Source organism: Salinarchaeum chitinilyticum (genome assembly GCF_055390775.1).
In genome coordinates this window covers 2,803,269-2,857,176 of the sequence record NZ_AP043888.1, presented here as the reverse complement: position 1 = coordinate 2,857,176, position 53,908 = coordinate 2,803,269, and the positions used below count along the sequence as shown (strand labels likewise).

Below are 53,908 nucleotides of genomic sequence, written 5' to 3'. Positions count from 1 at the left end.
TCGATCAGGCGTCTGGGCCCATATCCGTATCTGCCGTCGGGACCGTTGCCGAGGCCATGCCGTACCTGGACCCTGTCGAAATGGAGATGTCCGGCTCCCCGGGGATCATAATGATGTCCGACTCGACGGTCGTGCGGACAACGTCTGGATCCCACTTAGACTCGAACGCGTCGACGGTCGATCCTCCCAAGAGGGCGCGAACGGTCGTCTGGTCGCCGTGGACTTCGTGTCCCACGCACTCGATCTGCGTGGGTCCCTCGGCCCCCGCCTGGCCCAAGTGGATCCACAACGAGTGATTGGATCCGAACCCGTCGAGGGGTTCGGCTAGCCAGTTCGCGGGACTCGACGGCGCCACGACGTCTTCGATTTCGTTCTCGAGTAGAGCTCGCTCGATGGTCGCGTTCTCCTCGCCCGTTACCTGCGTGGCGTATCTCGCATCGGCCTGTATCATCTCCCCGTCCCGAACGGCGACCACAGGTACGTCCGGTATCTGATAACAGTCGAACCCCTGGTGCTCGAACCGCGTCGGTGACGCATCGGTCGCCGGATCGTACGCGCTCGGATCAACGTTCCCAACGACGTATCCAGACGTCGACTTGACGTAGCGATCGTCGGACCACGTGGCATCCGCCTTGCTGAATACCGCAACGTCCACCTCGTCGATCGCAGCGACGCCGCCCTCGGGGACGGATCCGGCGAGTGCATCGGGTTGGAAATATCTGTCGGCGACGTGGGACTCGGACTCTCGTAGCCCTTCGACATCGCGCAACGTCGTTCGCAGGTTCCAATTCTCGGACGGTTCACTCGTGCTCTCGACGGATTGGTAGAGTTCAGGGTGGCCGATGAATGCGTCCCGTACCGTTTCGCCGCCGTCGCCACTCGATGACAGTACGCCCGCACAGCCAGCGAGAGCGATGGACAGGGTGGTGCCCGTCGCCTGGAGCAATGATCGTCTCGTGCCCATAATATTCATACAATAATTAGTCACAAAATAGTTGCGTTCCGAGACGGTCCTGTTTCAGCACGATCCTCACACGATGGCACCGACGCATATCGACTGCAGCCCCAAAGTGGGACGGTCGGAAATCTGATCTCGCTGCGAAGCTACCTATTCAGTCATACGATATCGAGAGTATCCACACCTGTCGTCGCGATGGTGAGCGATGTCAAGCAAAAACACCAATGTGCTTGCTTGAGACGGAAACAGTTCGAGTAGTCCCGTGGTGCAGTCGCCCCGCCCTGCCAGTGTCAATCGAAGGCATTTATTGTATCCGCTGCATCGGTCCGATTGCACGCACCGTTGGTGTAGTCCGGCCAATCATTTTGGCCTTTCGAGCCGAAGACCTGGGTTCAAATCCCAGACGGTGCATCCTGCTGCGAACAATTCGTGAGCAGCAGGTGCTCCTCAGAGGGGATTTGAATCCTGGAAGTCGCAGCCCCGGAAGCGCAGCGACCGTAGGGAGCGAGCACCCCGGAACGTCTTCCTCCGGTTCAAATCCCAGACGGTGCATCCTGCTGCGAACAATTCGTGAGCAGCAGGTGCTCCTCAGAGGGGATTTGAATCCTGGAAGTCGCAGCCCCGGGAGCGCAGCGACCGTAGGGAGCGAGCACCCCGGAACGTCTTCCTCCGGTTCAAATCCCAGACGGTGCATCCTGCTGCGAACAATTCGTGAGCAGCAGGTGCTCCTCAGAGGGGATTTGAATCCTGGAAGTCGCAGCCCCGGGAGCGCAGCGACCGTAGGGAGCGAGCACCCCGGAACGTCTTCCTCCGGTTCAAATCCCAGACGGTGCATCCTGCTGCGAACAATTCGTGAGCAGCAGGTGCTCCTCAGAGGGGATTTGAATCCTGGAAGTCGCAGCCCCGGGAGCGCAGCGACCGTAGGGAGCGAGCACCCCGGAACGTCTTCCTCCGGTTCAAATCCCAGACGGTGCATCCTGCTGCGAACAATTCGTGAGCAGCAGGTGCTCCTCAGAGGGGATTTGAATCCTGGAAGTCGCAGCCCCGGGAGCGCAGCGACCGTAGGGAGCGAGCACCCCGGAACGTCTTCCTCCGGTTCAAATCCCAGACGGTGCATCCTGCTGCGAACAATTCGTGAGCAGCAGGTGCTCCTCAGAGGGGATTTGAATCCTGGAAGTCGCAGCCCCGGGAGCGCAGCGACCGTAGGGAGCGAGCACCCCGGAACGTCTTCCTCCGGTTCAAATCCCAGACGGTGCATTCCGCTGCGAACAATTCGTGAGCAGCAGGTGCTCCTCAGAGGGGATTTGAATCCTGGAAGTCGCAGCCCCGGGAGCGCAGCGACCGTAGGGAGCGAGCACCCCGGAACGTCTTCCTCCGGTTCAAATCCCAGACGGTGCATTCCGCTGCGAGCAATCCGTGAGCGGCTGTACCACAGAAGTTCTCGATAGCTGGCTACGCGAGAAACGCATCGATACGACTACTATCCCGGCAGGAGCACGTTGATCGCCGCGACGACGAGCCCGGCGAGTCCCATCCGGACCGCCGAGACGTACCAGCGTTGCCCGGAGATCGACCCCATGTAGGCGCCGAACACGCTGAGGATGCCGACGGCGAGTGCGACGCTTACCGCACCCGCCTCCGTCATGGTCAGCAGGCTCCCCTCGAAGAGGAACGGCGACAGTGGGACGAGGATCCCGATCGTGGGGCCGAGCCCGCTGGCGACGGCGTGCACTACCCGGGCGCCCCGCTGGGAGCGCTCGATCCTGGTGTCGTCGAGGTCCGTCAGCATGGACTGTTCGAGTCTGAGGATCTCCGCCTTGGTCTCGGCGCGCTCGATCTCCCAGACGCTCCAGAGAGCGGACGTTCCGAGGCCGACGGCGGCGCCGAGCCCCACGGTAATCACCGTCGACCCGTCGGAGACGCCCGAGAGGACGGCCCCCATGACCACGCCGACGCAGGTCAGCGTGCCGTCGAACCCGTTCGAGACGAAGTACCGGCGGGCGATCGATCGGACGTCCTCGTCGCGGAGGAGATCGGCCAGTATCTGCCGGCGGCTCGGCGACACGGATTACCGGTCCTGGGGCGTCCGCCGGCGTTCGACCACGTGCTCGCCGCTGGCCACCTGATCCACGGAGTGGACGGTGCCGCCGAGGTCCTCGATCGCCGACTCGATGGCCTGGAGATCGAGGTTCTCGCCCTCGACGGTCAGCGAGACGTTCTGGACGTCCTCGTCGAGCTCGACGAGCGTCCCCGTCGCGCCGGTCACCGAGGCTGCGTCCGCGACGCTGTCCGTGAACCGAAGCAACGGTGGGTCGTGGGGTTTCAGGACGTCCAGCACGATCCGGCGAGTGTCTGCCATCGTTCGAACGTCGGCGCCGAGCGTCTTAATGCCGGGGTACTGGCGACCGTCGCCGTCAGAACGCAGTAGGGGACGCCGCTCAGAAGAAAAAGAGCCGCTCGCGGCGCTCCTCGGTCAGCGGCGCGCCGTACTCGGAGATCTCCACGGCCTCGGCGTGATCGACGGCGTCGCCCTCGGCCGCGCCGTACCGCTCGCGGAGCTCGTCGCGGAACCGGTCGGCGACGTTCATCTCGGTGTTGGCGGTGAGATGCGCTAGCCCGTCGTTGGCCAGCCACTCGCGGCGGTCGTCCGCCTCGTCCGGGACCGAATCGAGCTCGCCGAAGGTGTAGGGAAGCCACTCGTACATCTGGGACTCGTGGCAGTGCAGCGCATCGATCTTCGCCTCGACGACGTCGCTCACGTCGAGCACGACGTCCGGCTCGAACGGAGCGGGCTTCTGGAAGTGGTCGGCGACGTAGCCGAAGACGGGATTTTCAGCCAACGCGTCGGTGTCCGGACAGACGTTGGGGACGATCAGCGAGTACGCCGCGTCCTGGAGGAGCTGTGCGGTGTAACGGTGGTCGGGGTGGTAGTCGTTGGGGCGCGGGCCGAGGACGAGATCCGGATCGACCTCGCGCACGTAGCGGATGAGCTTCCGGCGGTTGTCGAGGCTCGGCTCGAGTTCGCCGTCGGGCAGGTCGAAGACGTCGTACTCGATGCCGAGGTGTTTCGCGACCGCCTGCGTCTCGCGACGCCGTCTGTCGGCGAGCTTCGTGCGGCCCATCTCCTGGTGGCCCGCGCTGCCGTCGGTGACGGAGAGGAAGGTCACGTCGCGACCGTCCCCGACGTACTTCGCCGCGATACCACCGGCCTTGATCGAGCAATCGTCGGGGTGTGCGCCCACGACGAGGAGGGAGGAGTCGTCGCTCATAGCAGCGACTGGCGCGCCGGTGGTGAAACGGTTTGGGTCGGCGGCAACCCCCGCCGGCCACGTGAATTGCTGCTTCACTGGCGAGTAACGATCTCGCCCTTCCTCTCTCGCTCTCTTTCTTCGGGATCCGGTTCACTCCGAACGCTTTTGCGGCCGCCGGTGGCATCGATTCGTATGCACGTGGACATCGCCGGTGCGCTCGCCGACCAGGCGTCGCCCGGCGTCGCCCGATCCTCGCTGGACCGTCTCGACGACCGCGTCGCCGACGCCCACGAGCGAATCGAGGCGGGCCGCGCAGCCGAGGATTTCGGCTACGCCGCGTTGAACCTCCCGGAAACGACCGACATCGCCGCGATCCACTCCGCCGCCGACCGGATCGTTGACGCGACCGACCGGCCGATCGAGACCGTGCTCGTCGCCGGGATCGGCGGTTCGGCGCTCGGGGCGGCGACGCTCGCGAGCGCGGTCGAGACCGACGCGACGGTCCGGACCCTGGACAACGTCGACCCGGCCGCGACGCGGGAACTGCTCGACAGCGTCGACCTCGAACGCGCGGCGCTCGTCGGGGTCTCCCGTTCGGGAACCACCGTCGAGACGCTCGCGAACGTCCAGGTCGTTCGCGGAGCCTTCGAGGACGCCGGCGTCGACTGGACCGAACGGACGCTCGTGGTGACGGGCGAGTCGGGACCGCTCAGGCGACTCGCGGAGGAGGCGGATCTCCCCGCACTCGCCGTTCCGGACGGCGTTCCCGGCCGCTTCAGCGCACTCTCGCCGGTCGCGCTCGCGCCGGTCGCGCTCGCCGGCGGCGACGTCGAGGCGATCCTGGCGGGCGGTGCGGCCGGTGCGGATTCTCTCGCCGGGAGCCTGTTCGAGTGTCCGGCGTACGCGTACGGCGCCGTCTCTGCCGGGCTCGCCCAGCGTGGCGCAGCGGTATCGGCGATGGTGCCCTACTCCGAGGCGCTCGATCCCTTCGGCGAGTGGTTCGCACAGCTCTGGGCGGAGAGCCTCGGCAAGGACGGCGTCGGGCAGGTTCCCCAGCGCGCGCTCGGCGCGACCGACCAGCACTCCCAGCTCCAGTGTTACCGCGACGGCCCGCGATCGACGATGGTGACGACGGTTCGCCCCCAGCGCCGTCCCGAGCTGTCGGTGCCTGACCCCAGCGACGACGAACTCGCGCACCTCCGTGGTACGGAGCTCGGGGAACTGCTGGATCTCGAGTGTGCCGCGACGACCGCGAGCCTGACCGCCGCGGACCGACCCGTCGTCCGGGTCGAGATCGACCGGATCGACGCCAGGGGGATCGGCGAGCTCTGTTACGGCTTCGAGGCCGCGTGCGTGCTGGCCGGCGAGCTGTTCGGCGTGAACGCGTTCGACCAGCCCGCGGTGGAGTGGGGCAAGGACGCGACACGGGCGCTGTTGCGGGGCGAGGAGACCCCAGAGACCCGGGCGATCGACGAACGAGAATCGCTCTGGATCGAGTGAAGCACGCCCCGCGATCGCGACGGCACAACGTCTCGTGCGCGATCCCGTGGCCGCCGAGCGTGCCAGTGCGGTGTGCCTATGTGGCCACGACCGATAGCGTTCGTATGGCAGAGGAGGTCGGAACCGGCGACGTCGATCACGAGGGGGACGGCCGGCTGCAGGAGACGCTCTACGCGATTCTTCTCGGACTCGCTGGCTTCCTCGCGATCCAGATCGGTGCCCTCGCGGTCGTGCTCGCGGTCTCGCCGATCGTCGGGAGTATGAGCGATCTCGGGATCAACGTGGTCGCGGGAGTGGGCACCGGCGTCGGCGCAGTGGCGTTCGCGTGGCTCTATCTCGAGAACTCCCGGCACGATCGATCTTTCCTCGACCTGGAGGCGCCGTCGCTCCGGGACCTCGGCTACGTCGTCGGTGGAATCCTCCTGCTGACTGCCGTCTGGCTCGGCGTCTCTATTCTCGCGTCGGCGCTCGGCGTGACCTTCTCCGAGCACTCGCTCGCGGAGCAGGCGCGCGAGGGGAACGCGGAGCTGCTCCTGTTGATGATCCCGATCTCGATACTGTTCATCGGGCCCGGAGAGGAACTCGTCTTCCGGAACGTCGTCCAGAAGCGCCTCGCGGAGACGTACGCTGACTGGAGCGCGATCGGGATCACCAGCCTGGTCTTCGGTGTGATCCACTTGCCGGCGTACGCGACGGAGCCGCTTCCACAGGTCGTTCCGTCGCTGGCGATCGTGTTCGCCCTCTCGGTCCTGCTAGGGTGGCTCTACGTGCGCACCGAGAAACTGATCGTCCCCGCGATCGCGCACGGGTGTTACAACGCAATGCAGTTCGGCCTCCTCTACGTCGAGATCGCGCTCTGAGCAAATCTGCGGCGAGGCCGCGGTCGTCGCGGACGTCGACCGCGCACGCCCTCGGTCGGACGGTCGTCTGACAGGGATTTATTGGGTCACCAGTGATACTTCGTGTCACCGATGCCCAGGCGGTACTCCGTCGTCTGCGACGACGACCTCGGCGACCGCGTCGAGGCGCTGGCTCGCGAGTACGGCCTGACCGAGCAAGAGGTGCTCCGTCAGCTCGTTCGCCGCGGGCTCGAGTCGACCGACGCCGGCGGAAACGACGAGCACTCGGAAGTCCTCGGACACTGAGTACGGACGGGAACTGCTCCGGCTCCGTCACGTAGCGTCGCCGATGCCGATCGGATCGGTGGCGACCTACGCGTTCGAGGGGTTCTTTCGCGAGAGGCCGCTGCCACAGATCGGACAGCGATCCCTGTCGTCGTCGAACTCGCGACCACAGCCCTGGCACTGGAAGCGCCACTCGCGCTGTTCGTCGATGCCGTCGTGTGCGATGACCTCGACGGCGACGCCGAGTCGATCGGCGACGTTCTGCATCGCGTAGTCGTCGGTCACGAGCGTGCCGTCGAGTTCGAACGTCGCGGCGACGAGACGGACGTCGGTCCGCGACAGCTCCTCGAAGTCGCCGAGGTCGCGGGCGGCCCGTTCGACCTTCTCGACGGTCTCCTGGCTGGGGATGTGAACGTGCATCCCGGAGCCCTCGAGCGCGTCGAACCGGTACGCGCTCTCGGATTCGAGTTCCTCTCGGACCAGCGGGATCGTCGCGATCTGCTCGTCGGTGTGGTACTCGCGGATGAACGCCGAAGAATCGAGAACGTACATTCCAAAGAGCGCGTCAGCGTTCGACGACGATGTAGTCCCGCACGGACTGCACGCGACTGACGGGGACGAGATAGTGGCCGTCCTCGTCGAAGCTGAACTCGAAGTCGGGTCCCTCCTCCAGCGGGACGACGACGAGGTTCCGGAGCTGTCCGGACTCGAGGTCGACCGTAATGTTGTAGAGCGAGCCGATCTCCGCTCCGTCGGTCCCCATCACTGCCTTCTCAGAGAGGCTCTCTGCGAGCACGTCTGGCATACACTGTCGTTTCCCCCAGGGGACCGTGAATCTTACTCCCGCGATCCGGGCGTGAAAACGCTGCCGAGTGCGGCCGCGATCGGAGCGAGCGGCGATCTAGTCGGCGGATCCACCGACTTCGACGACGTCGACGCCGCCGGTGAGCGTCCGGTGCGGGTAGGGGATGTCGATCCCCTCCTCGTCGAAGCGCTCCTTCACCGACTGGACGTACTCGCCGCGGATCCCCACGAAGTCCGATCGCGACGGGTTCTCGATCCAGATCCGTGACTGCAGCCCGACGTAGGAGTCACCGAGCTCCGTCAGACGCACGGAGGGTGCGGGATCGTCCAGGATCCCATCGTGTGCCTCGGCCTCCTCGACGACGATCTCCGTCGCCGCGTCGATGTCGTCGTCGTAGCCGATCCCGAAGGTAAACTTCAGTCGGAGCTGGTCCTTCGCGACGGGGTTCTTGAGCACGCCGTTGGTCAGCTCCGAGTTCGCGACGGTCAGCAGCTCGTTGTCGAACGTCCGGACGCGAGTCACCCGGAGGCTAATGTCCTCGACGACGCCGGAGTGGTCGTCCCACTCGATCCAGTCGCCGATCCGGAACGGCTTCTCGCTGAAGATGAAGATACCCGAGACGAAGTTCTTGATGACGTCCTGGAGTGCGAACCCGATCGCGAGCGTCGCCGCGGCGGCGATCACCGCGAGCGAGGAGAGGAAGTTTCCGTAGCCCGCGGCGCCGAAGGCGATCGCGATGGCGGCGAAGAGCAGGACGAACCAGGCGACCTTCAACAGCGGCTTCCGTGCGTGTTCGTCGAGCCCACGACGCCCGAGAATGCGGCGAACGATCGGGAGGACGACGGCCCGCCCGAGGATATAGAGCACGACGAACGCGCCGACGAAGATGAGGATGCCCGAGATCGTCTCGATCGTCCCGATCGCGAGATCGGTGTTGTCCTCGATGAAGTTCCCGATCGGTCCGAGACCGCTCTGGAGGGGCATCATCGGTGGAACACCGCCGTATTGCCGCGCGTTTCCACGACGTCGGCGTTCGTCGCCTCGGCGAGTTCCTCGGCCAGCTCCTCGACGGTCGTCCCACCGCGGGCCGCCCGGAGGAACTTCGCCTTGACGAGCTTCCGGTCGGCGAGCTGGTCGGAACACTCGTCGACGACCGGTTCGATGCCACCCTTCCCGACCCAGACCGTCACGTCGAGGTCGTGTGCTTCGGCCCGAAGATCAGGATTCGACATACCAGTACGACGAACCTGGACGGTTTTACTGTTGTGGGTCCGGCAGCGTGGTCCGTCGTTCGAGAGTGAGAGGGAGCGCCGCAACGGCATCACCGGAAACCGACGCGACCGCTGGCGAAAAGCGTGGCTCGTCACCGTCAGTCGCGGTAGGGGTATCGTGCGATCTCGCCGCAGTCACAGGTCACGACGACGTGGCCGTCCTGCAGCCGCACGCGTGCGTTCCTGCCGGGGAGCAGATAGGCGTCACACCGATCGCACGTTCTGCGCCGGAACCGCTCGGGAAGCCCGATTCGCTGGCGCTGTGCGATCGCGCGGGCCGTACGCACGTACTCCCTCGCTCGCTCCACCTGGGAGTCTGCCGTCGCCGCCTCGGCCTCCGCAGCCAGCCGTTCGATCCGCTCGACCGCGATCGTCCGGCTCATGTCCGAAACGGGGGGAGTGGGGGGATGTCGGGGGGAAACAGGTCAGTCCAAGCGTCGTCCTGTGTCGCCCCATCGACGACTACGGGGCCATGCCCACTAAAATATTTCTCTCCATTCGTCGCGAAACAAGGGGCCATTCCCTAGTCCTCGAGCGCGTCGGCGATCCGCTGGAGCTGCCGGGTGGCGTCGCGGACCTCGTCGCGAAGCTGGCGAACCTCGCGAACGAGCTCCTCGTTGCCGACGGACTCCTCACCGGCACCGCCCGGACCACCAGGACCGCCGCCCATCCCGCCGGGGCCGCCACCCATTCCGCCGGGACCGCCACCGCCGCCCATCATGCCGCCCATCATCTGCGCGAAGGGGTTGCCGCCACCGCCGCCCATCCCGCCGGGACCGCCACCGCCGCCCATCATCTCTTCCATGCGCTCCTGGCGCTCCTCGTCGCCCTCCTCGGCGCGCTGCTCGCGGATCTCCTCGACGCGCTCGCGGAAGGACTTTTCCTCGCCATCGGCACCGGACTGTTCCTCGGTACCCTCGCTGTCGACGCGCTCCTCGTCGTGCTCCTCGGAGTCGTCTGCCATGGCTGGCGGTTCCTCGCGCGCAGGAAAAAGGGTTTCCGTCCCACCACGGTCCGTCCCATCCGGCCCGCCGCGTCCACCACGCCCCTTTTGCCGGCGCCGGGCCTGCTCACCGTATGGAGTCCCTCGAAGCCGAACTCGAGCGCGCCCGGGCGCTCGACGTCGAGCCCCTCGCCGACGCGATCGAGTCGATCGGCTTCGAGTGTACACGCTGTGGCGGCTGCTGCAAGGGCGAGACCGACGAGTCCCACACGGCGACCGTCTTTCCCGACGAGGTGCGGGAGCTTCAGGCCGCGGCCGCGGAGTCCGATCCCGGCACTGGCGCCGAGGACGACGTCGGTGAGAGCCCCGATAGCGCCGACGGCGGGTCGGTCGAGTACGACTGGCGCGACGTCGCCCGGCCGATGCCCTACGGGCTCTCGGAGGGCGCCGACGGGCTGGAGGGCGAGACGTTCGAGTGGGCGCTCCAGACGAACGACTGTGGCGACTGTCGGTTCTACGAAGAAGATGGAGATTCTGGACAGAGCGACCGTGACGACGCCGACCAGTCGGGCACCACCGACAACCTCGGCGACGGCTACTGCACCGTCCACGAGAGCAGACCGCTGATCTGTCAGACCTACCCGTTCAGCCTCGCGCTCGGCGGCACCAGCCAGCCGATGGGCGAAGCGGTGGACGCCGAAGGGATGGTGCGAGCCCACGAGTGCGAGGGGCTCGGTCGGGCGATCGATCGGGAGGACGCCGAGGCGCTCGCCGAGACGCTCCGGGAGCGTGCGATCCGGGAACTCGAAGAGGCGATCGCCGTCCGGGACGAGTACGAGCCAGTCGCGACCGAACCCGGTGGGGTCGTCGTCCACGATTCGGAGGGGCCGAAGCGACCGGACGGCGCCAGCTACGAGTGACGGCGTCCGGACCCTCGACGGCGACAGGATTTTAATCGATGCCTCCAACGGCGTGAATGGAGATCTACTGTGCAAATCTCTGAAAAGCTATTGTGTCTGTTCAGTGCGGAGGTCGAATCGGATGGCGACCGGTACGTCGTCGAAGTGCCCAAGCGCGAGCTCGAGACCGGCTCGATCGACGACGGCGAGACGTACCGCGTCGCGCTCATCGCCGGTGACGACGAGGAGCCAGCGACGAGCGGCCGGGAGCCGAGTGCCTCGGCCGCCGACGTCGCGTCGGACCAGCCCCAGCCACCGGTCGAGGTCGGGGAGACCCGGTACGTCGAGATCGAGGACATCGGCAAGCAGGGCGACGGCATCGCTCGCGTCGAGCGTGGCTACGTGATCATCGTTCCCGGCGCAGAAGTCGGCGAGCGCGTGAAGGTCGAGGTCAGTGAGGTCAAGTCGAACTTCGCCGTCGGCGAGATCATCGAGGCGTAGCGTCCCGTCTCACCGGTTCGCCACCTCGTCCGGTGCGGTGCCAGTCGCTGGTGACGGCGTTGGCGCTGCGTGCGGTCTATAGATGGACGAGGGGCGGGATACCAAACTCGAAGGAGAACCGGCCGTCGTTACTTCAATCGCTCCTGCAAGAACGAGGGATGGGCAGCCGTCACGCCCTCGATCGTGAGAATCTCGTCACTGATCACGGCGCCCAGTTCGTCGCCGTCGCCGCCGCGAACCTCCGCCATCAGCATGTGGTCGCCACTGGACGTGTAGAGCGCCTCGACGTGATCGAGTGCCTGGAGCGCTCGCGTTGCCTCGACGTAGCGCTCGCTCGCGACGTCGATTCCGACGAGCGCGATGGACTGCCCGGAGAGTTTCTTCGGGTCGACCTCGGCGGAGTAGCCGACGATGACGCCCTCGGACTCCAGTTGCTCGATGTACTTGCGCACCGTCGGTTTCGAGACCTCGGCTCGATCGGCGATCTCTCCGTAGGAGGCCTTGGCGTCCTCTTCGAGGACGGAGAGGATCCGATTCCTGGTCGACTCGCTACTCATCACAACTCTATTTCGTGCTGACGGAAAAATATCTTTTGAATATGAAAACAGTCGGCTGCCGGTCGTACAGCGAATAGAAAACGCCGGAGAGAGCCGCCGTGCGGGCTACTTGTGCCGGTCGAGCAGGTCGTAGCTGCGCTTCCACTCGGCGTCGTCGTCGAAGTACTGCTCGACGACGGGCTCCTCGGGCATCTCGCCGATCGCCTGCTTCTCCTCGCTGTAGGACGGACGGTCCTCGTCGACGTAGAAGCGGCCGGTGAGCACCTCGCCCTCGTAGAGCGCCGACTCGGTCTCGTACATCATCTCGGCGGCCTCGCGGCGGTCGGTGATGTCGAAGTCGTAGTCGTCCGAGTCCTGAACGTCGACGTAGGGAACGTACTGCTTCGCGTCCTTGTTCCAGGTCGGACACTGGGTCAGGAAGTCGACGTGAGCGAAGCCGTCGTGCTCGATGGCCTCCACGAGGATCTCCTTGGCCTGGTTGGGGTTGACCGCAGCCGTCCGCGCGACGTACGACGAACCGGCCGTCAGCGAGAGGCTGAGCGGCCGGAGCGGCGACTTCGCCGAGCCATGGGGCTGGGTCTTGGACTTGTGGCCCTTGGGGCTCGTCGGGGAGGTCTGGCCCTTCGTGAGGCCGAAGACCTCGTTGTTGAACACGATGTACGTGATGTCGTGGTTCTCCCGCGCGGAGTGGATGAAGTGGTTCCCACCGATGCCGTAGCCGTCGCCGTCGCCGCCGGCCGCGATCACTTCGAGGCCGGAGTTGGCGAGCTTCGCCGCCCGGGCGACGGGCAGCGAGCGGCCGTGGATCGTGTGGAACCCGTAGCTGTCGAGGTAGCTGTTGAGCTTGCCCGAACAGCCGATTCCGGTACAGAGCAGCGTCTCCTCGGGGGTCCTGCCGACCTCCGGCAGGGCCTGTTTCAGCGCCTTGAGGACCGAGAAGTCACCACAGCCCGGACACCAGGTCGGCTGTGGCTCGATCCCCGGCGTGAACTCGTCGCTCTCGATCTCCCGTTCTTCGCCGATGGCGTTGAATGCACTCATGGTTAGTCACCCGCTGCAGGCTGGATCGTGGTGTTCGTACCCGGCGTGTCTCCTTCGCCGTTCTGCTGGGCCTCGTAGCCCTCGACGACCTCCGCCGGCTCGAAGGGGTTGCCGTTGTACTTGAGCAGGCTGGTGAGCTTCGGGCCGAACCGGCCGAGCTCCTTCTGGATCAGCCCGCGGAGCTGCGCGGTCGCGTTCATCTCGACGACCATCGCCTCGTCGACGCTCTCGATGAACGCCTCGAGTTCGGCCTCGGGGAACGGCATGAGGTCGCTGACGCTGATGGCCTTGACCTCGTGACCGTTCTCGTTGAGCCGCTCGGTCGCTTCGAGGACGGTCCCCTGGGAGCTGCCCCAGGTGATAATCCCGAAGTCAGCCGATTCGGGCCCGCGCGTGGTCTGGTTGCTCTCCTCGGCGGAATCGAGCTCGTCGCGGATCGAATCGAGCTTCTGCATCCGGCGGTCCATCTGCGCGACCCGGTTCTCCGGGTCCTCGCTGATGTGGCCGGCCTTGTTGTGCTCGTTCCCCGTCGCGAGGAAGTGGCCGCCCTTCTGGCCGGGCAGCGAGCGTGGGCTCACGCCGTCCTCCGTGTCGTGGAGGAAGCGGTTGAACTTCCCGGAGGGATCGTGGGCCGCTTCGGCGATCTCGTCCTCGGACAGCACCGTTCCCGGATCGGGGTCGGGCTGGCGATCGAAGAAGGACTCGTCGACGTTGCGGTTCTCGCCGGAGAGCTTCTGGTCGATCACGACGATGACCGGGATCTGGTAGTCGTAGGCCAGCTCGAACGCCGTCCGCGTCTGCTCGTAGCACTCGCGGATGTTGCCCGGCGCGAAGACGACGCGGTTGGAGTCGCCCTGGCTCGTGTAGAGGATGTGCTCGAGGTCGCCCTGCTCGGGCTTGGTCGGCATCCCCGTCGAGGGACCCGCTCGCATCGCCTCGATGAGCACGAGCGGCGTCTCGGTCATCTCCGCGAGACCGAGCGGCTCGCTCATCAGTGCGAACCCACCGCCGGACGATCCGGACATCGACTTGACGCCAGCGTGGGAGGCACCGACCGCGAGCGCGGCCGCCGCGATCTCGTCCTCGACCTGCTCGGAGATCCCGCCGAACTCCGGCAGATTCTGGGACATGATCGTGAACACGTCGGTCCATGGCGTCATGGGGTAGCCAGCGATGAACCGGCAGCCGGCGTCGAGCGCACCGTAGGCGACGCCGTTGGAACCGGAGAGCAGCACCTGGGTCTCCTCGTTGGTGCCGGTCGGCGCCTGGAGGTCGTGGGTGTGCTCGAACTCCTCGTTGACGTGGTCGTAGGCCTGCTGGAGAATCTGGAGGTTCTGCTCGAGAATGTCCCCACCCATCGCGTCCTCCATGAGGCTCTCGACCTCGCCGAGGTCCATGTCGAGCAGCGCGGCGGTCGCACCCACGCCCGCCGTGTTGCGCATGACCTCGCGACCGACCTCGCGGGCCATTCCGCGGAGGTCGATCGGGTAGACGTGCCAGCCTTCCTCGTCGGCACGTTCGTTGAGGTCCTCGACGTCGTCCTCGTCGAGCAGCCCCTCGTCGTAGACGATGATGCCGCCCTCGCGGAGCTCGTCGAGGTTCTCCGTCAGTGGTTTGGTCTCCTCGTTGCCGTAGTAGGCGTCCTCGCTCGGATTGCGGGCGAAGGAGTCACCCAGCGCGAGCAGGAAGTTGTAGCCGTCTCCCCGCGAGGGTACCTCCCCGTCGGCCGCCCGGATCTCGACGTACGTGTGGCCGCCCCGGATCCGCGACGGATAGTGCCGGTGCGTGAACACGTTCAGCCCCGAGCGCATCAGCGCTTTCGCGAAGTTCTGACTCGTCGAGTCGATCCCGTCTCCGGAACCCCCTGCGACGCGCCAGATGAGTTCGTCGTCAGTCATAGGTTTGTGTCACGGCCTCGGTGGCCCGTGCTAATCGGAGGGTTCGTCCCTTCGCAGTAAAGGCTTTGCCATACATTGGCAGGGAACGATGGTGACAGTCTCCGGTTCGGCGTTCGGTTCCGGTTCGGCTTGCCGGAATATCGCGAAAGTGCCCCGTCCTACTGTCGGCATTCCGCCGACGGGATCACTCGTAAGCCGGAATCCGAGCCGACCGGTCGCTGCCCTCGTGGAACGGGAGCGCAGCCAGGCGAGCCGAGACCGACTCGCCGTCGATACGGACCGAGAGATCGTCGTGGGCACCGACGCTTTGGCTTCCGACGCCGGCGTCCACCACCGCCATCGCGATCGACGTACCGAGCGTCGGCGATTCGACGGCCCTGGTCACCGTACCGACGGGTTCGTCGCCGTCGAGGACGGCTGCGCCAGCCGCCGGAAGGGCGTCGGCGGTGAGCCCCACGAGCCGCTCGGGCTCGCCGCCACGGTTCTCGATCCGGGAGACGACCTCCTGGCCGACGTAACAGCCCTTCTCGAAGTCCAGGGCGTTCCGGATCCCGAGATTGTTGGGGAGCCGACCGTCGAGTTCGCTCCCGAAGAGTGGCGTTCCGGCTTCTAGCGTGAGCGTCTCCCAGGTCCGCCAGCCGAACGGAACCGCGTTCAACCCCTGGTTCACGAGGACATCGAAGGTCTTCTCGGCCTGCTCGGCGGCACACACGACTTCGTACCCCTCCTCCCCAGCGGGCGCGTCCGTTCGGATCACCGTCACGCCGACGTCGTCGAACTGTCCGCGATCGAAGGTGAGCCGCTCGTCCGGGGGCGTGCCGTTCGTGAACACGCTCGCGACCTTCTCCGTCGCTTTCGGCCCGTGGACGCCGAAGACGCCGAACTCCGCGGTCGCGACCTCGAAATTCACGTCCTCGATGAACGTCTTGTCCGTCCACTCTGCAGCGAGCGGCTCGGCTTCGCCCGGCGGCACGAAACAGAGCAGCCGTTCGCCGGCGTGATAGACGTAGAGGTCCGTCCGGATCTTCCCGTCCGGATCGAGCAACAGCGCGTAACACCCGCTGCCCTCCTCGTCGGGCACGGCGTTGGTCACCGCGTTGTCGACGTAGCTCACGCGATCGTCTCCCGTCACGGAGACGATCCCGTAGGCAGCCTCGGTGACTCCGGAGACGTTCCGGACCGCTTGCACCGTCCGCTCGGGCCTGCCGTAGTCCAGCACGACCGACCGGCCACCGCGCTCGGTGAACGTCGCGCCGTGGTCTTCGTGGACCGACCGGAGCACCGTCATTGAGCGGATATCCGACTGCAGTGCCCAAAACACCCGCGATCCACGGACTGGACAGTCCCGGGACTGGAGAAGAGTTCAGCTCGGTCGCGGTGTCACCAACTGGCCGTCGAGAACTCAGAAGGGCAGTCGGTCGCGGAGCCACTCGGTGAACGACTCGTCCTCGCTCTCCACGCCTGACGGCACCACGCTATCCGCGGGTTTGATCGTCGTGCTGCCGGGCTGGCCCGTCCCGTTCTCGACGACGATCAGGCCGTCTTCCTTGAGCGACGCGAGCGCCGTTTCGATCGAGTCGATGTCGGTCTCGACGTGCGAGCGGAGCTCGAAGATCGTCATCCCCTCCTCGTGACGATCGACGAGCGCCTCGAGTATCGCGACCTCGACTGCTTCCCGGTCACGGTAGCCCTGCGCGACGCGCATCGATCCACAGTTCGACGGCGAGGGAATTGACTGTTTGGGACGGCAGAGTAGTTCGCGCCGTCGACGCTCACTCCGCGTCGGCGAGCAGCTCCTCGGCAGTGACGAGCGCTTCCAGCTCGACGTCGTGCTCGGCGAGCAGCTCCTCGGCGCCCTCCTGTCGGTCGACGACGACCAGCACGCGGTTCACGGTCGCACCTGCCTCACGGAGCCCCTCGACCGCGTCAGCCGCGCTCTGTCCGGTCGTCGCGATGTCCTCGAGAACGACGACTTCCTCGCCAGCTTCGAGTTCCCCTTCCACGAGATTCGCGGTGCCGTACTCCTTGCGCTGCTTGCGAACGATGACGTAGGGCGTCCTAGTCTCGACGCTGGTGACCGCGACGAGCGGCACCGCGCCGAGCGCCACGCCGGCGAGTTTCGTGTCGCCCTCGCCGATCGCCTCGAGCCGGTCGGCGAAGGACGCCGCGATCTGTGCCAGACAGTCCGGCTCCGTCTCGAAGCGGTACTTGTCGACGTAGTAGTCGCTGGTCCCGCCGTGTGAGAGCTCGAACTCCCCGAACTGGACGGCGTCCGCGGCCCGCAGCGCGTCGATGAGCGTCCGGTCAGTCATGCTCGAGACTCCTCGGTGCCAGTGCTTAAACGGCGTGGAACCGCTGCGAGGGGCAGCGGCCTGTCACCACTGCCACCAAGACGCTCGACTCGTGTCCGGCTGGCCGCTCGTGTACCGCGCGAACACTTAACACTGCCACTACCCTAGCACGGCTGGTTCCCTATGGATTTCCACACTCGCGAGTGGCCAGCACTCGCTACGACGGCAGTCGGCGGCGGGCTCGCCGCGGGGCTCGTGATGGGCGCGATCCTCCAGGCCGGCGACGGCATCATTACGACGGTCGGGTCGATCTCGGGCACGTCCCCGCTGCTCGTTGGCTGGATCGTTCACCTCGTGCTCTCGGTGGTGTTCGCAGCAGGGTTCCTGCTGCTTCTCGCCGCGAAACCCATCGAAGTCGCCTTTCGTGGGAAGGCCGACACCATCCTCCTCGGCGTCGTCTACGGAGCGCTCCTGGGATCGGTTACCTGGGGGTTCGTGATCCCGGTGTCGATCGGGTTCGAGAGCGCCTTCCCGCTGGATCTGGATCCACAGGCGACGTCGGTTGCGCGGTTCAGCATCGTGCTCGGACTCGGACACCTCGTGTACGGCGCCGTCCTCGCTGCGATCGTCGTCTACCGGCACAGTCCGATGCCGCTGTTCGAGGACGAGGAGGAGAGTATCGGCGGATGAGGACACCGTCGCGTCCGTCGGAGTGGCAGTAGCTCCTGCCCGTCGATCACTCGACCTCGACCCAGGCGCCGCGCTCGTCGCTGGCCTGGATCGCGTCGAGCACGCGCTGTACGGCGAGCCCGTCCTGCATCGTCGCGACGTTGCTGTCCTCGAGCGCCGCCGCGGTCCCATCGTCCGCGGCGGACAGGAACTCGTAGTTCTCGTGGACGAAGGTGTGTTCCCAGCCGAGCACGTGGCCAGGCGGCCACCAGGCGTCGACGTAGGGGTCGGACTCGTCGGTGACCAGCACCGTCTCGAACCCGCGGCTGTCGCCCTGGACGACCTCCAGTTCGTTGAGGCGTTCGAGGGAGAAGGAGAGTGCGCCATCGGTCCCCTCGATCTCGATCGTGTGATCGTTCTTGCGCCCGGTCGCGGCGCGCGTCGCCTCCACGGTTCCCATCACGCCGTCGGCGAACTCGAGCTGTGCGCTGTAGGCGTCGTCCACGGTGACGGGCCGGACCTCCTCGCCGTCCTCCGTGGGTCGCTCCTCGACGAACGTCTCGCAGTGCCCGCTCAGGCGCTCGATCGGGCCGGCCCGCTCGCCGACGAGGAACTGGAGCAGGTCGATCGTGTGCGCGCCGAGGTCGCCCAGCGCGCCGCTGCCCGCGAGCTCCTCGTCGTTGCGCCAGGACCACGCAGCGTCCGGATCGACGAGCCAGTCCTGGAGGTAGCGTCCGCGGACGTGACGGATCTCGCCGAGTTCGCCGTCCTCGATCAGGCCCTTTGCGTACTGGATCGCCGGGACGAAGCGGTAGTTGAACGCCGTACCGGCGGGCACGCCGGCGTCCTCGGCTGCCGCGGCGATCTCCTCGGCCTCCGGGAGCGTTCGCGCGAGCGGTTTCTCACAGAGCACCGGCGTTCCGGCCTCCAGCGCAGCGATCGTCGGCTCGGCGTGAACGTGGTTCGGGCCGAGGTTGTAGAAGACGTCGACCTCGTCGACGACGTCCCGCCAGTCCGTCGCCGTGCGGTCGAAGTCGAACTGCTCCGCCGCTTCGGCCAGCGCCTCCTCGTCTCGGCCAACGAGCACGTCGCGGTTCGTCTCCGGCGCGTCCGGGAAGAACATCGGGAGTCGGGCGAGTGCGTTCGAGTGGGCCTTTCCCATGAAGCGATACCCGAGAATTCCGACGTCGAGTGTCATGGAGCGGGGTTCGGCGGCCCGCGCCTTAGTGGTTCCCGAGGTGGCAAGCTGCCAATGAACCGTCCGGCGATCCGATCAGCGGTCCCTCGCAGCGAGGGCCCGCGACAGGAGTCCGCTGCCCAGCAGCAGCCCGATCGCGACAGCGCCGATCCCGATCCCGAATCCGGGCGTCGGTCCGTCGTCTGCCCCACTACCGTCGTTCCCACCGTCCACGCTCCGGTTCGCTTCCTCGGCGGTCACGACGCCGACGGGATCGTCTCCCGCAGTCCCCGGTTCGTAGGCCGGCTCGAGCGCCTCGCCGCCACCGCCGACCACGATCGTCGCCTCGTCGCCGAAGCTCTGCATCCGGTAGTCGCTCCCGTGGAGATTCGCGCTCGTGTCGGCCACGACGACGACCGCGTCCGAGACGGGCGCGTCGTCGCGGATCTCGATCGTCACAGTCGCGGCGACGCCGGTGCCGGTGACGCCGTTCTCGGCACCCGTTCGCTCGTGCCGAACGCGGACCGCTCCGTCGCCGACCCGTTCGACGGTCTGGTCGACGGAACCCGCGCCCCGAGCGAGCCAGGGGCCGGCCTCGACGTCCGTCGTCGGCTCGCCTACCTCGGGCGGGACTGCGACGACGAACTCGTAGGCGTCGATACCCTCGTCGGCGTACCCACCGTCGCTACTGAGACGCACGTCGACGGTCACCGTCTCTCCAGGTTCGACCGACTGCTCGGACTGGCCAAACTCGAACTGGGCGACAGCGTCGCCGGCCAGGGCTGGCACCGCTGCGATGCCCGTGCCGAGGACTGCGACGACGACCACGAGAGCGAGAACATGCGTCGCTCGCGATCGGCACTGATCGAACACGCTCACCACTCCCCGAGAGTCACCTCGATCGACTCCATCTCGAGGAATGCAGTCTCGTATCCCTGGTGGCGGGCAGCGCCGGGGCGAGTCCCCAGCTCGATCGTGAGATCGTCGCCGGGCTGGAGTGTCGCGATCGACGCGCCGTAGTGGAAGCCGACCGCGTCGTCGAGCGTCGATGACAGTTCGAGATCCCTCTCGACGACGACGCCGTCGCGACTGACGGACGTGGTCGGTGCCATCGCCGGGAGCGGGAATCGGTTGTACGGCGTCCGCGGCGAGACGAGGAGATAGGGTTCGCCGTCGCCGAGGAAGTCCTCGACGACGGAGATCGGGACGTCGGCGTCGTCGCTCCGCGGCGGACGGTACGCGTCGCCGTCGGACCGGTCGCCCTGGAGCGTGCCCGGAAGCTCTCCGGGATCCGGCAGCCCGCCTGCGGATCCCATCGGCTCGATTGCCCCGGGGACGCCACGCTCGTCCTCGTCGACGTAGCTGATCCGATCGACGAGGGCGTCGCGCAACGTTTGGTCGTACTCGAAGGAGAACGTCGCGGTGCCGGAGCCCTCGAAGCGGCCAGCGAAGATCCCGGTCAGTCGGTGGGTCGGTGCTGGCATCGAGACCGTCACGTCGTAGCTGCCGTCGCCCTCGAGCTCCACGTTGTCGCCGGCGTGGAGCCCCATCTGCTGGGAGAGCATCTCCCAGGGGTGACGATCGGCGACGACCGTGCCGTCGGATTCGACGACCGTCCGGAGGCTGCCGCCGGCCGGAATCGCCCGTTTCGTCTCCGCGTCGCGCACGGCGACCATCAGGTGAACGTCCGCGTCCGCACCGACCTCGACGGGTTGGATCTCGTCGCCAGTCACGAGCCAGAAGGGATGGGCGTAGGACACCATCGCAGAGAACTCGTAGGGGCCATCGGTGACCGTGCCGAGGGGCTCGACGCCCTCGCGGTGGCTCGGCACGTAGACGACGCCCGGCGGATTCTCGACCGTCGGAAGCGAGTCGGCAGTTCCGCCATCGTCGTCACTCCCCAGCAAGTCAGTACAGCCCGCGAGACCGGCGATACCGACGGTGCCAGCGCCAGCCAGCGACGTGAGCAGGGTGCGTCGGGATGGCCGAGTCAGACGCTCCGGAGCCGTGACTTCGTCCGATGGCGAACCGGCACCCGTCATGGGTTCGGCGTGGGGAGCGACCGGTGGTCGCGCGGCGGGACGAGGTAGTTGCCACGACGAAGCACTGAGAGGTACTGCAGGATGCCGTTGTTCTGTCGGACGCTCACCGCGCCGTCCTCGGCGAGCTCCTCGCCGGCCATCGCCCGCCGAACGCGCTCGAACGTCGATATCTCCTGCTGGAGCGACAGGAAGTGCACGCCCGGGAGGTCGCCGGCGACTTTCGTGTTGAAGTCCCGGCGAAGCAACGGTGGGGTGCCGTCCTCGCGCTCCCGCGCCGCCTTCTGTGCGTGGCCCACGACGCCGGGGTCCCGCGCGTCCTCGGCCGTCTCGTCGACGACGTCCATGATACCGGTCGAGGTGCCGAGCTTCTCGCCGAACGTGCCCACGCGTTCCTCGTCGGCGTGGACGTGGCTGAAGAGTTTGCTCACCCGCTCGTGGTGGCTGTCCTGGTCGAACCACGTGTCGATCGTGAGTCGCAACGTCTCGACGTGCTGGGTCGTGCCGCCGGCGAAGGGACCGTCCTCGATCGCGACGTAGTCCTCGGTCGCCTGGCTCTCCTGGAACCCCGATCGGTAGCCCATCCAGAACGGCGCTCCCTCGTCGATGTCGTGCTCGGGCATGTTCTCGACGTCGCCGGATTCCTGCCTCTGTGCGGGGAGACCCGGGCCGACGAAGCCGGTCCGGCGGTCGCCGGTCTCCCCCGGACGCTCCAGAAGTCCGTCGAGCGACGACGCCAGCTCGTGGCCGTTCAGCGTCTCGCGGTTCCCGAGCAGCGCCTCCTCCGCGGCGAGCACGACCGCCGGGTCGTCGCTCGCGAGGTGGACGGTCACGTCGTGGGTGTCGACGTCGAGCAGTTCGGGGTTCTCGAGGTAGGTGACCGCGCCTGGCTCGGGGAGATCCACGTCCGCCGGGAGCGGCTCCTCGAAGCGGTCGAAGTACGCCGGCGTGTAGCCGACGGTGAACACCAGGCCCTCGGGCTGCCACGCGATCGCGCGCTCGAGCTCGCGAAACGCATCTTCGACGGCCTCGCGGTCGGACTCGCCGGGCGTACCGTCGGCCACCAGCGAGAGGTCCGTCAACACGTGGTGGGAGGGCGGGCTGACGTTGCCGTCCTGATCGCGTCCGAGGACGTCGTTCCAGCCGTACTGACGGCCAGGCCGAGCGTCGAGATCGCCACCGGTCGGCGCGTCGATCACCTCGGAACCGCCGTCGCCGGACTCGCCGAGGCAGGCCGAGAGCCCGGCCGCCCCGCCGACGGCGACGGCGGCCCTGAGGAACGTTCGGCGGGACACGTCGTCCCGATCCGGGAGGGTCATCGCCGCTGCCTAGCCGCGCAGTCCCCAATACGACTTCGGTCTCGGCCACTGGAGCACCCCGCTTATGGTGGGTGCGTCCGTCGATCCGTCCGTGCATCGTCGTCGCTTCGTCCAGCTGGGGATCGGTGCGTTCGTGGTGGCCGCTGCGGGCTTCGCGGTCAGCGGACTCTCGCGGCTCGTCGTCTCGACGGACACCGCGATCCTGTTGGGCGCGCCGCTGTTGCTCGGCGGATTCTTCCTCGCCGTCGCAGCGTTCGTCCTCGCCGTGCTGGCAAAGGCCGGTGTCGTCGAGATCAAGGATGCTGCCGGATGATCGTCGCGTCGTGGCGTGGCCGCGTCGGCCCGCAGTCACAACGCCTTAGCGTCTGCTCCGTCTACGGTCGAGCGCGTACCGTAGTCCCCGCCCGAGACGCCACCAGGCCGCGATGACTGGCGGAGAACCCCGGTACGCGACACCGACGGGGCGCGATCAGACGTCCCCGCCCGGCACGAGGGTTAGTCGGCCGACCGCGGCACGCCGCCTGGGATGACGCCGATCGTTAGTGTTCCGGGCGTACATTTTGAGTATGCTACTAGAAATATCTATAAATAATATCCATAGCTTCAGATATGGTATATTGTTAAGATCCGTCCTTTCGTAGTAACCGCTCTTCCTAGCGAATTTTTGGAAACAGTCGATGCTGACGAGCCTGGAACGAGGTCTGCGGGAGTATTGACATCTGTCAGCTTTGGATGACCGTGCTGAATACAGGGCGCATATCGATCACTGATCTTTGGGCAATCCGTGGGAGATGAATCAACAGGGACTTTTTGGACTTTCGTTTAGAAGTACTAGATCTCCGTGTTACTCCGTTTATCGGCCGAAGATAATAGTTCAGCAGCGAAACGGCACTATTTTTTCGCGTGCGAACTAAGCACACACCCGTGGCAGAATTACTAATTCTCGTGGGATTGGTGGTGGCGGTGTTCGTCGGGTACAATATCGGCGGGTCATCAACCGGTGTTGCCTTTGGTCCGGCGGTCGGTAGCCGGGCCGTCAGAAAAGTCACCGCTGGAGCCCTGTTTACCGTGTTCGCGTTCCTCGGAGCGTGGACGATTGGGCGGAAGGTCATTACGACGATGAGTACCGAAATCGTCGATGCAGCAGCCTTTACACCTCAAGCGAGCGTTGGCGTCCTCTTTTTTACCGGGCTCGCACTCCTGATCTCGAACCTCTATGGTGTCCCGGCGTCAACCTCGATGACAGCCGTCGCAGCAATCGTCGGACTCGGATTGGCAACGGGGACGCTCAACACTGCGCTGATGTTTACCATCCTGTCGGCATGGATCGTCGCCCCACTGATCGCCGTCTTCGCAGGTGCGCTTATCGGCAGATATCTGTACCCGCACCTCGACGCCAAATTCGAATTTGGTCGCCTCACGAACCCGTTGGTCGCAGTCGATACTCAGGGGCGGCTCCCACGGCTATCGGTCAACGATACCGTCTCGCCTCGGGATCTGATTGGGTCGGCACTTGTGGTGGTAATTGCCTGCTATATGGCGTTCAGTGCCGGGGCCTCGAACGCGGCGAACGCAGTCGCCCCGCTTGTCGGCAACGGTTCCCTCGACCCCAGCCCGGCGATTCTCCTCGCAGTCGGGGCCATCAGCGTGGGCGGCTTCACGATTGCCCGGCGGACGCTGGCGACAGTTGGGAGCGATATTACTCAGATGCCGATTCTGGCAGCGCTCATTGTTTCGACCGTGGGTGCGACGATTATCACCATCCTCTCGTGGCTCGGAATTCCGGCCAGTCTCGCCGTGAGTACAACCAGTTGTATCATTGGGCTCGGGTGGGGCCGTGCAAGCCGAGCGCGGACACTCGCAGAAATAGTCACACGGTCCCCTGCCGATGCATCCGCTCCACAGTTTACGACTGGGGCACTCAAACTGCACCCAGTTGAAGGCAAGAAGGAGGTCGCTGCGGGCCCGACTGTGGGCGAACTCGCTGAAGGCGAGACTCCACACCCGGATAGGCAGCACGCATCCAGGGATGGTGTGTCTAGCGTTGGCGAGGTAGATCCGGAAGAACTGTCCGCCGAAGGCCTGTTCCACCATGCAGCGGCAGCTCGTGTCGTGACACTCTGGGTGATCACGCCGATGATGTCGCTCGTGGGATCCTATGCGTTGTTTTTACTCCTCGGCTAAGATAACACCTCGTCTGTCCATCGGCACCAATCGTGGTCAGAGGCACCGCTCATCTACAGGTGTCATGCGCAGGAGAGGGTAGCGTCTTTGCTATCAAGACCGCTGTGCTGAGTTGATCCTCTATATTCAGCACACCCTTCGTGTCATCTAATGGTGATGTTCAGCAGATCCCCTCGCACCATGGCGTTTTCACTTTCGCCAGGCCAACTAGTAGATTCTCGTCCGGTAGTGTTCCGGGCGTACATTTCGACCTTTTGCAGCGCTCGCTACGCTCGCTTGCAAAATCTCGACCAAAAGCACTCCTCGCTCCCGTTGGTCGCTCGTCGGCCTCGCGCTCACGTTCGTTCGCGCGAGTGAAATGGCGACCTACCGGGTCCGTCGGACCACTCGGTCGCCGAATGCTCGAGTTCGATACCTCTACAGAGTTTACGAGTAGATTCTCGACCGGTAGTGTTCCGGGCGTATATCAATACGCGCTGTGAGACGTAGGGCTCGCTGTCCAGCTGGGCGGCTATCAAAGTAGATTTCGCAGGTAACGCCTCGCTCTCGCCTGTAGTGATCGAATCTGGAATCCGTACTTTCGTTGGGCGAGCCCGGCAAACAAAATCGTAACTGCGACGACCATCGCCACGACGTTCGCCAATTTCCAGCTGAGGTTCAGCCCGTACAGGCCGGTGTCGAACGGTATCAACAGCCGAACGCCGCCAGTCAGGAAATCGAGACAGAGGTGTGAAGCGACGCCGATGACCGCAGCTCGCCAGGGGCCGAAGTACGCAAAGACTGTGACCAGCAGCACGGCGAAGAAAATCGAGTGTGTCACACCCCGGTGGAACCAGATGGGGCCGTCGACGTATCCCAGTTCGATAAGCGGAGTAAAGACGAATTTGTCGATATCCGGGATCGACGCCGCGAGGACGGCAACGAAGTACGGCTCGGGCTCACGTTTCTGAAGAAGCAGAAACACCAGCGCCATACTCAGCAAGATGTGGGCGCCATCCGCGACCATGTCCTCGGGTATCTGTTTCCGAGATAAATGGTGTTGGGTTCCGATCCGGGAAGATAGAACGAATCGTCGGGCCAGCTCCGGTGACGCGGACGGCCGCGAAGATGGTGGCCTGGAATCGGCACGGCCTCACCAGCTTCGTAGACGGTTCAGTTCACACCGTCCACGCTAGTGGATTCTCGCCCGGTAGTGGTCCGGGCGGACATTTGACCATACCCATCAGAGTACGAATAGGAAAGCAGAACCGTGTACAGATTGCAACGGACCGTTCGACGTCGGAAGGCGCGATTCCGTGGGGTCTCCCGAGGCACGAGGGAGAGTGCTCCCTCAGAGATTATCGAATTGAACGTAGCTACCCTGACTGTCGTCTCTCTGGTAAATTCGAATGAAGATCTGGTAGTACTCCCGGTCTTCCGGAGGGACGTAATGGAAATGCCGCCACCGATCGGGGCCACTCTGGGGAAGCCGGGCATAGACGGTGTAGCTGCGAAGTTCGGCGATATCCTCGAATGTTCGGGCTGTGAAGCTGTCCTCATCCCCCTCAGTCCCGGCAGCGATTTCGACGACGCGCCGGGCGGCATCCGTCGTACTATACACGAGGGCTTCGGACGCATCGTCCTCGCTGGGATCGACGACCTCGACTTCGATCTCCTGTGGATCGGGCGTATGGTTGACGATCTTCAGATGCAACGGAGAGCTCTCCCCCGAGGACGATTCCTGGCAGCCTGCAAGCGCGGTGGCGAGCCCGCTGCCCCCGAATGCGATGGCTTCGCGGCGGGTGAATCGCATACTGAAACCAAACTGACCCGATGGGAAATAGTTTCCTGGCGGCTCGGAAGCTGGCAGTCGTCGAATGCTTCCCCGTATTCCTTCCACCGGTCGGTTGACACAGTCGGCCGGCAGTGTTCCAGATTACAGTTTGCGTGGGCACCAGATCGCCCGAGATCGTCCAATCAGACCCCGAGCCACTCGTCGGTTCGCACCTGGTAGCCGTTCGTCCGACAGAATTTCGCCGCCCGCCGGCGGACATCTCGGGAGCTCGGAAGCCACTCCTTCTCGTGAATTCGTTCGACGATCCAGTCGGTGACGACCCGGATCCCCTCGTCCTCGTCGTCCGGATCGATCGCTTCGAGTTCCCGGAAGGTCGTCTCGTAGGCCGTGCGCTGGGACCAGCTGAACTCGGCGTTCGGAAGCGTTTCACTGGCTTCCACGACCCGTGTCATGGCCGCGGCCACCGTCGGCCGCCGTATCTGGACGCGGACGGCATCTGGAGCGTCGAACGTCTCCGCGTCCGTCTCCGGGACCAGTTCCGCGACCGTGAAGCTTCTCTCGGCCGATTCGATCGCACGGTCGCCGATCGCGGCGACCACCTCGGTGCCCGTCGCGGGGAAGGAGAGCGCTTCGAGCTCAGTCTCGAAATCGGCGAGTTCCGTCGACTCGATCGGCGGCTCGGGTTCGTCGCCGCGCTCCACCGCAGCCGCCATGTCGCGCTCTCGCTGGCGCCTGTCGACGTTCTGTGCCTGCTCGTCGCGGCCGCTCTTGTCGTCTGCCATTCGAGGAAATACGCTCTCGAGTCGGATAGCTCTGTGGCCGAGCGCAGCCGGTCACGGACGGGACTGACAGCCGCACGCGCTGTTCCTCATTCGGTACGCTGAATAGTCCGGGCGGGGAGTTCCGGGCCATGGACGTCACTGCGATTCTCCTCGCTGGAATCGCGGCATCGCTGTTCGTCGGGTTCAACATCGGAGGATCGTCGACGGGGATCGCGTGGGGGCCCGCAGTCGGCGCGGGCGTCATCTCGAAGACGGCAGCAGCGGGGCTGATGACCTGCTTCGTCTTCCTCGGCGGCTGGACGGTCGGCCGAAACGTGATGGACACGCTCTCCGGGGACATCGTCGCCACCACGATTTCGCTCGAGGCGGGAGCAGCAGTCCTCTTCTTCATCGGCCTCGGAATCCTCGTCGCGAACGTCTTCGGCGTCCCGGTGCCGACCTCGATGACGACCGTCGGATCGATCGCCGGTCTCGGCCTGGCGAGCGGCACACTCAACTTCGACACGATCGGCTACATCGTCGCCTGGTGGATCGTGACGCCAGTCATCGGCTTCTGGGTCGGCGCGGTGATCGGGCGCTACGTCTACCCGGGGCTGAACCGCCGGTTCGAGATCGAGAGCTCCGAGGGCCCGTTGCTCGCGATCGATCGGAGCGGCGTCGTGCCGACGCCGACGTACGGCCCGAACACGACCCGACGCGAGCTCGTGACCGCCGGGATCGTTCTCCTCATCGGCTGTTACATGGCCTTCAGCGCCGGGGCGAGCAACGTGCCGAACGCAGTCGCACCGCTGGTCAGCAGCGGCGCCGTCGGCGAGAACTCCGGCATTCTGCTCGCGACGGTCGCGATCAGCGCGGGCGGGTTCACGATCGCCCGCCGGACGATGGAGTCCGTCGGGACGGAGCTGAGCGACATTCCGTTGCTCGCGGCGTTGATCGTCATGTCCACCGCAGCGACGATCACGACCGCGCTCTCCTACCTCGGCATCCCGATCAGTCTCGTCATGGCCATGGTGATGACGATCGTCGGGCTCGGATGGGGGCGAGCGACCCGGCCGATCGCCGCGCGGGACGTGGTCACGGGCGACGTCGATACGGAGATTTCGACCGGCGCGATCACCGCGGACGCCGACGCACCCGTCGGGAAGATCGGCAGCGCGGAATCCCCGGAGGTGCTGGAGGCGGGGAACCTGTTCAACCCACGTGCGATCCTGAAGTACGTCTCGATGTGGATCATCGGCCCTTCGATGGCGCTGGCGCTGTCCTACGGCTTCTTCGTGAGCGTGGATTTCGTCGTCTGACTGACCGGGCACTGCGTTTATTCGACAGGTCGCCGTAGGATCCCCATGGCCGCCGAAATTCTCGTGCCGATGGACGATTCCGAGATGGCAGAGCACGCGCTCCAGTACGCACTCGACGCCCACCCCGACGCAACGATAACGGTGATCCACGTCGTCGGAGAGCCCTCTTCGATGATGGGCCGGGCGACGGCGCTCGCACTCGCCGACGATCCCGAGCAAGCGAGCCGGGAGTACGCGGAGGAGGTGCTCGGCCGCGCTCGCGAGATCGCCGAGGAGGCAGGTACGACGATCGACACAGAAGTGACGATGGGCCATCCAGCGCGGGCGATCCTCAACGCCGCGGCCGACTACGACGCCATCGTCGTCGGTGGGCACAGCGGGTCGCTCGCCGACCGGTTCATCGTCGGGAACGTCGCAGAGACGATCGTCCGCCAGTCGCCGGTGCCCGTGACTGTCGTGCGGTAGCGGCAGGCGAACGGGCGACGTCAGGGACCGGGCGGGATCAGTCCTCGCGGGCCTCCGCGATGGCTTCCCGCGGCGCGCCACAGTTCGGGCAGACCTCCGGCATCCCGTCGTCGAGCTCGCCCATCTCGCCACACTCCGAACACTCCCACATCAGGTACCCCTCGCCGAACGTCTGGCCGGGCAGTTCCTCCGAGCCGTCGCCGGTGGAGCTGCCGTCGTTAGGACCCTCGTCCGAGACCGGTTCGACCTCGAACCCGGCATCGGTGTAGCCACTGACGTAGCCCAGGATCTCGCCCCGGTCGTCGAACACTGGTTCTCCCGGCTCGATCGACTCGTCTGCGGCGCTGTCTGGTTGTTCCATCGTGATTACCTTCGGCGGACCGACACTTCAACGTACGGTGACGGATCGAAGCCAGCATCGTTCCTCATCCACCTCAGTTCAGTTCGGTGCGCCGCGTCGACGCTCGAGCCAGACGGAGATCGCACAGACGGCGAGGAACCCGGCCACAACCGTCGCGGCGAGTGCCGTTCCGGCGAGCGCCGGATCACGTTCCACGACAGGGACGAACGCCCGCAGATCGAGGGCGATCACGATCGTGGCACCGACGCCGTCGAAGCCGAGATCGAGGACAGTATCGCGGAGGCCGTAGTACTCCAGCACGGCGTCGACGCCGCGCTGCTCGCCCACCTCCCGGGCGAACAGTTCGAGGAACTCCCAGACGACCCCGAGCGCAAGCGTACTCAGGAGCGTTCCGGCGACGAGCACGATTCGACCGTCGCCCAGTACCGCGACGGAGGGCTCCGTGACGAGTACGATCGCGTAGATGATCGCTGCGAGCAACGACGCAGAGAGCGTGTGCGTCACGTGGTCCCACCACCACACTGTGTCGTACGGGCCGAACATGCCGATCGCGTGGACGAGGCCGGCCCCGGCGATCCAGACAGAGAGCAGCGGCGCGACCGACAGGTCGGGGGTGCTCGATGCGCCGACTAGCGGGGCTGCCACGCCGGGCGCGATCGCGAGCAGCGTCGCCGCGACGGCGTTGGTCAGCGCCGGGACGTCCTCCAGCCGGAGCGCCGCTATGACGAGACCGAGGAGGCAAGCGAGGAGACCGAGGTAGAGGAAAACGAGCGGGTGCGTCATCGACAGACTGGCCTCAGACGAACGACGGCCGCCTGCCGGATAATACCGGGTGTCGAGCGGCAGCGACTGAACAGCACGTGTCGACGCCAGTGACCGGCCGCCGGAACCACATCGAAGTCGGCTCAGAACACCGAGTCGGCCGTGGCAGCGCCGACGACGCTGAAGATCGCGCCGACGCCGATCGCCTTCACCGTGACCACGAACTGGTCGGCGGTCGAGTGCTCGGGCAGGAAGGTTCCTGGAGCGTCGACGACCAGCGCGAGGACCGCAACCGCGCCGTAGGAGACGAGCATGAGCGACACGAACCGCACCGGAATCCCGGCGACGTCCGGATCGTCCTCGGCGTCGCGGTCGGTGGCCTCGTACAGTGCTGCGTAGCCGATGCCGAAGACGATCGCGACGGTCGCCAGCGCCTGGTAGACGTTCATGCTCTCCGCGAGCGTCCACACCTCCTCGGTCACGACGAACGGTCCGGCAAGCAGGAAGCCGCCGACGAGCTGCTGGGCGGAGTCAGCGATCCGGAATCGTCGTCGTGGTCGAAACCGCGACATGGCTGGACTGGGCACCCGCGACTACAAAATGCCACCGTCCTGCAGCCCGTGGGAGTGGGCTCCGTGGATGCCGGACCAGAAGGAACTGCCGTCGTCCGTCGCGCCAGTCATTTCCAGCGCGTCCGTCGTCCAGACCGCCGTCGTCCGTCGCCTCCGCCTTTCAAGCGCGTCCATCGTCCGAACTGCCGACGTCCGTCGCCCGCGCGATGTCAAGCGCGTCCGTCGCCCCAACTGCCGACGTTCGTCGCTTCCGTCTTCCGTCGCTCCCGTCGTGTCAGTCGCTACTCCTCGTCGTCTTCGCCCATCTCCGAGAGCCGGTCGACGAGCTCGCTCGTCGATCGGCCGTTCTCGAAGGACAGCTCGCCGTCGTGGTCGTGTTCGTGGACGGAGACGCCTTTGTCGTCCTCTGCGTCGTGATCACGGTCGGACTGCTCGGACTCGTCGTAGCTACCAAAACCCATACACCAGCGTAGACACCGCAATCGGAAAGGTCGTCCGGTTCCTCGCCACGGACCGAATTCGATCGTCACGTCCCGGGTGTACGGATCGCGTTTCGACAGGGCACTCGCGGACTGCCGGCTCACTGCGGCAGTGGACTTCTCCGACGACCGACCGCTGGCCGATACCCGCCTGCGTCAACGTTATCCCACCTGACGAGCAATGAAGAGGTATGAGCACGGACGCCGCAATCGGGGGGCGCGTCGATGTCACCGACGACGCTGTCGACCAGGCCCTCTCCTTGCTGGAATCCGAGGAGATGAACCCCGCTGAGTCGGGGCTCCGGCTGTTCGTCCAGCAGGGAGGCTGCGCCGGCCTCTCCTACGGCATGCGATTCGAACAGGAGCCCGACGAGGAGGACACCATCACCGAACACGACGGACTCCGGGTCTTCGTCGACCCGGCGTCGCTGGACTATCTGGAGGGCAGCGTGCTGGACTTCGAGGAAGGCCTTCAAGCCGAGGGGTTCCACGTCGAGAACCCGAACGTCGTCAGCGAGTGTGGCTGCGGCGAGAGCTTCCGGACGTAACGCATTCTACCGACGAGTCAGGTGAGAGCCGGCATTTGTTGGTTCGTTTCGACGATCAGATCACCAGGAACGCCAGGTACGCTACCGACATCAGGATCGCCGCGTGTTTTGCACCGTCGCGGACGTCGCCCGAGCTCATCTGGCCGGCGACGATGCCCGACAGGAGCGCCTGCAGGAGCGCAGTGTGGAAGAAGAGGACGGTGTAGGCGGCGGTGTCGATCGTCCCGAGTCCCTCGAGCGCGCCGAGGCCCTGCGTGGGTGAGGGCTGGTTCGGGTTCCCGGCGCCGGGCGCGATCGCGGTGTCCGGGAGGTTCGGGATCAACACCGCGTCCAGGGCCGCGATGATCACCAGGAACACGGCGAAGGAGATGTAGACGACGATCACGTAGGAGAGCATCTCCTGCTTGCGCTGGCGCTTGAGCCGTCGATCGGCCTTCGCCTGGGCAGCAGCGATGCGGAGCACCCGCGAGACGTCGCCGCTGGCGCTCATCGCGTTGGTAATCAGGGCGACGACGCGGGAGACCGTCCGGGTCCGAACCCGCCGCTCGAACCGTTTGAGTGCCGTCTCGATGTCCGAACCCCACTGGATGTCAGACCAGACCCGGTCGACTTCCGGGCCGAGAGCGCCGAGATCGCTTCCACGCACGCGGCCGATCGAGTCGATCATCGAGAGACCGGCCTCGTTGACGCTCGCGAGCCGATCGAGGAAGTCGGGAACGGCTGCCTCGATCGTCTCGATCCGGCGCCGGTGGATCTCGAAGACCATCGCGAACGTCGCCACGACGAACAGCGTCGCCTGGACGAACATGTCGTCGACGACGTTGATAGTCAGCTCTCCGGCGTTCGCGAGCCGGAAGAGCGTCCCGAACACCGCGATCGGGACGGTCACGTAGAGCAAGGTGACCGGATGCCGGACGACCGTACGCACCGGAGCGCCGACGCGGGCCCGGAGCCACTCGATCCGGCGGTGGATCGCGAGCCGTTCGAGATTGGCCCGCTCGCGGTCGTCGCTCGCGGCGGTGCCGTCCGTCGCGTAGCCGCCGTCGGTCTGTGCCTGCCCCGCCTCCACAGCACCGCTGGCCTGCGACTCCCCGCCGGCATCGCCACCGCTCGCCCGACGAATGTCGTGGAGACCACTCGCGACCGAGGGCAGGGATTCGACGCGCTCGCCACGGCCGAAGCGTGCCGTCACGGTGTCCAGATAGAGGATGAAACCGAGGTTCCCGATCGGGAGCAGGAAGTAGACGAACACCTGGAGCGCGGTGAGGGTGTCCGCGCCGGCGATGCCGATCACGACGAGGATCGTGATGAGAAAGAGCGGACCGGCGACGAACACCGTCACGTAGGCCTCGGCGAGCGTCGAGATGAGGTTCAGGAGCTGCTCCTGCTGGGCCTCGGCCTCCTCCTGGAAGTCCTCGTACTGGTCGTCGAGGAAGCCCGCGAGGTTCCGACCGCTCTGGAGGACCGAAGCGAGGTTCTCCGCGAACTCCTTGAACTGCTCGCTGGGGGTGCGTCGGCCCATCCGCTGGATCGCGGTGATCATGTCCCGGCTGAACAGATCCATCTGCCGGACGGCGACGTCGACCTCCGCGGCCGTCGCGCCGTAGATCCGTCGGTGCGAGGCCATGATCGAGAGCACCTTCTTGAACGACATTCCCGATCGGGAGAGCGCGTACATGAACGCGATCGCGTGAGGCATCGTCGCCTCGATCGAGCGCATCCGCACCGCGGCGACGTGCCCCGGCCACCACCAGCGGAACCAGTAGACGAACAGGCCCGCGAGGAGGCCGAAGGTCAGCCCGCTGGCGAGCATGAGGGTCAGCAGCTCCGTCGGCGTCAGCGTGCCGAGGCCGGCGAAACTCGAGAGCGCCTCCAGCGCGGCGGGCAGGATCTCGCGGGCCCGCTCCTCGTCGATCGCGAGGACCTTCAGCACGCCCCAGATCACGTAGAGTCCGAGGATGCCACCGACGAGCGCGCCGACCATCGAGTAGAGAATCGTCTTCGCCGCGTAGGTCCGGTACGTCGTCGGGAACTGCGCGGCCCGGAGCCGGTGCTGACGGATCGATTTCTTGCGCTCGCTTCGATCGACGTAGCCCCCGAACGCGACGACTGAGAGCCGCCGAAGCACCCGGTCGATCCGATCGACGCCGATGGCGAGCACGATCGGCAACGCGAGGAGCGCCGCGATCGCCAATGGGACGAAAGGCCGGAGGGCGACCAGCGGTGTCGCGGTCGGGGTGAACGACGCTCCGATGGAAACGATCAACTGTTGGGCGAAGACGACGGCCGCGAGTGAGGACGCGAGTCCGGCCATGCTACGCGTCGGGTGCGGAGCCAGTTTCGGCCTCCGCGACCCGCTCCATGACCGCCGCCTTGTCGGCGTAGTACTCGTTGACGAGTGCGGTGAACTGGCGATAGTCCGTGACGTCGTTGGTCTGTAGATACCGGAGGAAGCGCTGCCGGTCGCGGCGTTCCGCGAGGAACTCGCCCTGGCTCCAGCCACGGTCCTCGCGGATTTCTCCCATGATCGCGCTCCCGCTGCCACTGAAGGTGTCGTCGTCGGGATCCCAGCGGTAGGCGGTGGAGTAGTCGAGTTCGCCGGTGCGCTGGTCGATCCCCTCGATCTCGGCGACCGTCATGTTTCGGCGGACGCGCTCGTCCTCGAAACGGGTGAGCGTCTGCACGCAGAGGACGTCCAGGGACTGGACCATCGAGCGCGGGACGTTGATCGGCTCGTTCTCCAGGCGGTTGATCACCGTCTGCACGCTGTCGGCGTGCATCGTCGAGTACGTCGTGTGGCCGGTGTTCATGGCCTGGAAGAGCGTGATCGCTTCGTCGCCGCGGACCTCGCCGACGATGATGTACTCCGGCCGGTGGCGGAGCGCGGAGCGAAGGAGGTCGTACATCTCGATGTCCGTGCCCTCGTGGAGGCGCTCGCGGGTGACGTTGGAGAGCCAGTTGTCGTGATAGAGGGTCAGCTCGCGGGTGTCCTCGATCGTGAGCACCTTCGAGCGCGGCGGAATGAACATCGAGATCGCGTTCATCGAGGTCGTCTTCCCCGACGCCGTCCCACCGGCGAAGATCAGCGACTTGTTGTGCTCGATCACGAGCCAGAGGTAGGCCATCTGCTCGACGCTGAACGTGCCGTAGTTCAGCAGGTCGATCGGGGTGAAGGGGTCCTCGGCGTACTTCCGGATCGTGAACGCCGACCCCCGTGGGGTGACCTCCTCGCCGAGAGCCATCTCGACGCGGGAGCCGTCAGGCAGCGTCGTCTGGACCATCGGGTCGCCGATGGAGATGTGGCGGCCGGACTGCTGGGCCAGCCGGACGACGAAGTTGTCGAGTTCCTCCTTCGCGAAGCTCACGCTCGTCTCGACGTCGGTGTACTCGTCGTGGTAGACGAAGATGGGGAGGTCGTAGCCGTCACAGGAGACGTCCTCGATGTGCGGGTCGTGCAGGATCGGGTCGATCTTCCCGTAGCCACGGAACGCCCGGTAGACGTAGTAGAGGATCTTGTGGAAGGCACCGACGTCGAGGTCGGCACCGTACTGCTCGAGTTGCTCCTGGAGTTCGTCCCGGAGCACGGCCTCCGCGTCGGCGTCGACGTCGACGTCGGTCCGGTAGATCAGCGGATCGCGAACGTCTTCGATGGCCTTCTCGAGGAGTGCGAACTCGTCGTCGGTGAGTTCGGGCTCGACAACCTCGTAGCGGTACTCGTTGGCCCGGTCGTCGAAGTTGATCGAGACGAAGGAAAAGGGCGCGTTGACCCAGTAGCGCTCGACCTCCTCGTACCCCTCGAGCCCGTCGAACGTGACGAGCGGGCCGTGGTCGCCGGGGCTGTACTCGTCGGTTGGAATCGTCGATCCCTGGAGCAGCTGGCCGGCGCGCAGGAACTGGCGACGGACGTAGGCGAACTTCGACTGGAAGTCGCCGCTCGGCGTCGCGCCGTCGAGTCCAGAAGCGTCGTCGGTGCGTCCAGCAGCGCTGGCGTCGTCGCGTTCGTCGTCATTGACGCCGCCAGGAGCGACGTCGTCACGATCGACAGGAACCGGATCTTCGCGATCGGTCCCCGCCGTCTCCGAGGCGGAACCCGTCCCGTCGAAATCGTCGGCAGTATCGGTACCGTCGGCGTCGCCTGCCGTGTCGGTACCGTCGTGCTCGGCGCTCGCCTCGTCGGCAGAGGACTCGGCGGGGTCGGGTGTTCCGGCCATGCAGGATGTCGACGAACTGGTCGTCTACCATCGTATGTCAGCGATCGGCCTTAAGTTGGGTGGCCGGATTCGGTCGCGGAAGGCCCGGACACGGCTCCGCCGGCCACTCTCGCCGGCCGTGGTGTCGCCGCTCGAGGGGCGCCGTCGATACAGCGATCCGCGTCGCCATCCGTCGCGAAAACTGCCACCGGGCGTTACGTTCAAGCCACGTGGCCTACTACCGTAGGGCAGGGAATGCGACGCGACTACTTCAGCCTGGACGTCGAGAACGTCGATTGGGTCGAGGAGGACGGCGATCCCGCGAAACCCGGCGTCGCGATCGACTTCGAGGGGCCAGCAACCTCGCTCGAAGAGCGATTCTCCGACGGCGACGGCGGACGGCTCGACGCCCAGCAGACGGACGTCGCCTTCCGACTCCAGGACGACCTCGACGCCGAGGAAGCCAGCGGCGTCGTCAGCGTCACCAACCGGATCACCGGCGATTTCGTGCTCGAGCTCAACCAGGACGCGGCGGACGTCCTCCAGTTCATCCGCGCCGCGCGTCGGTACGGCGAGCAGGTGGCCGACGAGGACGGCGGCTACGACGTCCGCGTGTCCATCGACGGGGAACCGTTCCTCGAGTACGAGAAGCGAACCTTCCTCGTGTACAACGACGCTGGCAACCTCCTCCGCAAGCACAGCCTGATCCCCTCCGGCGTCGAGCTGTAGCGGTCCACGGTTCGGACCCCGGAGCAGTCGCCCACGACGTTACTGGCAGTCGGTGAGCAAGAGAGAGGAGCGCGTGCGAAGACGAGCTCAGCGACGTCTCCGCGAGTGGAGCAGCCGGACTGCTACTCGACGATCACAGCTTCGTCGAACAGCTGCGTGATCGTCCGGCGAGTCTCCTCGTCCTGTGCGGAACGGTCGAAGGTCGCGAGCAACGCGCCCTCCGAGGCCCGCACCCGGCCACCGAGGACGTGCAGAAAGCGAAACGTTGCGGGAAGCGTCGTCGCGGCCAGCAGCGGCGTCGTCGAGTCGACGCCGACGACGACCCGATCGTAGCGGTAGGAGAGCCGCTCCACGAGATCCGAGGTGGCGACGCCGAGTGCCGAGAGCGATCCCGGTCCGGGAACGACGTCCGCTTCCGAGACGCCCGTTGGAAGCGATTCCCCGCCCGTTGCGTCGACGACGCCGATCGCCTCGGGAGCGACGCCGGCCCGACGGAGGTCGCCGACGAACGCCTCCGCGTCGCGGGTCGCGAGGAGCAGGACGCCGGTTTCCGGGCCGACCTGCCCGAGCGCGTCCAGCAGCGCCTGCCGGCAGGCCGATTCGTCGGAGGCGACGAGGAGGCCACTGGATCCTGCGGAGAGAGCGGACGCGTCCGGCGAACCTTCGTCCATGTTGGCAGTACTACACGTTTGTAGCGGCACCACCGATAAGGCTGCGGGCCCGATCGCGATCTTGCCGGGGTTTCAACGGTCGTCGAAGCCGAGTACGCGGTCCGCCAGAGTCGGGGGCGAGTCGCGCTGTCTCGGTCGGTCGCCACGATGGAGCACGGTCGTCGCGAGACGGGTCGATCGCCCCAAGCTAAGTGGTCGTGCCCGCAACGACGGACCATGACGCTGTTCGGCACCGCGGGGATCCGCGGTGACGTACGAGAGACCGTGGACCCGGAGCTGGCGCTGGCCGTCGGTCGGGCAGCAGCCCGTCACGCCACGGAGCGATCCGACGCCCCCGGGAGAGCAGACGCCGGAGCCGGTTCGCTGGCGTTCGCGCTCGCGATCGACGGGCGGACGACGAGCGAAGGACTCGCAGCGGCAGCCGCAGCCGGGCTCGCGAGCGGCGGGGCTGACGTCGAGCGACTGGGCCGCCTCCCGACGCCGGCACTGGCACACGCGAGCCAGGGCCGTCGTGGGGTGATGATCACGGCGAGTCACAATCCGCCGACGGACAACGGCATCAAGCTCTTCGCGGACGGCGTCGAGTACGACGGCGAGGCCGAGCGCGCCGTCGAGGAACTCGTCGCGGCGGAGCCCTCTCCCGTCGGCTGGGACGAGTGGGGCGTCGCCAACCAGGCGGACGTGCTCGACGCTTACCGCGACGCCGTCGTCGACTACCTCGAGACGCTGGTCCCTGGGGCCGTCGACGCACTCTCCGGCCTGCGCGTCGCCGTGGACTGTGGCAACGGCGTCGCTGGACTCGCGACGCCACAGGTCCTCCGATCGCTCGGCGCCGAGCCGGTCGCGCTGAACGCCAACGTCGACGGCTCCTTTCCCGCTCGCGAGAGCAAACCGACGCCGGAGTCCCTCGCCGCACTTCGCCGGTTCGTCGCCGGCGACGACGAGATCGCGCTCGGCATCGGCCACGACGGCGATGGCGATCGCCTGGCCGTCGTCGGTCCCGACGGCGACGTCGTCCACGAGGACACCGTCCTCGCCGTGATCGCGGAGCGCTACGTCCGGGACGCCGACGCGATGGATCCGGTCGTCGTCACGACGCCGAACGCCTCCGGTCGGATCGACGAGCGCGTCGCCGCGGCCGGCGGTCGAACCGAGCGCGTCGCCCTCGGCGTGCTCCACGAGGGGATCGCCCGCGAACGAGCGGCAGGCGGAGCCGACACCGAGGTCGTCTTCGCTGCAGAGCCCTGGAAGCACGTCCACCCGGCCTTCGGCGGGTGGATCGACGCGATCGTCTCCGCCGGAGTGATCGCCGCACTTGCCGCAGAGGCCGGCGGGATCGAACGGCTCACGGCCGACGTCGTCGAGCGACCGTACCGCAAAGAGAGCGTCCCCTGTCCGGAAACGGCAAAAGCCGGCGCGATGGAGCGCATCGAGGCCGAACTACCGATACAGTTCGAGGCGAGCGACGTCGACACGGAGTACGGCGTGCGGGTCGAATTGGAGGGCGGTGGGTGGGTGCTCGTGCGACCGAGCGGGACGGAGCCGTACCTCCGGATATACGCCGAGCACGAGGACGTCGATTCGGTGATCGACGCTGCGTGGTCGGTCGTCGAGGACGCGGTCGGGGCAGCTTGAATCAATCGCACAGGTCGGTCGCTGTAGCGCCCTCCCTCGAAGGAACTGCGTCGCCGACCCACGGCAGGGCTAGTAGTAATATTTGTCAACGAGATTTCCATTTGGAGAGTGTAGTTCGACAGTGCCCGGTGCCTCGAGTACGGACGTCTTTGGATCGTCGCCGAACCCTGCACCACGGACGTGGACGGGCGGATCTGAATCTAGTTTGCTAGGGGACGTACTCCGGGACAGAACGAACAGTTGCGCCCCCGACACTAATTCGAGATCCTCGATGACGTGTTTGTGCGTTGGGGAAAACTGGAGGGCGACCCCTTCGAGCTCGATAGCCCCGTTACTGAGATTCTCGATCTGAACGTACTCGCCGTCGATGTACCGGCGTTCCACTTCGTCGGATCGGACTCGAGTGATCTCCAAGCGCGAATAGTCGACGTCGTCCGAACCGAGCGTGAAGCTGGTACAGCCTGCTCCGAGTGCAGAACAGATGCCGGCCACTACGGTTCGACGCCGCATGCAAAAATCGGCATCGTCAATGACCATACGCCTTGTGGAGAGAATGACACACTCCGCCCAGCGAACCTAGCCACAGCTGCGGCCACGTACCGATCCAGGAGAACGGAATCGATCCGTGAGCGGACCCTCGACGTGAGCCTCACCCCTCGACGGCAGTCCAGTAGGTAGTAGCACCGGCGAGGAGCGAGATCACGATCCCTGCACCGGCACCTATCGTCATTCCGGTCGCGATATCGCCGTTCATGGCCGTCGCCATCACGATCCCCCCAGCCGGCGCCAACGCCGACGCCGATTCCGATGCCCGCACCGATCGCCCGGGACCGTCGGTCCTCCTCGGATTCGGCCACGCAGGGGCGTCAGCGGCGTTCGAAAAAGGTCTGACGGCGATGGCGGTCGAGCGCTGCAGTGTCGCGGGTCGGGCTTACAGACAGCCAGCGTCGTCGAGCCGGTCGACCGCCTCTTCGAGCCGATCCAGGCTCGCTGCGTAGGAGATGCGCGCGTAGCCTGGCGTGCCGAAGGCGCTCCCGGGAACCATCGCGACGTGGGCCTCCTCGATGGCCTCCTCACACCAGGCCTGATCCTCTTCGTCGACGGGAAGCATCATGTAGAACGCGCCGTCGGGCTCGGGCACTTCGACGCCGCGCTCGGCGAAGGCCTCGATCAGGAAATCCCGGCGCTCCTCGAACGCCTCGGCCATCTCGTCGATCTCGGCCTCGACCTCCTCCAGCGCGGTGACGCCCGCGTGCTGGACGAAGTTCGTCGCACAGGTCACGGAGTGGCTGTGGAGCTTGCCGGACTGCTCGACGAGCTCTTCCGAGGCGGCGTAGTAGCCCAGTCGCCAGCCAGTCATCGAGTAGGCCTTCGAGAACCCGTTGACAGTGATCGTGCGCTCTGCCATGCCGTCCAGGGTACCCAGCGAAGTCGCCTCGGTGCCGTAGGTGATCTCCTTGTAGATCTCGTCGGAGACGACCGTCACGTCGTGCTCGACGGCGAGATCGCGGACGCCCTCGAGTGCGGCGTCAGAGAACACGGCGCCGGTGGGATTCGATGGGGAGTTGACGACGAGCAGTTCGGTGTCGTCGTCCACGGCGTCGGCGAGGTCGTCGAGGCCGGGCTCGAGCTGGAAGTCGTACTGCGCGAGGTCGACGCGCGAGAGGTTGGCTCCGGCGAGCTTCGCCATCGCCTCGTAGGAGACCCACGCCGGATCGAGCAGGACGACCTCGTCGCCGTCGTCGAGCAGCGTCTGGAAGATCTCGTAGAGAGACTGCTTCCCGCCCGGCGTGACGACGATCTCCTCGGGCGCGTAGTCGAGGCCGTCGGCGGCGAGCTTGTCGGCGATCGCCTGCCGGAGCGCCGGGATGCCGTTCGACGGCGTGTAGCCGGTGTGGCCGGCGTCCATCGCGTCCTTGCCCGCCTCGACGATCGGCTCGGGCGTCGGGAAGTCCGGTTCACCGACGCTGAGATCGACGACGTCGACGCCGTCGGCCTCGAGCTGTGATGCGAGGTTGGAGACCGCCACCGTCGCGCTCGGTTCGACGCGTTCGACGCGTGCCGCGAAGTCCATACTGCGCGGTCCGGACGGGACGGTCTTACCCGTTGCGATGCTCCGGAGCGCGATCGGATTCGTCTCGGCCCTCGACACTGCGACAGCGTCGGCGAGGAAAACTCGGCGTCGTCAGGGCCAGAGCCCGCGGTGTCGGTGTGCCTCGGCGACGCGGGAGAGTGCGACGACGTACGCGCCGGTGCGCCAGCTGACGTCGCGCTCGGTCACCTCCGAACGGACGCGATCCCACGCGCCGACCATCTCGGTCTCGAGCTCGTCGTTGACGCGTTCGAGCGACCAGCTCCGGCGGTTGATGTCCTGCAGCCACTCGAAGTAGCTGACCGTGACGCCGCCGGCGTTCGCGAGGATGTCTGGGATCACCGGAATCTCCCGCTCGCGGAAGATCTCGTCGGCAACGCTGGTCGTCGGCCCGTTCGCGCCCTCGACGATCAGGTCGGCCTGCACCTCGTGGGCGTTGCGCTTGGTGAGGACGTTGCCGATCGCAGCCGGGATCACCACGTCGACGTCGAGTTCGAGGAGCTCCTCGTTCGACAGCTCCGTCACGCCGGGCGCGTCGAACCGACCGACGGCCTCTGGCTCCTCGTCGTGCAGCGGGATCTCGTCGACGGGGAGGCCCGTTGGATCGTACACCGCGCCGTTGACGTCGCTGGTCGCGGTGATCGTGGCACCCCACTCGTCGAGGAGCCGGGCCGCGTGGCCGCCGACGCTCCCGAACCCCTGGACGGCGATGCTCGCAGTTTCCAGCGGAACGTCGTAGTGGTCGAGCGCCTCGCGTGTGATGATCGCGACGCTGCGACCGGGGGCCGCTGCTCGCCCCGGGCTGCCGCCGATGACCTCTGGCTTCCCGGTGACGACGCCGGGTTCGGTCTCGCCGTTCTCCATGCTGTAGGCGTCCATGATCCAGGCCATGGTCTGGGAATCCGTTCCCATGTCGGGGGCGGGGATGTCCTGCATCGGCCCGATGACGTTGCGGAGTTCGTGGGCGAACCGGCGGGTCAGTCGCTCCGTCTCGTCCGTGCTCAGCTCCTTGGGATTGACACGGACGCCGCCCTTCGCGCCGCCAAAGGGGAGATCCATCAGCGCACACTTCCAGGTCATCCACATCGAGAGGCCGACGCACTCCTCCTTCGTGACGTGGGGACTGTAGCGCAGCCCGCCCTTGTAGGGACCGCGAACGCTGTCGTGCTGGGCGCGATAGCCCGTGAACACGTCGACCGAGCCGTCGTCTCGCTCGACGGGAACGTTCACCTCCTGGACTTTCGCTGGATGCCGGAGTCGTTCGACGACGTTCCGGTCGAGGTCGAGTTCGGTGGCTGCCCGCTCGAGCTGCTTGCGAGCGGTTGCGAGCGCGGATTCGGACGTAGTGCCGGCGCTGCCGGAGGTGGTCTCCGACGGCACCGACGACTGGTCAGAGGACATTGATTGGGTCTGCGAACGGATCGCTACTCGAGCGCCATCGCACGATTGTGGAGATTCCCACCACACTCCTCGCACTTGCCGGGGTTCGCCTCGCTGGTGATTACGGCGCCACACTGGAGACACTCGTACGTAGTTTCGGACGAACTATCGTCCGGAGCGTCGTGGATCATGCTCGGCCGAGCGTATGTCCCGAATATTAATAAGTACAAGGTGTTGAAGGTATATTATTACATATAAGGTATGAGTGCCGGCGCGACCGCTGCGACCGGACGACGGCTCGATCGGCGCCAGCGGAGCACTCGCTGCGTCGGTCCTCGGCGAGGTCGGGGGTCGGTACGTTGAAGGCCGTCGCATACGAATTCCCAGAAGTGAGCACTATGGACGTTTCTACTATCGCGACCGAGGAGTACGTCGCAATCGACGTCGACACCCGCCTCGGGAAGGCTCGCGCCCGGTTTCAGGAGGACAACTCCAAGGGGATCATCGTCACGCGGGACGGTGAGTACGCGGGCGTACTGGGGGAGCGGGAACTCCTGCAGTCCCACGTCGAGGACGACGCCAAGGTCGGTGCGCTGATCAAGCCGAGCCGGAACGATCCGGCGCCGAAGATCGACCGGCACGAGGACCTCCGGGACACCGCCCGCCAGCTCGTCGAGGGCGGCACGAAGGTCGCGCCCGTCTTCCAGAACGGCGAACTCTGGGGAATCGTCACCGCTGACGCGATCCTCGAGGCGGTGCTCGACAACCTCGACGCCCTGGACGTCGCCGACATCTACACCGACGAGGTCGTCTCGATCAACGAGGACGACGGCATCGGCACGGCGATCAACCGCCTCCGGGAGAACGGCATCTCCCGCCTGCCCGTCGTCAACGACAACGGCTACCTCACCGGCATCGTCACGACCCACGACATCGGCGAGATCGCCGTCCGGAACATGGACGTCATGGGCGAGGGCGACCGCGCCGGCGACGCCGATCGCATCCTCGACATCCCGGTCTACGACGTGATGAGCAGCCCCGTGGACACGACGACCGCCGACAAGTCGGCCAAGGCCGCCGTCGAGCAGATGCTCGAGGCCGGCATCGGCGGCCTCGTCGTCACGCCCGCCGACGACGACCGGCTCGTCCAGGGGATCCTCACGAAGACCGACGTGCTCCGCGCACTCACCTACACGGAGGAGACCCACCTCGACGTCCAGATCACGAACATCCGACTGCAGGACACCATCTCCCGACAGGACGTCCGCGAAGCGATCGAGGAGGTCGCGGACAAGTACCAGAAGATGCAGGTCCAGCACGCACACGTGCGCTACCACAAGCACAAGGAGAAGCTCCGCGGCACCCCGCTGATCCAGTGCCAGATCCGCCTCCGAACCAACAAGGGGCAGGTCGCTGGCAGCGGCGAGGGGTACGGCGCGCGCAACGCCTTCCACGTCGCGCTGGACAAGCTCGAGCGGAACGTCCTCGAACTCAAGGGCATCCAGAGCGACGAGGAACAGCGCGGGCAGCTCCTCCGGAAGCTCGGCGACCTGTAGCCCCGAGCTGGCCGTCGCATCTCTCCCTCCCGCTTTCCACCTCTGCAGTGGTTTTCTCTTCCGCACACGTAGCAATCGACCAGCACCGACAGGTCTCCGGTACCGGCCGACTCGTTCGGAACCGAAGCACCCACTACCCGGCCCCGACGATACCAGCCCGATGACCCTCTCGGATGAGGCCCGCAGTCGGCTCGCCGACGTGGTGGAGCTCCAGCCCACGAAGAACAGCGAGCTGCAGGATCGCTGGGGCGCGGATTCCGGAAGCGACGTCCACGCATACCTCACCGGCGAGCTGTCGGACTACACCTTCCGCGACGACAACAGCCTGATCCGGGCGACGGCGGAGGCCGCCGACCTCGTCGACGTCGAGCCCGGCGTCGAACCGGGCGAGGACGGCGACGGCGTCGGAACGGTGCGCGTGACCGAGCTGCAGGCGGCCGTCATCGAGGTCCTCCCCGGGCCCGACGAGCGCTCGATGAGCGTGGTGGCGGTCTTGCAAGCGCTCCGCGAGCAGACCGATCGCGATCCAGACGTCGAGGAGGTTCGCTCCGCCCTCCAGCGCCTCCGCAGGCAGGAAGCCGTCGAGGTCGAGTACCGGGCGGTACCGACCTTCCGGCTCGCCGTCCCGCGCGAAGACCTCACCGTCGAGATCAAGGACTGACTCCGCCGTCGGGATCGAGGACTGACGCCTCTGGGGACGCTGCCAAACCGGGAGCACTCCATACCGCAACAATCGCTCACCTACTTCGGTCGTTCTCGCGCCCGTCGCTCCGCCAACACGGACTGCAGTCCCTTCCCCGGACCGCCCTCGATCGGCCAGCCCTTCGAGCGCCACGCCGGCGGCTCGGGTTCGAACTCGCCGCACCGACCGGAACACTCCCACGTCGAGGGGCAGTGCCCCTTCACGGCACAGTGTGGCTGGAGTGATGCGGCAGCGTCGTCGCCGACGCTCCGGAGTTCGAAGTGGCGACAGTCCGACCGCATCGAGTCGACGTAGGAGCGCCAGCCGCGCTCGTAGAGCCGCTCGGCGATCGCGAGTCTGGCGAGTGACTTCCACTCCGCGTCGACGTACTCGAACTCCGCGGCGGAGTGGTCGTACTCGCTGGCGCTCGGGCGATCGAGAATCCGCGTGCCCGGGTCGTCGACGGCGAGTGTGCGTGGATGCCAGAGCACGTCCGCGTCGCCGGCCTCGGGATCGACGGCGAGGACGCCCGCCTCGACCGGCATGTCGGCGAGGAGGCCGGGCTCGGCGGATTCGCCGGTCTGGAGTGTCGCGACCCACGCCTCGTCGGCGAGGCCGAAGGCCACGTCGCGTTCCATCTGGTCGGCGAGCGCGTCCGCGGCGCTCCGGTCGAGATCGGGTTTGTTCTCGATGGCGATCAGCGCGTCGAGCCAGTCCGGGTACTCCCAGCGCCGACGGAGTTCGATCCGGTTGTTCCGACGCCGGGTTTCGATCAGGTCGCGATCCGCTGCCGTCTTGACGGCTTCACGAACGTATCGCCAGTCGGTCGTCCACAGCGAGAGCACGTCGCGGTACCACTCGAACTTGAACGGTGCGTCCTGGACGACGCGGAGGAGATTTCTGTTGAGCGCTTCCTCGCCGAACACCGCTCGCTGGCGGAGTGCCTCGGTGTCACAGATCGCGACGACGGTGTCCCAGCGGCGCTCGCGGGTGCCGAGCTGCCGGCCGACGAGGACGTGCTTGTCGGCGTCGAGTGTCTCGCCCGGCGGCCACTCCCGCTCGGCCCAGTGGCAGACGCGAAGTTCGAACGGAAACTCCCGCGTCCAGTCGGTCACGAATTGGGAGTGATCGCCAGACGACGTAAGCGTTCGGTCGTGATCGCAATCGCCCGCTGGTCAAGCTGGTGCGAGCGAAGCGGACAACTTCAGGGGAGGGTGGAGCAGACGAGGTTCAGTGGAGGCGTTGGTGGAGGGACATCCCCGCCCTACAAACATTCGTTCCGGACCTCCAGTCGTCCGTGGGGGCTCCCGCGAGCGGCCGAGCGACGCGGTTTGGAGCGAGGCCGACTCGCGGTCTTTTTTGGTCCAGATTTTTTGCACGAGAGGTACCCGCAGCGAGCGGAGCGTCCTCGCGAGCGAAGCGAGCGAGGGCTCGATAGTCGCAGCCCGCACAGGCGAGCAAAGCGAGTCGAGCAGGAACGGCTATCGGCGAGCGAGGATACCCGAGTGCAAAAAAGGTGGTTCTAGAACAGTGCTTGCTCCTCGTCCTCCAGGATTCGGGCGGGCCCGCCGACTTCCCAGACGGCGGTCTGGACGCCGCAGTCCGAGACGGCCTCCTCGACCTCCTCGACGTGTTCCTCGGTGGTGTTGACGTAGACGCTTGCGCCGGTGTCCGTCGAGAAGTAGACCGGGACGTCCTCTTCCTCGCGTAGCTCGCGGACGGCGGCGAAGATCTGGAGCGTCTTCGGCGACCAGTACACCCACCCTTCGGGGCCGGTCATCGTCGTCGCGGCGAGCGACAGGGAGTCGTGCTCGGCGAGTTCAAACACGCGATCGAAGTCGTCCGACCGGAGCGCGTCGCGACACTCCGCGATCTGCTCGTGAATGTGGGCCATTCGCGCCTGGAACATGTGGCTGTCCTCGGCCTCCTCGTGGGCGTCGTCGGTCTCCTTGTAGGCGGGAACGAGCCCGACGACGACCTTCATGTCCTCGGCGATCTCGCTGTCGATCCGGTGGGATCGACAGTCCTTGTCGTTGAGACCAGCCCGGAGGTGCGAGAAGCCGCCGGTGACCGATCGGGCCGCCGACGCGGAGCCATAGCGGGCGATCGCGGAGAGTTCGCCGAGCGTGGCGTCGAGTTCGGCGGCTTCCGCGAGCGCGGTGGCGGCTGCGGCGAAGCCCGAAGAGGAGGAGCCCAGACCGACGTTCGTCGGGAAGCTGTTCTCGCTCTCCATCCGGACGCCGTAGACGGCGTGGGGCGCGTCGGAGCGCTCGCGAACGGCGTCGACGATCCGGTCGAGCCGGTCGCGGCCGCTGCCCTCGACCTCCTCGCCGTCGATGACGTAGGTGTTGTCCTCGTTGTCCATCGAGAACTCGACCGTCGTCTTCGAGTGGCTGGGCGCCGTGCAGACGCTGATCGAGTCGTGGTAGGGAAGGCGGCGCTGGGAGTCCCGCATCCCGTGGTACTTCACGATGCCCTGGATCGGGTGGGCGATCGCCGTTGCTTTCATGCTTCCAAGGGTGTTGGAGTTGTGCTTAAAGCTGGTGGCTGGCGGAAGCGAGTGCGCCGAACGCTCGACGACGGCTGGCGTACGGGTCAGCTGCCCAGATCGAAAGGACTCCCGAGCGACACGGACGGTACCGTGGTCCCAGGCGGGCTACCGCGCGTCGGCCGGCTCCGCGACCAGATCGAGATGCGGTTCGAGGTGTTCGACGGCGCCCTCGAGAACGACCACGTGCCGGGGCTCCCACGCCAGCCCTGCCTCGACGGCGCGCAACCACTCGAATCGGTGGAAGAGGGTGCCACCGGTGCCCTGTTCGACGAGATTCCGGAGCGGGCCCTCGCCGACGTCCGCCACGCTGTGCGCGACCGAAACCGTCCGATCGGTCACCGACCGTCACCTCGCCGGTCCGGGCGATCCTCCAAAGGACCCTGTGAACGAATCTGGACGCGGCGGGAACGGCGGTCTCGGCACGACTTTCGGGGAAGCATCGTAGGCAGGCAACCACAGGAGTGCCCGAAACACCGCGATACCGTTCGCGAGGTAACGCGACGTTACGTCGGAGTGCTGGCTCCGAGGGACCGACTATCGAAACGGCAGCACGATCCCGGGACAGAGGAGCCCCGCTCACGGTCGAGCTGGCGACTCAGGTCCGGATCTCGAACCGCGCGCCGCCCTCACGGCCTTCCACGGCCGCGATCGACCAGCCGTGGGCCTGGACGATCTCCGACACGATCGCGAGCCCGAAACCGGTGCCGTCGGGGTTCGTCGTCCCGGCCACGAACACCTCCTCTCGGTCCTCCTCGGGAATCCCCTGGCCGTCGTCCTCGACGAAGAAGCCCTCGGCCGTCTCGAGTGCGCCGACGGTAATCGTCACGTCCTCGCCGCCGTGTTCGACCGCGTTGCGAAAGAGGTTCTCGAAGAGCTGGCGCAGCCGGTCCGGATCGGCGACGACGGTCGGCGGCTCCGTGACGGTGAGCGTGGCCGAGTCCGCATCGACCGTCTCCCAGCACGCCGGCACCAGCTCACCGAGATCGACGGCCGAGGTCTCGTCGATGTCCTTGCCCTCCCTGGCGAGGGTCAGCAGGTCGTCGATGAGAATCTCCATGCGATCGTGGGCGTCCGCGGCTGCCTGGAGGTGCTCGTCGGCGTCTCCGCCGTCCCGGACCGCCTCTCGTGCGAGATCGATGCGCCCTTCGGCGACGTTGAGGGGGTTCCGCAGGTCGTGTGCGACGACGCTGGCGAACCGGTCGAGGCGCTCCTTCTCCCGTTCGAGGGCACGACGCGACTCCTCTGCATCGGTCACGTCCTCCAGCGAGAGGACCGATCCCAGCGTGACCTCGCCAGCACTGATCGCAGTCTCCGTAATCCGGTAGTGGACCGCCTCGCCCTCCGCCTCGACGGTCAGGAGGTTGTCCGCGAGCAGCGCCTCGGAGAGCCGAGGAACCGCGTCAGCGGGCGAATCCCCGATGGACTCTTCGAGGCCTGGGAACAGCGTCAGCGCCGGGCGGTTGTACTCCCTGATCGTGCCGTCCGGGTCGAGCACGACCACCGGTTCCCCGTGGCTCCCGGCGAGCTGGACCGCCTGGAACTCCTCGAGATAGAGGTAGAGCACGCCGACCGCGAACGCGGCGACGCCGATGGGCTCGTAGGTCATGTCGAGCAGCCGCGGCGAGAGGAGCCCCAGGACGTCGGCGACTAGCGGCAGACCGGTCAGTCCCACGAGCGCGATGAGCGGCCTGGTGTCCTGTCCCACCGCGAGGAACCGTTCGACGAGCATGAAGTAGCCGACGCTCGCGAGCGCGTACGCGAGCCCCATCGCGATCCAGTGGAGCGTTCCGTGCTGGACCGCGAGGTGGGCGAAGGGCTCGGAGGCAGCCGAGGTCGAGAAGTACAGCCCGTGGACCGGGTTGGTTACCTTTAGCGTGACGACGGCCACGAACAGCGCGCCCGCACCGAGACGAAACCCACGCCTGCGGTGGTAGGTCCGTCCTGTGTATGCCGAACAGAAGTAGAGCCAGGCGCCAATCGCGGAGAACCCCGATACGAGCCCGACGACGTAGAACGCCAGCTGCAGCTCACGGGTCGGGGCCAGCAGGAAACCGACGTGCGCACTGGCCCAGCCTCCAGACAGCACGAGGAGTGCAGCGAGGCCACGCTGCGTGTCCTCGTCCACGATCGTGCGGGTCTTCGGGAGGCTCGCAAAACAGATCGCTGCGGAGGCGCCGAAAACGAGCACGTAGAGAGCGTACACGAGAGAAGCGTCGACGTCCGGAACGACCATAGGAAGCAGAGGTGCGATGCCGCCTTCAATTTGCTGCCCGATACGTGCTCCGAGCACGCCGGTGCTTCCGGTCGATTGGGCAGTGCACAATCACGTGTCACGCATCGGCAAACCGAGCGACACGCCGGGCGGGGCAGCGCGCTATCCGTCGAGCCACTCCGTCGCCCAGTCTTCGATCGAACCGAACATGGGCGCGAGCGACTCGCCCTTGTCAGTCAGCGAGTAGTAGGTCGCGACCGGGGCGTCCTCCTCCAGTCGGCGCGTGACGAAGCCCAGCTCCTCGAGGTCGTCGAGGACGCGCGAGAGCGTGCGGGAGCTCGCGCCCGTGGATCGTTTGAGCACGTTGAACCGCTTCTCGCCCTCGAGGAGGTCGTTGAGGACGACGAGGCGCCACTTCGATCCGATCTGCTCGAACGGTTCGATCAGCGAACACGGCCCGGGTTCGTCCGCCGGGGGTTTCGTCGTCTCGGTCGCCTCCGTCGCGTCGCCGCTCGTCCCTGCTGTCATCGATGTTACCCGGTGGCAACTATGTCGCCGAGCGCATATATAGGTTCGCGATCGAACCTGGTAGTGTGATGCAACTAGCTGGAGTTTCGACCGACGTGTCGTACCGACGAACTGAGGATGTCGCTTCGCCGAAGACCGTCGAGGTGGTGGCCTGATGGTGTTCGAATCCGGGCTCGAAGGCGCACTGCTGCTCGGCGCACGGCTTCTCTTCGGCGCACTCATCGCGTTCCAGGGACTGAACCATCTCCTCGACCACGAGGGGATGACCGGCTACGCCGAGATGAAGGGCGTTCCCGTCCCGGGCGTGGCGGTCGCCGGCTCCGGAATCATGCTCATCGGCGGCGGGCTCGGGATCGTACTCGGCGTCTTCCCCGCCATTGCCGCGGGAGCGGTCGCGACCTTCCTCGTCGTCACGACGCCGATGATGCACGACTTCTGGGCGGTCGACGACGACCAGGCACAGGACCAGATGATCCACTTCATCAAGAACGTCGAGCTACTGGGCGCCTCCTTGCTCTTCCTCGCGGTCAGCGGCACAGAGTGGGCTTACGCCGTCAACGTCGGGCTGTAAACGACGGCGATCGGCAGCCGCAGAGTCCCGCTACGCGGGGACGCTACCCCGGTGACGATCACGGGACGCAACCCATTTGACCGATCCCCGGCGAACTCCGCCAACAGCGATGACGCTCCTCGACGACCTCTCTGGCTTCGAGTTCGAGGCGGTCATGGTGGACGTGTTCCGGCACCAGGGCTACCGCGACGTCGAGCGCGCCGAGCGTATCGCCGACGAGGGGCGCGACGTCACGATGCTCGACGACCGGGCTGCGGACGGAGCAGGGGGCGGAGCGGGCGACGGACCGGATCAGCCGACCGCGGTCGTCGTCGAGTGCAAGCATACCGATGTCGTGAGCCGCCCCGTGGTCCAGAAGACCCACTCCGCCGCGCACACGTACGACTACGACGGTCCGGTGCGAGCGGCGATCGCGACGACGGGACGGTTCACCGAGCCCGCCCGCGAGTACGCCGAGCGCGTCGGCGACGATCCCGTCGACGTCGGGTTCGAGCTGATCGACGGCGAGGACCTCCTCGAACGTGGCGAGTCGATCGGTCTCGATCTCTACAACGGGAACGTCGAGATCGTCTGCGGGGAGACGATCGCACCGCCGACCGACCGGGAGACGCTCGAGGGGCACCTCGAAGCCGCTGCCACGGACGTGCGAAATCTCGACGAGTGGACCGTCGGCGCGACGCTCACTGCCGTCAGATTCGAGCCGGTGCTCGCCGCCGAGACCGCCGTGGACGCCACCTTCGAGACCGAAGCCGGAGTAATCCACGAGGTCGACGATCGCGAGCGCTCGGTGCTCGACGGTCACGAGACCATCGACCACTGCAGCACCGACGTCCGGGAGCTGGTCGAATCGACGCGGGCGGATCGGCTCTCGATCGACCACCGGTCGCTGGAGGGCACCTACGACCGGACCGACGTCGAGCGGTTCGCGGCTCCCCTCGGGGAGTACCGGGACTGGCTGACGGAGACAGCCCGGGACCGCCACGAGACGACGGTTACCTACACCGGCGACAACGCGGTCGAGTACGAGCAGTCCTGCCGACCGAAGCCGAGCGACGTCACCGTCGAATCGCTCGACCCGGTCTACCTTCCACACGTCGCAGTCGCAACCTCGCTGGGCGAGTACGAGTACGAACTGGAGTACTACGCCGCAGGCGGTCGCACGCTCGTCCAGGACGCGGAGTTTCGCCACTGCGTCCACTGCGAGGACGACGAGATGGGCGGCGGTGTCCATCCCGCCGGTGCGAGTGGTGATGGCGGCGACGCCCAGGCCACCAATCTCACGTACTGCGCCAACTGCGGCGCGATCGCGTGTCCGGACCACCTCGAGATCGAGCGCCTCGTCGGCGAGCCGGTCTGCACGGGCTGTGCGGTGACGGCCACCTTCGCCGGCGCACGGAAGTACTTCTACGACGAGACGAACCGCGAGACCTTCGCGGCGGCCTACGACGAGATGCCGCTCCACCGCAAGGTCCGCGAGAACGACGCGCTGGTGGCACTGTCAGTACTGGTCGTCTTCTTCATCGCCGTCGTTGCGGTTGGCGTGCTCTGAGCGGACCGATTCGGCGCCGGCAGGGGCCCGCGTGGGGCACAGCAGAAAAACGCGGTTTGGTAACCGTTCGACTGGAGCGGCGGGAACGGCCGGCAGGAGCGACTTGAACAGCCGACAGGAGCGGCGGGAATGCTCGAAAGGAGCGATGCGCTCGCCGGATCCCGTCGGTCAGTACTGGTGGGTCCGTCGCTCGGAGACGTACTGACCGCCGGCGCCGTCGTCCCAGACGAAGCGCACGTCGATCGCGCTCCCGTCGCCGCTGGTGTCGCGGGTGTGGGTGTGGCTCGTGCCACTGCCGTCCATGCGGTAGCCGACCCAGCCGTTCGTGCCGGGATCGGCGAACTGGACGTCGGCCCAGCTCGCGGCGTTGTTCGGCTCGAACGTCCACTCGTCCTGGTCGGTGCCGACCGTCTCGACGGTGGCGCTCCAGCCGTCACCGGTGTCACCGGAGTAGCCGCCGCTGCCACCACCGCTGCCACCGTCGACCTGCTCGAACTCGACCCAGTTCAGGTTGAAGCCGCCGGTGTCGACGTTCACGCGGACGACTTGCTCGCCGGCGCCGAGGGAGACGTCCTGGATGGTGGTCGTCTGCCAGCTCTGCCAGCCGCCGGTGCCCGAAAGGGACACCGCACCGGTGACGTCCGTTCCGGCGGCGTCGATCGAGATGGTGCCGCCGTCGGCGTTCGAGGCGTTGCGGACGTGCACGTCGTACGTGCCAGCAGTTCCGACGTCCACGGTGTACTCGAGCCACTCGCCGTCGGCCGTCCAGCCGACGTCGTACTGGCCGCCGGTGGAGTCCGAGACCGTCTCGACGTCGACGGATTCGCCCGTGCGGAACGCGCCGCCCTGATTCGTGCTCGTAGTGTCGTTGTAGGCGACGCCCTGGCCGCCGGTGTCGTACTCCTGGGCCTGGACGCGCCCGGGCACCGCGTGCGGGCTGCCCGGATAGGGCTGCTGTCCGGTCCCGCCGCCCCCGTCACCGGGGTCCGTCGAAGCGGTGAGCGCGTTGCTCTCCGGCGACTGGGTGCCGTTGCCGTCGTCGGCAGTGACGGTGAACGTGTAGGCGGTGTCGGCGGAGAGGCCCGTGATCGTCGCGGTCGTGCTCGAGGAGGTCGTCTCGAACGCGCCGTCGACGTAGACGTTGTAGTAGGCGGTGTTCGTGCCGTCGTGGTCCCACGCGAGGCTGATCGAGGACTTCGTCTGGTCGGTCGAGCGGAGGTTCGAGGGCGCACTGGGTGCGCCGCCGCCACCGCCGGAGCCGGTCGAGGTCGCCATGGAGTTGGCGGGGACCGACAGCGTCGTGCCGTCAGAGAAGGTCACCGTCGTGCTGCTATCGCTGGCGTTGTAGGCGCAGTAGGTGCGGTCGGTGCCGTCCGAAAACACCTGGTAGAGCGCCGTGTCTGCCGTGACGCTCGGATCTGGCGAGCCCATCGCGTCGAGGTTACCGAGCCAGTAGAGCGTGTGGGCCTTGGGCTGGGCGGCCTCCGGCGAGTAGCTGCTGAACCGGCTGTTGAACCGTGAGAGTGCGTCCGTCGAGTCCGAGAACGCCTCGTACATCCAGAGGATGTCCGGCCAGTAGCTGAAGGAGCCACCCTTGAGATCGGAGATCTGCTGGAACGTCCGTGCGGTCAGGTCGTCGTCCCAGCCGAGGTGCATCGAGTAGCCCGACAGCGGCAGCATGTTGATGCCGTAGACGGCCTCGCTGTCAGCCGTCCACCAGGTCGAGTGAGCGGCCATGTTGCCCCAGACGATGCCGGCGAAGTCGGCCTCCCAGGAGTCGGGGAAGTTCGTCTGGTCCTTGTCGTACCAGTACTCCTGAATGGCGCGGGCCTGCGTCGCGTACAGCGCCATCCCGAAGTCCCGGATCTCGTCGTTGCCGGTGTACTCGCCCCACTCGATCATCGCGGCGTAGGCCATCATCGCCTCCGAGGAGGACTCCTGGTTGTTGCCGTCGGCGAAGTTGCCGGAGCCGTGTGCCCAGGAGTGGCCGGCGTAGACGCTGAAGTTGCGGTTGAACGGGTAGTCGGCGTCGGTACGAGAAGGGTTCGCGTAGTCGTCGATCAGCTCCTCGACCATGCCGCCCCAGTTGCTGGT

57 protein-coding genes and 1 tRNA gene (1 of these 58 running past the window's edge) are annotated in these 53,908 nt (G+C 66.3%); 18 read left to right on the top strand and 40 right to left on the bottom strand.

Annotated features, from left to right (window positions below):
* Window positions 1-4: 4 nt before the first annotated feature.
* Window positions 5-655 (bottom strand): hypothetical protein, encoded by a 651-nt coding sequence (locus ACZ5KP_RS13820; RefSeq protein WP_460918429.1) that lies wholly within the window; start codon window positions 653-655, stop codon window positions 5-7.
* A 639-nt stretch (window positions 656-1,294) separates the two neighbouring features.
* Between ACZ5KP_RS13820 and ACZ5KP_RS13815 the strand changes: the two genes are divergently transcribed.
* Window positions 1,295-1,369 (top strand) — tRNA-Glu (locus tag ACZ5KP_RS13815).
* A 1,069-nt stretch (window positions 1,370-2,438) separates the two neighbouring features.
* Here ACZ5KP_RS13815 and ACZ5KP_RS13810 read toward each other — a convergent pair.
* From ACZ5KP_RS13810 to ACZ5KP_RS13800, 3 genes are all read right to left on the bottom strand, one after another.
* On the bottom strand, window positions 2,439-3,023 hold the full coding sequence (locus ACZ5KP_RS13810; protein ID WP_460918427.1) for a VIT1/CCC1 transporter family protein: 585 nt from the start codon (window positions 3,021-3,023) through the stop codon (window positions 2,439-2,441).
* Window positions 3,024-3,026: 3 nt separating this feature from the next.
* On the bottom strand, window positions 3,027-3,317 hold the full coding sequence (locus tag ACZ5KP_RS13805; protein ID WP_460918425.1) for a DUF211 domain-containing protein: 291 nt from the start codon (window positions 3,315-3,317) through the stop codon (window positions 3,027-3,029).
* A gap of 79 nt (window positions 3,318-3,396) precedes the next feature.
* Window positions 3,397-4,227 (bottom strand): PIG-L deacetylase family protein, encoded by an 831-nt coding sequence (locus tag ACZ5KP_RS13800; RefSeq protein WP_460918424.1) that lies wholly within the window; start codon window positions 4,225-4,227, stop codon window positions 3,397-3,399.
* A 174-nt stretch (window positions 4,228-4,401) separates the two neighbouring features.
* Here ACZ5KP_RS13800 and ACZ5KP_RS13795 point away from each other — a divergent pair, with 174 nt between their 5' ends.
* From ACZ5KP_RS13795 to ACZ5KP_RS13785, 3 genes are all read left to right on the top strand, one after another.
* A complete protein-coding gene (locus ACZ5KP_RS13795; protein WP_460918422.1) occupies window positions 4,402-5,709 on the top strand; it encodes a glucose-6-phosphate isomerase in 1,308 nt (435 codons plus the stop codon).
* Window positions 5,710-5,813: 104 nt separating this feature from the next.
* On the top strand, window positions 5,814-6,569 hold the full coding sequence (locus ACZ5KP_RS13790; protein WP_460918421.1) for a CPBP family intramembrane glutamic endopeptidase: 756 nt from the start codon (window positions 5,814-5,816) through the stop codon (window positions 6,567-6,569).
* A gap of 111 nt (window positions 6,570-6,680) precedes the next feature.
* Entirely contained in the window at window positions 6,681-6,854 is a 174-nt protein-coding gene (locus ACZ5KP_RS13785; RefSeq protein ID WP_460918420.1) for a ribbon-helix-helix domain-containing protein, read from the top strand.
* A gap of 66 nt (window positions 6,855-6,920) precedes the next feature.
* On the opposite strand, the gene ACZ5KP_RS13780 is transcribed toward ACZ5KP_RS13785, so the two are convergent.
* The 6 genes from ACZ5KP_RS13780 to ACZ5KP_RS13755 form a co-directional block, all read right to left on the bottom strand.
* Window positions 6,921-7,385 (bottom strand): NOB1 family endonuclease, encoded by a 465-nt coding sequence (locus ACZ5KP_RS13780; protein ID WP_460918418.1) that lies wholly within the window; start codon window positions 7,383-7,385, stop codon window positions 6,921-6,923.
* Between the two features lie 13 nt (window positions 7,386-7,398).
* Window positions 7,399-7,638 carry a PRC-barrel domain-containing protein gene (locus ACZ5KP_RS13775; RefSeq protein WP_248516215.1) on the bottom strand — a complete coding sequence of 80 codons (240 nt, stop codon included), beginning with the start codon at window positions 7,636-7,638 and terminating at the stop codon, window positions 7,399-7,401.
* Window positions 7,639-7,734: 96 nt separating this feature from the next.
* Complete coding sequence (locus tag ACZ5KP_RS13770; protein WP_460918417.1) at window positions 7,735-8,625, bottom strand: mechanosensitive ion channel family protein; 891 nt, start codon at window positions 8,623-8,625, stop codon at window positions 7,735-7,737.
* Window positions 8,622-8,870 carry a YhbY family RNA-binding protein gene (locus ACZ5KP_RS13765; RefSeq protein WP_460918415.1) on the bottom strand — a complete coding sequence of 83 codons (249 nt, stop codon included), beginning with the start codon at window positions 8,868-8,870 and terminating at the stop codon, window positions 8,622-8,624. Before ACZ5KP_RS13765 ends, ACZ5KP_RS13770 begins: the two co-directional genes overlap by 4 nt.
* Window positions 8,871-9,007: 137 nt before the next feature.
* Window positions 9,008-9,292: a ribonuclease P protein component 4 gene (locus ACZ5KP_RS13760; RefSeq protein WP_460918414.1), complete on the bottom strand. Its 285-nt coding sequence runs from the start codon at window positions 9,290-9,292 to the stop codon at window positions 9,008-9,010.
* A gap of 140 nt (window positions 9,293-9,432) precedes the next feature.
* Window positions 9,433-9,873, bottom strand: coding sequence for a hypothetical protein (locus tag ACZ5KP_RS13755; RefSeq protein WP_460918413.1), 441 nt, complete (start codon window positions 9,871-9,873; stop codon window positions 9,433-9,435).
* Between the two features lie 113 nt (window positions 9,874-9,986).
* Here ACZ5KP_RS13755 and ACZ5KP_RS13750 point away from each other — a divergent pair, with 113 nt between their 5' ends.
* Both ACZ5KP_RS13750 and ACZ5KP_RS13745 read left to right on the top strand, forming a co-directional pair.
* Window positions 9,987-10,772, top strand: coding sequence for a YkgJ family cysteine cluster protein (locus tag ACZ5KP_RS13750; protein ID WP_460918411.1), 786 nt, complete (start codon window positions 9,987-9,989; stop codon window positions 10,770-10,772).
* 69 nt (window positions 10,773-10,841) lie between these two features.
* Window positions 10,842-11,252: a TRAM domain-containing protein gene (locus tag ACZ5KP_RS13745; protein ID WP_460918410.1), complete on the top strand. Its 411-nt coding sequence runs from the start codon at window positions 10,842-10,844 to the stop codon at window positions 11,250-11,252.
* Window positions 11,253-11,380: 128 nt separating this feature from the next.
* Here ACZ5KP_RS13745 and lrpA1 read toward each other — a convergent pair whose 3' ends face one another.
* From lrpA1 to pyrE, 6 genes are all read right to left on the bottom strand, one after another.
* Window positions 11,381-11,809, bottom strand: coding sequence for an HTH-type transcriptional regulator LrpA1 (lrpA1, locus tag ACZ5KP_RS13740; protein ID WP_460918409.1), 429 nt, complete (start codon window positions 11,807-11,809; stop codon window positions 11,381-11,383).
* A 105-nt stretch (window positions 11,810-11,914) separates the two neighbouring features.
* The gene (locus tag ACZ5KP_RS13735; protein ID WP_460918407.1) at window positions 11,915-12,850 is read right to left on the bottom strand and encodes a thiamine pyrophosphate-dependent enzyme; all 936 of its coding nucleotides are present in this window, start codon (window positions 12,848-12,850) and stop codon (window positions 11,915-11,917) included.
* 2 nt (window positions 12,851-12,852) lie between these two features.
* The gene (locus tag ACZ5KP_RS13730) at window positions 12,853-14,748 is read right to left on the bottom strand and encodes a 2-oxoacid:acceptor oxidoreductase subunit alpha (protein WP_460918405.1); all 1,896 of its coding nucleotides are present in this window, start codon (window positions 14,746-14,748) and stop codon (window positions 12,853-12,855) included.
* 184 nt (window positions 14,749-14,932) lie between these two features.
* Window positions 14,933-16,036, bottom strand: coding sequence for a CAF17-like 4Fe-4S cluster assembly/insertion protein YgfZ (ygfZ, locus tag ACZ5KP_RS13725; protein WP_460918404.1), 1,104 nt, complete (start codon window positions 16,034-16,036; stop codon window positions 14,933-14,935).
* Window positions 16,037-16,150: 114 nt separating this feature from the next.
* Entirely contained in the window at window positions 16,151-16,453 is a 303-nt protein-coding gene (locus ACZ5KP_RS13720; RefSeq protein WP_460918403.1) for a DUF6432 family protein, read from the bottom strand.
* Window positions 16,454-16,520: 67 nt separating this feature from the next.
* Window positions 16,521-17,060, bottom strand: coding sequence for an orotate phosphoribosyltransferase (gene pyrE / locus ACZ5KP_RS13715; RefSeq protein WP_460918402.1), 540 nt, complete (start codon window positions 17,058-17,060; stop codon window positions 16,521-16,523).
* Window positions 17,061-17,222: 162 nt separating this feature from the next.
* Between pyrE and ACZ5KP_RS13710 the strand changes: the two genes are divergently transcribed.
* Window positions 17,223-17,729 carry a hypothetical protein gene (locus ACZ5KP_RS13710; RefSeq protein WP_460918400.1) on the top strand — a complete coding sequence of 169 codons (507 nt, stop codon included), beginning with the start codon at window positions 17,223-17,225 and terminating at the stop codon, window positions 17,727-17,729.
* Between the two features lie 46 nt (window positions 17,730-17,775).
* Here the strand turns inward: ACZ5KP_RS13710 and ACZ5KP_RS13705 are convergent, their stop codons facing one another.
* From ACZ5KP_RS13705 to ACZ5KP_RS13690, 4 genes are all read right to left on the bottom strand, one after another.
* Complete coding sequence (locus ACZ5KP_RS13705) at window positions 17,776-18,906, bottom strand: Gfo/Idh/MocA family protein (protein ID WP_460918399.1); 1,131 nt, start codon at window positions 18,904-18,906, stop codon at window positions 17,776-17,778.
* A gap of 75 nt (window positions 18,907-18,981) precedes the next feature.
* On the bottom strand, window positions 18,982-19,713 hold the full coding sequence (locus ACZ5KP_RS13700; RefSeq protein WP_460918397.1) for a hypothetical protein: 732 nt from the start codon (window positions 19,711-19,713) through the stop codon (window positions 18,982-18,984).
* A 47-nt stretch (window positions 19,714-19,760) separates the two neighbouring features.
* Entirely contained in the window at window positions 19,761-20,927 is a 1,167-nt protein-coding gene (locus ACZ5KP_RS13695; RefSeq protein ID WP_460918396.1) for a DUF7350 domain-containing protein, read from the bottom strand.
* Window positions 20,924-22,243 carry a DUF7405 family protein gene (locus ACZ5KP_RS13690; protein ID WP_460918395.1) on the bottom strand — a complete coding sequence of 440 codons (1,320 nt, stop codon included), beginning with the start codon at window positions 22,241-22,243 and terminating at the stop codon, window positions 20,924-20,926. Before ACZ5KP_RS13690 ends, ACZ5KP_RS13695 begins: the two co-directional genes overlap by 4 nt.
* Before the next feature lie 91 nt (window positions 22,244-22,334).
* Here ACZ5KP_RS13690 and ACZ5KP_RS13685 point away from each other — a divergent pair, with 91 nt between their 5' ends.
* Window positions 22,335-22,556, top strand: coding sequence for a hypothetical protein (locus tag ACZ5KP_RS13685; RefSeq protein WP_460918394.1), 222 nt, complete (start codon window positions 22,335-22,337; stop codon window positions 22,554-22,556).
* A 611-nt stretch (window positions 22,557-23,167) separates the two neighbouring features.
* The gene (locus ACZ5KP_RS13680) at window positions 23,168-24,427 is read left to right on the top strand and encodes an inorganic phosphate transporter (RefSeq protein ID WP_460918393.1); all 1,260 of its coding nucleotides are present in this window, start codon (window positions 23,168-23,170) and stop codon (window positions 24,425-24,427) included.
* A gap of 514 nt (window positions 24,428-24,941) precedes the next feature.
* Here the strand turns inward: ACZ5KP_RS13680 and ACZ5KP_RS13675 are convergent.
* From ACZ5KP_RS13675 to ACZ5KP_RS13665, 3 genes are all read right to left on the bottom strand, one after another.
* Window positions 24,942-25,433, bottom strand: coding sequence for a metal-dependent hydrolase (locus tag ACZ5KP_RS13675; protein ID WP_460918392.1), 492 nt, complete (start codon window positions 25,431-25,433; stop codon window positions 24,942-24,944).
* 324 nt (window positions 25,434-25,757) lie between these two features.
* The gene (locus tag ACZ5KP_RS13670) at window positions 25,758-26,219 is read right to left on the bottom strand and encodes a hypothetical protein (protein ID WP_460918391.1); all 462 of its coding nucleotides are present in this window, start codon (window positions 26,217-26,219) and stop codon (window positions 25,758-25,760) included.
* Window positions 26,220-26,383: 164 nt separating this feature from the next.
* Window positions 26,384-26,983 carry a DUF5789 family protein gene (locus tag ACZ5KP_RS13665; protein WP_460918390.1) on the bottom strand — a complete coding sequence of 200 codons (600 nt, stop codon included), beginning with the start codon at window positions 26,981-26,983 and terminating at the stop codon, window positions 26,384-26,386.
* A 128-nt stretch (window positions 26,984-27,111) separates the two neighbouring features.
* On the opposite strand from ACZ5KP_RS13665, the gene ACZ5KP_RS13660 reads away from it, so the two are divergent.
* Window positions 27,112-28,281, top strand: a complete 1,170-nt coding sequence (locus tag ACZ5KP_RS13660; RefSeq protein WP_460918389.1) for an inorganic phosphate transporter — start codon at window positions 27,112-27,114, stop codon at window positions 28,279-28,281.
* 45 nt (window positions 28,282-28,326) lie between these two features.
* Window positions 28,327-28,746, top strand: a complete 420-nt coding sequence (locus tag ACZ5KP_RS13655; protein ID WP_460918388.1) for a universal stress protein — start codon at window positions 28,327-28,329, stop codon at window positions 28,744-28,746.
* 37 nt (window positions 28,747-28,783) lie between these two features.
* On the opposite strand, the gene ACZ5KP_RS13650 is transcribed toward ACZ5KP_RS13655, so the two are convergent.
* From ACZ5KP_RS13650 to ACZ5KP_RS13635, 4 genes are all read right to left on the bottom strand, one after another.
* Entirely contained in the window at window positions 28,784-29,107 is a 324-nt protein-coding gene (locus ACZ5KP_RS13650) for a DUF7130 family rubredoxin-like protein (RefSeq protein WP_460918386.1), read from the bottom strand.
* A 78-nt stretch (window positions 29,108-29,185) separates the two neighbouring features.
* Window positions 29,186-29,890 (bottom strand): DUF2238 domain-containing protein, encoded by a 705-nt coding sequence (locus ACZ5KP_RS13645; RefSeq protein WP_460918385.1) that lies wholly within the window; start codon window positions 29,888-29,890, stop codon window positions 29,186-29,188.
* 122 nt (window positions 29,891-30,012) lie between these two features.
* Window positions 30,013-30,441, bottom strand: a complete 429-nt coding sequence (locus tag ACZ5KP_RS13640) for a DUF2391 family protein (protein ID WP_460918384.1) — start codon at window positions 30,439-30,441, stop codon at window positions 30,013-30,015.
* 281 nt (window positions 30,442-30,722) lie between these two features.
* Window positions 30,723-30,902 (bottom strand): DUF5786 family protein, encoded by a 180-nt coding sequence (locus ACZ5KP_RS13635; protein WP_460918383.1) that lies wholly within the window; start codon window positions 30,900-30,902, stop codon window positions 30,723-30,725.
* 209 nt (window positions 30,903-31,111) lie between these two features.
* On the opposite strand from ACZ5KP_RS13635, the gene ACZ5KP_RS13630 reads away from it, so the two are divergent.
* On the top strand, window positions 31,112-31,468 hold the full coding sequence (locus ACZ5KP_RS13630) for a HesB/IscA family protein (RefSeq protein WP_460918382.1): 357 nt from the start codon (window positions 31,112-31,114) through the stop codon (window positions 31,466-31,468).
* A gap of 55 nt (window positions 31,469-31,523) precedes the next feature.
* Here ACZ5KP_RS13630 and ACZ5KP_RS13625 read toward each other — a convergent pair whose 3' ends face one another.
* Together ACZ5KP_RS13625 and ACZ5KP_RS13620 are read right to left on the bottom strand one after the other, a co-directional pair.
* Entirely contained in the window at window positions 31,524-33,782 is a 2,259-nt protein-coding gene (locus ACZ5KP_RS13625; protein WP_460918381.1) for a type II secretion system F family protein, read from the bottom strand.
* Between the two features lies 1 nt (window position 33,783).
* The gene (locus ACZ5KP_RS13620) at window positions 33,784-35,679 is read right to left on the bottom strand and encodes a type II/IV secretion system ATPase subunit (protein WP_460918380.1); all 1,896 of its coding nucleotides are present in this window, start codon (window positions 35,677-35,679) and stop codon (window positions 33,784-33,786) included.
* 234 nt (window positions 35,680-35,913) lie between these two features.
* On the opposite strand from ACZ5KP_RS13620, the gene ACZ5KP_RS13615 reads away from it, so the two are divergent.
* The gene (locus ACZ5KP_RS13615; RefSeq protein ID WP_460918379.1) at window positions 35,914-36,387 is read left to right on the top strand and encodes a DUF5793 family protein; all 474 of its coding nucleotides are present in this window, start codon (window positions 35,914-35,916) and stop codon (window positions 36,385-36,387) included.
* 122 nt (window positions 36,388-36,509) lie between these two features.
* Here the strand turns inward: ACZ5KP_RS13615 and ACZ5KP_RS13610 are convergent, their stop codons facing one another.
* Window positions 36,510-37,058: a DUF7504 family protein gene (locus ACZ5KP_RS13610; protein ID WP_460918378.1), complete on the bottom strand. Its 549-nt coding sequence runs from the start codon at window positions 37,056-37,058 to the stop codon at window positions 36,510-36,512.
* Between the two features lie 216 nt (window positions 37,059-37,274).
* Here ACZ5KP_RS13610 and ACZ5KP_RS13605 point away from each other — a divergent pair, with 216 nt between their 5' ends.
* Complete coding sequence (locus ACZ5KP_RS13605) at window positions 37,275-38,693, top strand: phosphohexomutase domain-containing protein (protein WP_460918377.1); 1,419 nt, start codon at window positions 37,275-37,277, stop codon at window positions 38,691-38,693.
* A 69-nt stretch (window positions 38,694-38,762) separates the two neighbouring features.
* Here the strand turns inward: ACZ5KP_RS13605 and ACZ5KP_RS13600 are convergent, their stop codons facing one another.
* The 4 genes from ACZ5KP_RS13600 to ACZ5KP_RS13585 form a co-directional block, all read right to left on the bottom strand.
* A complete protein-coding gene (locus tag ACZ5KP_RS13600) occupies window positions 38,763-39,230 on the bottom strand; it encodes a hypothetical protein (RefSeq protein WP_460918375.1) in 468 nt (155 codons plus the stop codon).
* A 394-nt stretch (window positions 39,231-39,624) separates the two neighbouring features.
* The gene (locus ACZ5KP_RS13595) at window positions 39,625-40,767 is read right to left on the bottom strand and encodes a pyridoxal phosphate-dependent aminotransferase (protein WP_460918374.1); all 1,143 of its coding nucleotides are present in this window, start codon (window positions 40,765-40,767) and stop codon (window positions 39,625-39,627) included.
* 111 nt (window positions 40,768-40,878) lie between these two features.
* The gene (gene gdhB / locus ACZ5KP_RS13590) at window positions 40,879-42,186 is read right to left on the bottom strand and encodes a glutamate dehydrogenase GdhB (RefSeq protein ID WP_460918373.1); all 1,308 of its coding nucleotides are present in this window, start codon (window positions 42,184-42,186) and stop codon (window positions 40,879-40,881) included.
* A 23-nt stretch (window positions 42,187-42,209) separates the two neighbouring features.
* Entirely contained in the window at window positions 42,210-42,356 is a 147-nt protein-coding gene (locus tag ACZ5KP_RS13585) for a rubrerythrin-like domain-containing protein (protein ID WP_460918371.1), read from the bottom strand.
* Window positions 42,357-42,563: 207 nt separating this feature from the next.
* Here ACZ5KP_RS13585 and ACZ5KP_RS13580 point away from each other — a divergent pair, with 207 nt between their 5' ends.
* On the top strand, window positions 42,564-43,721 hold the full coding sequence (locus ACZ5KP_RS13580; RefSeq protein WP_460921058.1) for a CBS domain-containing protein: 1,158 nt from the start codon (window positions 42,564-42,566) through the stop codon (window positions 43,719-43,721).
* Between the two features lie 160 nt (window positions 43,722-43,881).
* Entirely contained in the window at window positions 43,882-44,382 is a 501-nt protein-coding gene (locus ACZ5KP_RS13575) for a DUF5797 family protein (protein ID WP_460918370.1), read from the top strand.
* Between the two features lie 80 nt (window positions 44,383-44,462).
* Here ACZ5KP_RS13575 and ACZ5KP_RS13570 read toward each other — a convergent pair whose 3' ends face one another.
* The 5 genes from ACZ5KP_RS13570 to ACZ5KP_RS13550 form a co-directional block, all read right to left on the bottom strand.
* Window positions 44,463-45,518, bottom strand: a complete 1,056-nt coding sequence (locus ACZ5KP_RS13570) for a DUF5787 family protein (RefSeq protein ID WP_460918369.1) — start codon at window positions 45,516-45,518, stop codon at window positions 44,463-44,465.
* Between the two features lie 407 nt (window positions 45,519-45,925).
* The gene (gene mvaD / locus ACZ5KP_RS13565; RefSeq protein ID WP_460918367.1) at window positions 45,926-46,912 is read right to left on the bottom strand and encodes a phosphomevalonate decarboxylase MvaD; all 987 of its coding nucleotides are present in this window, start codon (window positions 46,910-46,912) and stop codon (window positions 45,926-45,928) included.
* 147 nt (window positions 46,913-47,059) lie between these two features.
* Window positions 47,060-47,293 carry a hypothetical protein gene (locus tag ACZ5KP_RS13560; protein ID WP_460918366.1) on the bottom strand — a complete coding sequence of 78 codons (234 nt, stop codon included), beginning with the start codon at window positions 47,291-47,293 and terminating at the stop codon, window positions 47,060-47,062.
* A 256-nt stretch (window positions 47,294-47,549) separates the two neighbouring features.
* Window positions 47,550-49,187 carry a sensor histidine kinase gene (locus ACZ5KP_RS13555; protein WP_460918365.1) on the bottom strand — a complete coding sequence of 546 codons (1,638 nt, stop codon included), beginning with the start codon at window positions 49,185-49,187 and terminating at the stop codon, window positions 47,550-47,552.
* A gap of 141 nt (window positions 49,188-49,328) precedes the next feature.
* Complete coding sequence (locus ACZ5KP_RS13550) at window positions 49,329-49,694, bottom strand: winged helix-turn-helix transcriptional regulator (RefSeq protein ID WP_460918364.1); 366 nt, start codon at window positions 49,692-49,694, stop codon at window positions 49,329-49,331.
* 154 nt (window positions 49,695-49,848) lie between these two features.
* On the opposite strand from ACZ5KP_RS13550, the gene ACZ5KP_RS13545 reads away from it, so the two are divergent.
* On the top strand, window positions 49,849-50,265 hold the full coding sequence (locus ACZ5KP_RS13545; protein WP_460918363.1) for a DoxX family membrane protein: 417 nt from the start codon (window positions 49,849-49,851) through the stop codon (window positions 50,263-50,265).
* A gap of 109 nt (window positions 50,266-50,374) precedes the next feature.
* Window positions 50,375-51,814, top strand: coding sequence for a restriction endonuclease (locus tag ACZ5KP_RS13540; protein ID WP_460918362.1), 1,440 nt, complete (start codon window positions 50,375-50,377; stop codon window positions 51,812-51,814).
* Window positions 51,815-51,982: 168 nt separating this feature from the next.
* Here ACZ5KP_RS13540 and ACZ5KP_RS13535 read toward each other — a convergent pair whose 3' ends face one another.
* On the bottom strand, window positions 51,983-53,908 hold the 3' portion of the coding sequence (locus ACZ5KP_RS13535) for a glycosyl hydrolase (protein WP_460918360.1). The gene runs 1,521 nt beyond the window's last position; 1,926 of the gene's 3,447 nt are visible here — the last part of the coding sequence; the start codon falls outside the window, past its right edge — the gene reads right to left on this strand; its stop codon occupies window positions 51,983-51,985.

Excerpts from the sequence above, each read along its gene's own strand:
- ACZ5KP_RS13720 (WP_460918403.1), bottom strand. The coding sequence starts at position 16,453 with ATGCGCGTCGCGCAGGGCTACCGTGACCGGGAAGCAGTCGAGGTCGCG.
- ACZ5KP_RS13640 (WP_460918384.1), bottom strand. The coding sequence starts at position 30,441 with ATGTCGCGGTTTCGACCACGACGACGATTCCGGATCGCTGACTCCGCC.
- ACZ5KP_RS13800 (WP_460918424.1), bottom strand. The coding sequence starts at position 4,227 with ATGAGCGACGACTCCTCCCTCCTCGTCGTGGGCGCACACCCCGACGAT.
- ACZ5KP_RS13735 (WP_460918407.1), bottom strand. The coding sequence starts at position 12,850 with ATGAGTGCATTCAACGCCATCGGCGAAGAACGGGAGATCGAGAGCGAC.
- ACZ5KP_RS13695 (WP_460918396.1), bottom strand. The coding sequence starts at position 20,927 with ATGACGGGTGCCGGTTCGCCATCGGACGAAGTCACGGCTCCGGAGCGT.
- mvaD (WP_460918367.1), bottom strand. The coding sequence starts at position 46,912 with ATGAAAGCAACGGCGATCGCCCACCCGATCCAGGGCATCGTGAAGTAC.
- ACZ5KP_RS13550 (WP_460918364.1), bottom strand. The coding sequence starts at position 49,694 with ATGACAGCAGGGACGAGCGGCGACGCGACGGAGGCGACCGAGACGACG.
- ACZ5KP_RS13710 (WP_460918400.1), top strand. The coding sequence starts at position 17,223 with ATGGATTTCCACACTCGCGAGTGGCCAGCACTCGCTACGACGGCAGTC.
- ACZ5KP_RS13540 (WP_460918362.1), top strand. The coding sequence starts at position 50,375 with ATGACGCTCCTCGACGACCTCTCTGGCTTCGAGTTCGAGGCGGTCATG.
- ACZ5KP_RS13785 (WP_460918420.1), top strand. The coding sequence starts at position 6,681 with ATGCCCAGGCGGTACTCCGTCGTCTGCGACGACGACCTCGGCGACCGC.
- ACZ5KP_RS13585 (WP_460918371.1), bottom strand. The coding sequence starts at position 42,356 with ATGATCCACGACGCTCCGGACGATAGTTCGTCCGAAACTACGTACGAG.
- ACZ5KP_RS13595 (WP_460918374.1), bottom strand. The coding sequence starts at position 40,767 with ATGGACTTCGCGGCACGCGTCGAACGCGTCGAACCGAGCGCGACGGTG.
- ACZ5KP_RS13690 (WP_460918395.1), bottom strand. The coding sequence starts at position 22,243 with ATGACCCTCCCGGATCGGGACGACGTGTCCCGCCGAACGTTCCTCAGG.
- ACZ5KP_RS13615 (WP_460918379.1), top strand. The coding sequence starts at position 35,914 with ATGCGACGCGACTACTTCAGCCTGGACGTCGAGAACGTCGATTGGGTC.
- ACZ5KP_RS13665 (WP_460918390.1), bottom strand. The coding sequence starts at position 26,983 with ATGGCAGACGACAAGAGCGGCCGCGACGAGCAGGCACAGAACGTCGAC.
- ACZ5KP_RS13775 (WP_248516215.1), bottom strand. The coding sequence starts at position 7,638 with ATGCCAGACGTGCTCGCAGAGAGCCTCTCTGAGAAGGCAGTGATGGGG.
- ACZ5KP_RS13650 (WP_460918386.1), bottom strand. The coding sequence starts at position 29,107 with ATGGAACAACCAGACAGCGCCGCAGACGAGTCGATCGAGCCGGGAGAA.
- ACZ5KP_RS13760 (WP_460918414.1), bottom strand. The coding sequence starts at position 9,292 with ATGAGCCGGACGATCGCGGTCGAGCGGATCGAACGGCTGGCTGCGGAG.
- ACZ5KP_RS13625 (WP_460918381.1), bottom strand. The coding sequence starts at position 33,782 with ATGGCCGGACTCGCGTCCTCACTCGCGGCCGTCGTCTTCGCCCAACAG.
- ACZ5KP_RS13655 (WP_460918388.1), top strand. The coding sequence starts at position 28,327 with ATGGCCGCCGAAATTCTCGTGCCGATGGACGATTCCGAGATGGCAGAG.
- lrpA1 (WP_460918409.1), bottom strand. The coding sequence starts at position 11,809 with ATGAGTAGCGAGTCGACCAGGAATCGGATCCTCTCCGTCCTCGAAGAG.
- ACZ5KP_RS13780 (WP_460918418.1), bottom strand. The coding sequence starts at position 7,385 with ATGTACGTTCTCGATTCTTCGGCGTTCATCCGCGAGTACCACACCGAC.
- ACZ5KP_RS13750 (WP_460918411.1), top strand. The coding sequence starts at position 9,987 with ATGGAGTCCCTCGAAGCCGAACTCGAGCGCGCCCGGGCGCTCGACGTC.
- gdhB (WP_460918373.1), bottom strand. The coding sequence starts at position 42,186 with ATGTCCTCTGACCAGTCGTCGGTGCCGTCGGAGACCACCTCCGGCAGC.
- ACZ5KP_RS13675 (WP_460918392.1), bottom strand. The coding sequence starts at position 25,433 with ATGGTCGCGGATGGCGCCCACATCTTGCTGAGTATGGCGCTGGTGTTT.
- ACZ5KP_RS13805 (WP_460918425.1), bottom strand. The coding sequence starts at position 3,317 with ATGGCAGACACTCGCCGGATCGTGCTGGACGTCCTGAAACCCCACGAC.
- ACZ5KP_RS13755 (WP_460918413.1), bottom strand. The coding sequence starts at position 9,873 with ATGGCAGACGACTCCGAGGAGCACGACGAGGAGCGCGTCGACAGCGAG.
- ACZ5KP_RS13610 (WP_460918378.1), bottom strand. The coding sequence starts at position 37,058 with ATGGACGAAGGTTCGCCGGACGCGTCCGCTCTCTCCGCAGGATCCAGT.
- ACZ5KP_RS13765 (WP_460918415.1), bottom strand. The coding sequence starts at position 8,870 with ATGTCGAATCCTGATCTTCGGGCCGAAGCACACGACCTCGACGTGACG.
- ACZ5KP_RS13630 (WP_460918382.1), top strand. The coding sequence starts at position 31,112 with ATGAGCACGGACGCCGCAATCGGGGGGCGCGTCGATGTCACCGACGAC.
- ACZ5KP_RS13670 (WP_460918391.1), bottom strand. The coding sequence starts at position 26,219 with ATGCGATTCACCCGCCGCGAAGCCATCGCATTCGGGGGCAGCGGGCTC.
- ACZ5KP_RS13705 (WP_460918399.1), bottom strand. The coding sequence starts at position 18,906 with ATGACACTCGACGTCGGAATTCTCGGGTATCGCTTCATGGGAAAGGCC.
- ACZ5KP_RS13605 (WP_460918377.1), top strand. The coding sequence starts at position 37,275 with ATGACGCTGTTCGGCACCGCGGGGATCCGCGGTGACGTACGAGAGACC.
- ACZ5KP_RS13580 (WP_460921058.1), top strand. The coding sequence starts at position 42,564 with ATGGACGTTTCTACTATCGCGACCGAGGAGTACGTCGCAATCGACGTC.
- ACZ5KP_RS13575 (WP_460918370.1), top strand. The coding sequence starts at position 43,882 with ATGACCCTCTCGGATGAGGCCCGCAGTCGGCTCGCCGACGTGGTGGAG.
- ACZ5KP_RS13790 (WP_460918421.1), top strand. The coding sequence starts at position 5,814 with ATGGCAGAGGAGGTCGGAACCGGCGACGTCGATCACGAGGGGGACGGC.
- ACZ5KP_RS13645 (WP_460918385.1), bottom strand. The coding sequence starts at position 29,890 with ATGACGCACCCGCTCGTTTTCCTCTACCTCGGTCTCCTCGCTTGCCTC.
- pyrE (WP_460918402.1), bottom strand. The coding sequence starts at position 17,060 with ATGACTGACCGGACGCTCATCGACGCGCTGCGGGCCGCGGACGCCGTC.
- ACZ5KP_RS13620 (WP_460918380.1), bottom strand. The coding sequence starts at position 35,679 with ATGGCCGGAACACCCGACCCCGCCGAGTCCTCTGCCGACGAGGCGAGC.
- ACZ5KP_RS13660 (WP_460918389.1), top strand. The coding sequence starts at position 27,112 with ATGGACGTCACTGCGATTCTCCTCGCTGGAATCGCGGCATCGCTGTTC.
- ACZ5KP_RS13545 (WP_460918363.1), top strand. The coding sequence starts at position 49,849 with ATGGTGTTCGAATCCGGGCTCGAAGGCGCACTGCTGCTCGGCGCACGG.
- ACZ5KP_RS13555 (WP_460918365.1), bottom strand. The coding sequence starts at position 49,187 with ATGGTCGTTCCGGACGTCGACGCTTCTCTCGTGTACGCTCTCTACGTG.
- ACZ5KP_RS13730 (WP_460918405.1), bottom strand. The coding sequence starts at position 14,748 with ATGACTGACGACGAACTCATCTGGCGCGTCGCAGGGGGTTCCGGAGAC.
- ACZ5KP_RS13770 (WP_460918417.1), bottom strand. The coding sequence starts at position 8,625 with ATGATGCCCCTCCAGAGCGGTCTCGGACCGATCGGGAACTTCATCGAG.
- ACZ5KP_RS13635 (WP_460918383.1), bottom strand. The coding sequence starts at position 30,902 with ATGGGTTTTGGTAGCTACGACGAGTCCGAGCAGTCCGACCGTGATCAC.
- ACZ5KP_RS13600 (WP_460918375.1), bottom strand. The coding sequence starts at position 39,230 with ATGGTCATTGACGATGCCGATTTTTGCATGCGGCGTCGAACCGTAGTG.
- ACZ5KP_RS13795 (WP_460918422.1), top strand. The coding sequence starts at position 4,402 with ATGCACGTGGACATCGCCGGTGCGCTCGCCGACCAGGCGTCGCCCGGC.
- ygfZ (WP_460918404.1), bottom strand. The coding sequence starts at position 16,036 with ATGACGGTGCTCCGGTCGGTCCACGAAGACCACGGCGCGACGTTCACC.